At 29.9% G+C, this 57,115-nt stretch carries 55 protein-coding genes, 1 tRNA gene and 1 pseudogene; 32 read left to right on the top strand and 25 right to left on the bottom strand.

Annotated elements, in window-relative coordinates:
* Positions 1–43: 43 nt before the first annotated feature.
* Positions 44–280 carry a hypothetical protein gene (locus tag HX088_RS07420; RefSeq protein WP_286483809.1) on the bottom strand — a complete coding sequence of 79 codons (237 nt, stop codon included), beginning with the start codon at positions 278–280 and terminating at the stop codon, positions 44–46.
* Positions 281–544: 264 nt separating this feature from the next.
* Here HX088_RS07420 and HX088_RS13980 point away from each other — a divergent pair.
* From HX088_RS13980 to HX088_RS07390, 7 genes and pseudogenes are all read left to right on the top strand, one after another.
* Positions 545–913, top strand: a pseudogene (locus tag HX088_RS13980) (transposase family protein); the annotation flags it as partial.
* A 446-nt stretch (positions 914–1,359) separates the two neighbouring features.
* Entirely contained in the window at positions 1,360–2,604 is a 1,245-nt protein-coding gene (locus tag HX088_RS07415; RefSeq protein ID WP_286483807.1) for a phage integrase SAM-like domain-containing protein, read from the top strand.
* 19 nt (positions 2,605–2,623) lie between these two features.
* Positions 2,624–3,745: a hypothetical protein gene (locus tag HX088_RS07410; RefSeq protein WP_286483806.1), complete on the top strand. Its 1,122-nt coding sequence runs from the start codon at positions 2,624–2,626 to the stop codon at positions 3,743–3,745.
* Positions 3,746–3,852: 107 nt separating this feature from the next.
* Positions 3,853–4,131, top strand: coding sequence for a helix-turn-helix domain-containing protein (locus HX088_RS07405; RefSeq protein ID WP_092908189.1), 279 nt, complete (start codon positions 3,853–3,855; stop codon positions 4,129–4,131).
* A 125-nt stretch (positions 4,132–4,256) separates the two neighbouring features.
* Positions 4,257–5,411, top strand: a complete 1,155-nt coding sequence (locus tag HX088_RS07400; protein WP_286483805.1) for a VapE domain-containing protein — start codon at positions 4,257–4,259, stop codon at positions 5,409–5,411.
* 220 nt (positions 5,412–5,631) lie between these two features.
* A complete protein-coding gene (locus HX088_RS07395) occupies positions 5,632–6,486 on the top strand; it encodes a DUF8464 domain-containing protein (RefSeq protein WP_286483804.1) in 855 nt (284 codons plus the stop codon).
* A gap of 193 nt (positions 6,487–6,679) precedes the next feature.
* Positions 6,680–7,216: a hypothetical protein gene (locus HX088_RS07390; RefSeq protein WP_286483803.1), complete on the top strand. Its 537-nt coding sequence runs from the start codon at positions 6,680–6,682 to the stop codon at positions 7,214–7,216.
* 7 nt (positions 7,217–7,223) lie between these two features.
* On the opposite strand, the gene HX088_RS07385 is transcribed toward HX088_RS07390, so the two are convergent.
* A complete protein-coding gene (locus HX088_RS07385; RefSeq protein WP_286483802.1) occupies positions 7,224–7,760 on the bottom strand; it encodes a hypothetical protein in 537 nt (178 codons plus the stop codon).
* Between the two features lie 245 nt (positions 7,761–8,005).
* On the opposite strand from HX088_RS07385, the gene HX088_RS07380 reads away from it, so the two are divergent.
* The 9 genes from HX088_RS07380 (at position 8,006) to HX088_RS07340 (ending at position 18,795) form a co-directional block, all read left to right on the top strand.
* Positions 8,006–8,752, top strand: a complete 747-nt coding sequence (locus HX088_RS07380) for a metallophosphoesterase (protein WP_286483801.1) — start codon at positions 8,006–8,008, stop codon at positions 8,750–8,752.
* A gap of 85 nt (positions 8,753–8,837) precedes the next feature.
* On the top strand, positions 8,838–9,104 hold the full coding sequence (locus tag HX088_RS07375; RefSeq protein WP_286483799.1) for a helix-turn-helix transcriptional regulator: 267 nt from the start codon (positions 8,838–8,840) through the stop codon (positions 9,102–9,104).
* Between the two features lie 338 nt (positions 9,105–9,442).
* Positions 9,443–9,640: a helix-turn-helix transcriptional regulator gene (locus HX088_RS07370; RefSeq protein WP_286483797.1), complete on the top strand. Its 198-nt coding sequence runs from the start codon at positions 9,443–9,445 to the stop codon at positions 9,638–9,640.
* A gap of 2 nt (positions 9,641–9,642) precedes the next feature.
* Positions 9,643–10,548, top strand: coding sequence for a phospholipase D-like domain-containing protein (locus HX088_RS07365; RefSeq protein ID WP_286483796.1), 906 nt, complete (start codon positions 9,643–9,645; stop codon positions 10,546–10,548).
* 13 nt (positions 10,549–10,561) lie between these two features.
* Positions 10,562–12,976 (top strand): helicase-related protein, encoded by a 2,415-nt coding sequence (locus HX088_RS07360; protein ID WP_286483811.1) that lies wholly within the window; start codon positions 10,562–10,564, stop codon positions 12,974–12,976.
* A complete protein-coding gene (locus HX088_RS07355) occupies positions 12,976–14,433 on the top strand; it encodes a DNA methyltransferase family protein (RefSeq protein WP_286483795.1) in 1,458 nt (485 codons plus the stop codon). Before HX088_RS07360 ends, HX088_RS07355 begins: the two co-directional genes overlap by 1 nt.
* Positions 14,433–16,652, top strand: a complete 2,220-nt coding sequence (locus HX088_RS07350) for an Eco57I restriction-modification methylase domain-containing protein (RefSeq protein WP_502875134.1) — start codon at positions 14,433–14,435, stop codon at positions 16,650–16,652. The genes HX088_RS07355 and HX088_RS07350 overlap by 1 nt, the downstream gene beginning before the upstream one ends.
* Before the next feature lie 2 nt (positions 16,653–16,654).
* Entirely contained in the window at positions 16,655–18,373 is a 1,719-nt protein-coding gene (locus HX088_RS07345) for an AAA family ATPase (protein ID WP_286483793.1), read from the top strand.
* Between the two features lie 134 nt (positions 18,374–18,507).
* A complete protein-coding gene (locus HX088_RS07340) occupies positions 18,508–18,795 on the top strand; it encodes a hypothetical protein (protein WP_286483792.1) in 288 nt (95 codons plus the stop codon).
* Between the two features lie 82 nt (positions 18,796–18,877).
* Here HX088_RS07340 and HX088_RS07335 read toward each other — a convergent pair.
* Together HX088_RS07335 and mce are read right to left on the bottom strand one after the other, a co-directional pair.
* A tRNA-Ile gene (locus HX088_RS07335) sits at positions 18,878–18,951 on the bottom strand.
* Positions 18,952–19,041: 90 nt separating this feature from the next.
* Positions 19,042–19,440, bottom strand: coding sequence for a methylmalonyl-CoA epimerase (gene mce / locus HX088_RS07330; protein ID WP_286483791.1), 399 nt, complete (start codon positions 19,438–19,440; stop codon positions 19,042–19,044).
* A gap of 78 nt (positions 19,441–19,518) precedes the next feature.
* Between mce and HX088_RS07325 the strand changes: the two genes are divergently transcribed.
* Together HX088_RS07325 and HX088_RS07320 are read left to right on the top strand one after the other, a co-directional pair.
* Positions 19,519–20,274 (top strand): tetratricopeptide repeat protein, encoded by a 756-nt coding sequence (locus HX088_RS07325; RefSeq protein ID WP_171622922.1) that lies wholly within the window; start codon positions 19,519–19,521, stop codon positions 20,272–20,274.
* 108 nt (positions 20,275–20,382) lie between these two features.
* Positions 20,383–20,721, top strand: a complete 339-nt coding sequence (locus tag HX088_RS07320) for a hypothetical protein (RefSeq protein WP_284584029.1) — start codon at positions 20,383–20,385, stop codon at positions 20,719–20,721.
* 52 nt (positions 20,722–20,773) lie between these two features.
* Here HX088_RS07320 and HX088_RS07315 read toward each other — a convergent pair whose 3' ends face one another.
* From HX088_RS07315 to HX088_RS07295, 5 genes are all read right to left on the bottom strand, one after another.
* On the bottom strand, positions 20,774–21,154 hold the full coding sequence (locus tag HX088_RS07315; RefSeq protein ID WP_286483789.1) for a hypothetical protein: 381 nt from the start codon (positions 21,152–21,154) through the stop codon (positions 20,774–20,776).
* A gap of 30 nt (positions 21,155–21,184) precedes the next feature.
* Positions 21,185–22,057, bottom strand: coding sequence for a tetratricopeptide repeat protein (locus HX088_RS07310; RefSeq protein WP_284584031.1), 873 nt, complete (start codon positions 22,055–22,057; stop codon positions 21,185–21,187).
* A gap of 75 nt (positions 22,058–22,132) precedes the next feature.
* A complete protein-coding gene (locus HX088_RS07305) occupies positions 22,133–23,155 on the bottom strand; it encodes an AMP-binding protein (protein WP_286483788.1) in 1,023 nt (340 codons plus the stop codon).
* 1 nt (position 23,156) lies between these two features.
* The gene (locus HX088_RS07300; RefSeq protein WP_225539080.1) at positions 23,157–23,771 is read right to left on the bottom strand and encodes a DUF1684 domain-containing protein; all 615 of its coding nucleotides are present in this window, start codon (positions 23,769–23,771) and stop codon (positions 23,157–23,159) included.
* Complete coding sequence (locus HX088_RS07295; protein WP_171622916.1) at positions 23,768–24,805, bottom strand: o-succinylbenzoate synthase; 1,038 nt, start codon at positions 24,803–24,805, stop codon at positions 23,768–23,770. The genes HX088_RS07300 and HX088_RS07295 overlap by 4 nt, the downstream gene beginning before the upstream one ends.
* Positions 24,806–25,062: 257 nt before the next feature.
* Between HX088_RS07295 and HX088_RS07290 the strand changes: the two genes are divergently transcribed.
* The 6 genes from HX088_RS07290 (at position 25,063) to HX088_RS07265 (ending at position 30,522) form a co-directional block, all read left to right on the top strand.
* Complete coding sequence (locus HX088_RS07290; RefSeq protein WP_225542124.1) at positions 25,063–25,266, top strand: hypothetical protein; 204 nt, start codon at positions 25,063–25,065, stop codon at positions 25,264–25,266.
* 96 nt (positions 25,267–25,362) lie between these two features.
* Positions 25,363–25,857, top strand: a complete 495-nt coding sequence (locus HX088_RS07285) for a hemerythrin domain-containing protein (protein ID WP_286483787.1) — start codon at positions 25,363–25,365, stop codon at positions 25,855–25,857.
* A gap of 73 nt (positions 25,858–25,930) precedes the next feature.
* On the top strand, positions 25,931–26,371 hold the full coding sequence (locus HX088_RS07280; protein WP_225542125.1) for an RrF2 family transcriptional regulator: 441 nt from the start codon (positions 25,931–25,933) through the stop codon (positions 26,369–26,371).
* Between the two features lie 64 nt (positions 26,372–26,435).
* Positions 26,436–27,212: a class I SAM-dependent methyltransferase gene (locus tag HX088_RS07275; protein WP_286483786.1), complete on the top strand. Its 777-nt coding sequence runs from the start codon at positions 26,436–26,438 to the stop codon at positions 27,210–27,212.
* Positions 27,213–27,270: 58 nt separating this feature from the next.
* The gene (gene ric, locus HX088_RS07270; protein ID WP_188319713.1) at positions 27,271–27,987 is read left to right on the top strand and encodes an iron-sulfur cluster repair di-iron protein; all 717 of its coding nucleotides are present in this window, start codon (positions 27,271–27,273) and stop codon (positions 27,985–27,987) included.
* Between the two features lie 132 nt (positions 27,988–28,119).
* The gene (locus tag HX088_RS07265) at positions 28,120–30,522 is read left to right on the top strand and encodes an outer membrane beta-barrel family protein (RefSeq protein WP_286483785.1); all 2,403 of its coding nucleotides are present in this window, start codon (positions 28,120–28,122) and stop codon (positions 30,520–30,522) included.
* A gap of 89 nt (positions 30,523–30,611) precedes the next feature.
* Here HX088_RS07265 and HX088_RS07260 read toward each other — a convergent pair whose 3' ends face one another.
* From HX088_RS07260 to HX088_RS07230, 7 genes are all read right to left on the bottom strand, one after another.
* Positions 30,612–31,271 carry a YggS family pyridoxal phosphate-dependent enzyme gene (locus HX088_RS07260; protein ID WP_286483784.1) on the bottom strand — a complete coding sequence of 220 codons (660 nt, stop codon included), beginning with the start codon at positions 31,269–31,271 and terminating at the stop codon, positions 30,612–30,614.
* A 6-nt stretch (positions 31,272–31,277) separates the two neighbouring features.
* Complete coding sequence (locus tag HX088_RS07255) at positions 31,278–32,525, bottom strand: DUF1015 domain-containing protein (RefSeq protein ID WP_284584037.1); 1,248 nt, start codon at positions 32,523–32,525, stop codon at positions 31,278–31,280.
* A gap of 34 nt (positions 32,526–32,559) precedes the next feature.
* Positions 32,560–33,510 carry a D-2-hydroxyacid dehydrogenase gene (locus tag HX088_RS07250; protein WP_188319710.1) on the bottom strand — a complete coding sequence of 317 codons (951 nt, stop codon included), beginning with the start codon at positions 33,508–33,510 and terminating at the stop codon, positions 32,560–32,562.
* Between the two features lie 87 nt (positions 33,511–33,597).
* Positions 33,598–34,668: a 3-phosphoserine/phosphohydroxythreonine transaminase gene (gene serC / locus HX088_RS07245; protein ID WP_171622907.1), complete on the bottom strand. Its 1,071-nt coding sequence runs from the start codon at positions 34,666–34,668 to the stop codon at positions 33,598–33,600.
* Positions 34,669–34,829: 161 nt separating this feature from the next.
* On the bottom strand, positions 34,830–36,089 hold the full coding sequence (locus HX088_RS07240; protein ID WP_171622906.1) for an aminotransferase class I/II-fold pyridoxal phosphate-dependent enzyme: 1,260 nt from the start codon (positions 36,087–36,089) through the stop codon (positions 34,830–34,832).
* A gap of 93 nt (positions 36,090–36,182) precedes the next feature.
* Positions 36,183–37,220 carry a PLP-dependent cysteine synthase family protein gene (locus tag HX088_RS07235; protein WP_171622905.1) on the bottom strand — a complete coding sequence of 346 codons (1,038 nt, stop codon included), beginning with the start codon at positions 37,218–37,220 and terminating at the stop codon, positions 36,183–36,185.
* A 128-nt stretch (positions 37,221–37,348) separates the two neighbouring features.
* Positions 37,349–38,500, bottom strand: coding sequence for a GlmU family protein (locus HX088_RS07230; RefSeq protein WP_260544105.1), 1,152 nt, complete (start codon positions 38,498–38,500; stop codon positions 37,349–37,351).
* 160 nt (positions 38,501–38,660) lie between these two features.
* On the opposite strand from HX088_RS07230, the gene aroB reads away from it, so the two are divergent.
* From aroB to HX088_RS07210, 4 genes are read left to right on the top strand one after another with little or no spacing between them, the layout of a single operon-like run.
* Positions 38,661–39,713, top strand: coding sequence for a 3-dehydroquinate synthase (aroB, locus tag HX088_RS07225; RefSeq protein ID WP_286483783.1), 1,053 nt, complete (start codon positions 38,661–38,663; stop codon positions 39,711–39,713).
* Complete coding sequence (msrB, locus tag HX088_RS07220; RefSeq protein WP_317619463.1) at positions 39,701–40,237, top strand: peptide-methionine (R)-S-oxide reductase MsrB; 537 nt, start codon at positions 39,701–39,703, stop codon at positions 40,235–40,237. The genes aroB and msrB overlap by 13 nt, the downstream gene beginning before the upstream one ends.
* A gap of 51 nt (positions 40,238–40,288) precedes the next feature.
* The gene (locus HX088_RS07215; RefSeq protein WP_260544110.1) at positions 40,289–40,675 is read left to right on the top strand and encodes a hypothetical protein; all 387 of its coding nucleotides are present in this window, start codon (positions 40,289–40,291) and stop codon (positions 40,673–40,675) included.
* A 9-nt stretch (positions 40,676–40,684) separates the two neighbouring features.
* Positions 40,685–42,022 (top strand): MATE family efflux transporter, encoded by a 1,338-nt coding sequence (locus HX088_RS07210; protein ID WP_260544113.1) that lies wholly within the window; start codon positions 40,685–40,687, stop codon positions 42,020–42,022.
* Positions 42,023–42,041: 19 nt separating this feature from the next.
* Here HX088_RS07210 and HX088_RS07205 read toward each other — a convergent pair whose 3' ends face one another.
* The 6 genes from HX088_RS07205 to HX088_RS07180 form a co-directional block, all read right to left on the bottom strand.
* The gene (locus tag HX088_RS07205) at positions 42,042–43,313 is read right to left on the bottom strand and encodes a TolC family protein (RefSeq protein WP_286483782.1); all 1,272 of its coding nucleotides are present in this window, start codon (positions 43,311–43,313) and stop codon (positions 42,042–42,044) included.
* A gap of 11 nt (positions 43,314–43,324) precedes the next feature.
* Positions 43,325–46,423: an efflux RND transporter permease subunit gene (locus HX088_RS07200; RefSeq protein WP_171622898.1), complete on the bottom strand. Its 3,099-nt coding sequence runs from the start codon at positions 46,421–46,423 to the stop codon at positions 43,325–43,327.
* A 9-nt stretch (positions 46,424–46,432) separates the two neighbouring features.
* Complete coding sequence (locus tag HX088_RS07195) at positions 46,433–47,563, bottom strand: efflux RND transporter periplasmic adaptor subunit (protein WP_286483781.1); 1,131 nt, start codon at positions 47,561–47,563, stop codon at positions 46,433–46,435.
* Between the two features lie 25 nt (positions 47,564–47,588).
* Positions 47,589–48,287, bottom strand: coding sequence for an MgtC/SapB family protein (locus HX088_RS07190; RefSeq protein WP_225542135.1), 699 nt, complete (start codon positions 48,285–48,287; stop codon positions 47,589–47,591).
* 239 nt (positions 48,288–48,526) lie between these two features.
* Complete coding sequence (locus HX088_RS07185) at positions 48,527–49,897, bottom strand: HAMP domain-containing sensor histidine kinase (protein WP_286483780.1); 1,371 nt, start codon at positions 49,895–49,897, stop codon at positions 48,527–48,529.
* The gene (locus HX088_RS07180) at positions 49,887–50,570 is read right to left on the bottom strand and encodes a response regulator transcription factor (RefSeq protein ID WP_171622927.1); all 684 of its coding nucleotides are present in this window, start codon (positions 50,568–50,570) and stop codon (positions 49,887–49,889) included. The genes HX088_RS07185 and HX088_RS07180 overlap by 11 nt, the downstream gene beginning before the upstream one ends.
* Positions 50,571–50,711: 141 nt before the next feature.
* Here HX088_RS07180 and HX088_RS07175 point away from each other — a divergent pair, with 141 nt between their 5' ends.
* Positions 50,712–51,884, top strand: coding sequence for an IS4 family transposase (locus HX088_RS07175; protein ID WP_286483779.1), 1,173 nt, complete (start codon positions 50,712–50,714; stop codon positions 51,882–51,884).
* A 250-nt stretch (positions 51,885–52,134) separates the two neighbouring features.
* Here the strand turns inward: HX088_RS07175 and HX088_RS07170 are convergent, their stop codons facing one another.
* From HX088_RS07170 to HX088_RS07160, 3 genes are read right to left on the bottom strand one after another with little or no spacing between them, the layout of a single operon-like run.
* Positions 52,135–52,824 (bottom strand): SDR family NAD(P)-dependent oxidoreductase, encoded by a 690-nt coding sequence (locus HX088_RS07170; RefSeq protein ID WP_284584044.1) that lies wholly within the window; start codon positions 52,822–52,824, stop codon positions 52,135–52,137.
* Positions 52,793–53,782, bottom strand: a complete 990-nt coding sequence (locus tag HX088_RS07165) for an ABC transporter ATP-binding protein (RefSeq protein ID WP_286483778.1) — start codon at positions 53,780–53,782, stop codon at positions 52,793–52,795. Before HX088_RS07165 ends, HX088_RS07170 begins: the two co-directional genes overlap by 32 nt.
* The gene (locus HX088_RS07160) at positions 53,779–54,783 is read right to left on the bottom strand and encodes a FecCD family ABC transporter permease (RefSeq protein ID WP_171622892.1); all 1,005 of its coding nucleotides are present in this window, start codon (positions 54,781–54,783) and stop codon (positions 53,779–53,781) included. The genes HX088_RS07165 and HX088_RS07160 overlap by 4 nt, the downstream gene beginning before the upstream one ends.
* Positions 54,784–54,868: 85 nt before the next feature.
* On the opposite strand from HX088_RS07160, the gene HX088_RS07155 reads away from it, so the two are divergent.
* The 3 genes from HX088_RS07155 to HX088_RS07145 all read left to right on the top strand — a co-directional run bounded on the left by HX088_RS07155 (position 54,869) and on the right by HX088_RS07145 (position 57,031).
* A complete protein-coding gene (locus HX088_RS07155; protein ID WP_286483777.1) occupies positions 54,869–55,231 on the top strand; it encodes a hypothetical protein in 363 nt (120 codons plus the stop codon).
* Positions 55,232–55,478: 247 nt separating this feature from the next.
* Positions 55,479–56,450 carry a TQO small subunit DoxD gene (locus HX088_RS07150; protein WP_260544127.1) on the top strand — a complete coding sequence of 324 codons (972 nt, stop codon included), beginning with the start codon at positions 55,479–55,481 and terminating at the stop codon, positions 56,448–56,450.
* 2 nt (positions 56,451–56,452) lie between these two features.
* The gene (locus HX088_RS07145) at positions 56,453–57,031 is read left to right on the top strand and encodes a TlpA family protein disulfide reductase (protein WP_260544129.1); all 579 of its coding nucleotides are present in this window, start codon (positions 56,453–56,455) and stop codon (positions 57,029–57,031) included.
* Positions 57,032–57,115 lie beyond the last annotated feature (84 nt).

Genomic DNA, 57,115 nt, shown 5'->3' with positions numbered 1-57,115 from the left:
AATTTAGCACTTGGCTAATCATTGGGGGCTAGCCCCCAATGATTTAATTTGAGTTGCACTTATTTGTTGAACTTAGACTTTCTAAAAATTCTAGATTAAAATCATAATTATTCTTCCAATGTAATTTTAGTTTAGAAAAAGACTCATCAATAAAATATTCAATCCAATTATTATTTTCAATTTTTACAATTGTTTTATTTCCTTCATAATCAAAATAATATAATTCAGAAGCTGATTTTATTAATTTATACTCTTTGTCATTTATTGTTGATTTAGGCAAATTTTCTAAAGTAATCCAGTTTTCGTTATTTTTTTCAGAGAATTTTCTTATTATATCAGTGTATGCTTTACAATTTTTTTGAAATCTATAAAAAATAGCTTCTTCTTCAGATTGAATTTCATCTTTTGAAAAATCTTTAAAATATTCAACTAAATTAATGTCTTGATTGACTAAATTAATTCGTTGTGCATTATAAATTAAAAAGATAAAAGTTGTTCATTTGATTGAAAATCAGTAAATTGAATTAGTTGCAAAACATTTACAATGAACAACTTGAATACAAATTACAAAAGAATTTTGGAAGTTTTGCGAAAAATATCAAATGAATACTAGCCTATCAAAGGCGACCTCCAAAATTGAAGGATTTGGAATTGATAAGTCTTGCATTAACTGCTGAATTTATGGGTATTAACAGCGAAAATCATCTTTTCGACAAATTCCTCAAGCGATAAAATGCAAAATAGAACGTAGTGTTTATAATCGTCGCAAACGTAGATTGAGCAGTAAGATAAATGATCTACGAATGAAAATTGCCCGAAGTTTTAATGAGTTTGAGAAGTTTTTCATTATTGACAGTATGATCGTAGAAGTATGTAAACTCTCGAGGAGAATACTTCAAAAATCTGTAAAGATTACATAAAGAGTTACTGATATTTATTTTATTTGAAAAAATATTTCTAAATGGTAAATTAAAATAATTAGAAGAAATTGTTCTTAAATAATAGAATAATATAAAATCTAATATTAATATATTTGGATTTAATTCTCTTTGAGTTTTGGAATTTCTCACTTAGTTAGTTTTAATATAAATATACTAAAACATTCTAAATTATGTTATTAGGGCATCAATAAGGGGAGTAAATTAAATAAAAAAACCGCAAACCCTTATTAATAAAGAGATTGAGGTTTACACCAGTGGTCCCACTTGGAGTTCTGTTTGATTATATTAACTTTTAATGTATTTTTACACATTATATAACAGATAGTTAGTATTTTACATAAATTAGTTTTAATCAATTTTAACTCATTTTAATTTCAAAAACACCCCCTATCTGACCCCCTAATTAAAAGTTATTATAATGAATTATCATTTTGAGCTAAGGAAAGATAAAATTAACAAAGACGGGTTAATTCCAATCAGGTTAGTTGTTACACATGGAAAGTCTAGAATACGTAAAAATATCAATGCTAAAACCATAGACACTGACTGGAACAAAGATAATTTCTCAATAAATAATCAAAAGAAAAGCCCCTACTTTGAATATTACAAAGCATCTAATAGAGAAATTCAATCTGTAATTGAAAAAGTTGAATCTATTTTCAAGTTTTTTGAATACAACGAAATCGATTTTTCAGAACAGATATTCAATGAAAGATTTAATGAAGATAACACCAAAGTTTCTATCGACTTTTTTGAAGCATTTCAAGAGTTTATAGATGTTTCAAAATTAACCAAAGCTACTGGAACAATTAAAAAATATAAAACAGTCCGAAATTTCTTAAATGACTTTAAATCTTTTACAAAATATCCTTTACGTTTTGATACAATTAACACCAAATTTGAGGAAGTATTTATGCTTTATTGTTTTGATGAACGTGAAACATTAAATAACTATTATGGCAAATTAATTTCTATCATAAAAACTTTTATGCAATGGAGTTTTGATCGACAATATCATAATTCTATTGAATATAAACGAATTAAACGTACTGAAGATGAAATAGAAGTTATTTATCTGTCTATGGATGAATTAATGGAATTGTACAATCATAAATTTGAAAATAAATCTATGGAAAGAGCAAGAGATTTTTTCTGTTTTGGTTGTTTTACGGGTTTACGTCATTCAGATATTTACAATCTTGATAATGCAAATATTTACGACGATCATATTAATTTATCCTTAATAAAAACCAAAACTAATGATCATATTATTCCATTAAATGATTTTGCAAAAGCTATTTTAGAGAAATATAAAAACACAATTTACAATCCAATTCCTAAAATTTACTCACAGAAATTAAATAAAAAAATTCAAGATTGTTGCGAAGAATTAAAATGGTTTGATGAAGTTAAGTTAGTGCGTTTTATTGGAACTGAAAGAGTTTATAAAAAATTTCAAAAGTATCAATTAATCACTTCCCATGTAGCACGAAAAACCTTTATTACAAATGGTTTAATCTTAGGAATGAATGAACGTGTTTTAAGAAATATCACAAATAGTAAAGATGAAAAATCTTTCAGACGCTATGTAAAAATTGAGGAAGTACAAAAGCAGAAGGAAATGAATATTTGGAATACAGTTAAATACAAAAAAAGTGAATAAACTAACGATAAATACACCATTGAATCAAGTTTTAGTTCATTTAAACAAAAATGGAGATATTGAAATTGAAAATCTCTTAGACATTATCAATGAACATCTGAATTACAATGATATTATTACACTATTTGATTACATAGATATTCATTTTCCATTACTTAAAAATCAATTAGGTATAATTGAAAATCTAAACATTCACTTATTTGAAAAAAAATATTCAGCAAACATTTCTGAATACTCCAAATTACTTGAAACTGGATATTTTATATGCTATTTAATCGCCTTAAAGTATGAAATTCAATCAAATTTACTTAATCCATTGTTTAATAATCTGAAATCAAAGTTTATAAAAGATTTAGATCTTAAAATTAATCAAAACACAGCTAAACTAGATTTAGAATTTGAAAATAAAGAGCATTTTAGTTTAACAGACTGTCTATTTTCATTTTTTATTTACGAGCATATAAAAGCCTTTAGATTATTAAAAAACAATATTCTAAAATCAATAGAAGAATCAAATAATAATCATACACATATCAATTTAACATTCGAAATAAATAACTTCTTCAGAATCTTAAATCTTGATTACATTCCATTAATAAATCAAAAATCAATTGATACAAAAATTCATAAAAATGAAATTTTAGTTTTATTAAATGGAAGTTTAGATAATGAAAGATCAATCCCTTTATCAAAAATTGATAATAAAATTATTTTAGAACTTGTAAATAATTTAAAGAAAAATGTAAATAATCATCTTATTTACAAAGTATTAATAACATATCTTAAAGATCTAAATATAAAAAATATGGATTACAGGTATATGATTAGAGTAATACTGGATAATCTAACAAATATAAATCCTACGAAATATTCTAATGTTGAATATAATTACTGTCGAGATACTTTAAATGTCTGTTTATCTCAAAAAGAGAATTTATTCAAATTATATGCAGCTTTATCATTTTTAAAGGACTCCGAGTACCTTGAAGGGTTGTCTAAATTACTTCCTAAATTATTAGCTGAATATCTAAATGTTAGCTCGACAAGTGAACAATCAATAAAGAATTACGTTTTTTTGAATAAAAATTCTAATAAAATAATTGAAAACTATAAAAATCACCTTTTCAAATCTATCAATTAACATATTGATTATCTTTTAATTAACAATTAGGTGTAATATAGGTGTAACTTTTATATCTTAAATCATTCTAAGTTTGACTCAGTTAAAAACAATTAAACCTTTTTATTATGAGTAATAGATTTGTAGACAAAGGAGTTGAAAATAATTCTGCTCCTGAAAGAAAAAATGAATCAGTAAAATTTATTGAGAAAACAAGTTTTCCTATAAAGGAAGATCGATTGAAACAAGCGGAAGTTGCAGAAATGTTTGATACCACTGTTCAGACAATCATTAACTGGAGAAAAGCTGGGAAATTACCTTTTTATAAGATCGGTAGGCATATAATTTATTCAAGAAGTCAATTAATCAAAATCGCTTCACAAAATCAAGATTTAGTAAAAGCATAAAAAAGTGATTATTCCCCAATAATCACTTCAAATATCATTAACAAAGTTTTTTGCCTTGTCTTTTTTTAATCCTAGGTCAAAGATAAGCAAAAAACTTATAATTCAGATTATAAATCATTTAGTTTATGAAAAAAGACCAAAAGTCGTTACGTTCTGTATTCGACCAGCTTGAGTCATATCTTAGTACTAGATATGATATCAGATTTAATAGCATTAGTCTCCTTTATGAATCATCAGTTTATGGAGAATATAATTACAATGAATTAAATCTAGAACGTCTTTACGTTGAAATCGAAAGAAATGATATTCGAGTTTCTTTTGACAAGCTTTTAATCTATTTAAAAGCTACAAGTAATCAATACAATCCTATCAAGAACTACTTCCATAACCTTTTACCTATATGGGATGGGAAAGATTACATTGGAGATTTGGTATCAAAAATTGTAGTAAATGAACATCAAGAGTTTTTTAATCAACAATTCAGAAAGTTTCTTGTTCGAACTATCCTCTGTGCTTGTGAAAAGAAAATAGTTAACAAAAACGCAATAATATTTTACAGTCCCAAACAAAATATTGGTAAGAGTACTTTTATTCGATACTTATGCCCTCCTATTTTGGAAGATTATATAGCAGAGAACATCAGTAACGATAAAGACTCTATCATCAAAATAGCCAAATGCCTGATTATTAATTTAGATGAAATGCAAAATTTTATGTCCAAAGATATAGAATTTACCAAATCACTAATTTCAAAAGATAGCATTAATGAGCGATTACCTTATGGTAGAAAATCGGAAAGAATTGAACGTATTGCTTCTTTTTTAGGCTCTACCAATCAAATTGGGATACTAAAAGATAATAGTAATGTAAGATGGTTGGTTTTTGAGATTGATTCTATTGACTTTTCATATTCTAATATTGACATTAATATGGTTTGGTCACAAGCTTATCATTTAGCCTACAAAGACAATAATTTTGATCCCTTTCTAACAAATGATGAATTAAACTATAATGACGATAAAAACAATAAGTTCAGAGCTTATTCTCGAGAAGAAGAAGAGATTATATCTTTTGTAGATCATAGTGAGAATGAAAATGATTTTTTGACTGTTACTGAACTTTCTTTTGAACTAAGAAAAGTATTTGTAAATAAGCACCCAGTTGTACTTGGAAAACTTTTAAACAATATAGGATATAAACAACTTAGAATTGGAGAAGAAAGAACAAAAAAATACAAAATAAAATTATCAGAATATTACTATGAATTTATGAAGAATTAAAAAAACTACCCGTTCAACCCGTTCTACTTATTCAAAGCCTCTGTTTAAAGGATTTTATTATGGGTAAGTTATATCATTTTACTTATTCATACTTATTCAAAATATATTTTACGGATAAGTATGAACGGGTATGAACTAGTAGAAAAAATAGCCATAAACTTAGTAATAGAAAGGTTTGAACGGGTAGAACGGGTTAATTTAAAAATTAAACTTAGAAAAAATGAACTTAAACGACATAAATATACTTGATTTAGAACAAATTTTAACAAACAATTATTTGTTAAAATCAATAAAAAAATCAGATAAGTCAATATGGGTAATCTCACCATTTAGACCAAACGAATCAATCCCCTCTTTTCATATTTCCAAAATTTATAAATATGATATTTGGTTCGATCACGGAAACGGATTAGGCGGAAAAAACGTTGACTTTTTTATTCATTATTTGAAAACAGATGTAAAAGGAGTTTTAAAATACTTCAACGGAAATTCTTTTTCTTTTCAACAGCAAAAAGTTTCAAAAGATATTTTACCTCCAAAAAATAATTATAATGTCTTAGAATTGAAAAAAATCACTTCATTTCCTTTAATTCAATATTTAGATGAGAGAAAACTCCCTTTAGAAATTGTTAATCGATATTGTAAAGAAATTCATTATAAACTAAATCAGAAAACATATTACGCAATTGCATTTCCGAACAATGAAAATGGATATGAAATTCGAAATAAATATGTCAAAATGTGTTTAGTGAAAAAAGATATTTCATTGATAAAAAACAATCAAAATCAATTAAAAATTTTTGAAAGTTGGAGTGATTTTATTAGTTACCTTTTTCTATTTCCAACAGACGAATTTCTTTATGATTTCTTGATTTTAAATTCAATTGCTTTGCTTAGAAAAAATATAGAATTGATAAATAAATATGATTCTATTCAGACTTATTTTGACCACGATGATGCTGGAAAATCTGCAACAATTTTCTTAGAAACTGAATTAAAAACTAAAGTAAAAGATGATTCATATTTTTATAAAAACTATAAAGATTTAAATGAATTCATAATTTTTGAAAAATAGCCAAAAATTAGAATTTTTAGTAAAATTAGGAAATAGCAAGAAGTAATCGGGGAGAACCGATTTGAATTACATATTTCCTTAATTTTCATTTAATTATAAAACAAAAGTAGTATTTGCATATGCTTTAAAATACTACTTTACAATACAACACATTAAATATCAATAGTATTAACAATGTTAACAAAGTAGTAAAATGAAAAATAAGTTAGTTACTTTTAAATTAGATGAATCAATAAGAGACCATGCTATTAAGATGAAAAGATTGTATGATTATCCAACTTATGATGATCTTTTTCGAGATATTTTTAAGTTTTTTATTGACAACGAAACTTCTCCAAGAGATGCAAATATTTCTTTGCACAGACAAATTTTTGAACTCAAAAGAACAATATCAAAAATTCATTGTGAGTTTATAAATAAACGATTAAATCCTACACTTTTTGAAATAAAAACTCAATACATTAACACTAATAAAACGATGATTGAGATGATTAATCAAACTAATTCTAATACACATAAAGTTATAGAAATTGCAGAAAATTTAAGTGTTGTTCCTCAAAAAGAAACTCCTCAAAATAATATTAATTTTGAAGATATAAAATCTAAAATATTTGAATTAGATAAAATAAAAAAGAGCAAATTTAACGGAGAAAAAAATGTTGTAGAAATTGATTTAGTTGAATACAATCGATTAATGGATCAGTTAAAATTAAAACTAAATAATTTTTAAAATCGTGTTAAAGAAAATTAGAATACTCAACTGATTTATTCAAAAAGTATTCTAATTTTTTATCATATTCTTCTTTATAAATATGATCATTTTCTATGAGAACATCATAAATATCTTGAAAATAAAAGTAGAAAAACATATTAATTCTATAATCTTGTTTATTGTAATTTAAGAAATTTTCAAAGTCTTTAAATGTATAAGGAACCAACGAATCGAAATTTAGAGAATTACGAATTAATAAATATTCTGTAATCGTCATTAATTTAGGAGATTTTACAATCAAATATATAATTGCTGTTTTGATTGAAGTGTTATCAATTAATAAAAATTCATTGATTTTATCAAGTAGATATTGGTTATTAACTCCAATATCATTGGTTTTTTGATACAGTTTTACTTCGTTTACAAAATCAGGATTGAGTTTAATATAATTTAGTTTTTCTAAAGATTGATCTTTTTCTTCAAACAAAATACGATTGAAAATAAGATGAATAACTTGTAAAGGACTTTTACCTTGTTCAGATAATTTTTGTAGATATTCCATAAATAAAGATGGCGTGAAACTAAATACAATCCGTTCAAGAGGTACTCGGATACCCTAAACCCAGAAAGACTCAGCCCACGCCACTATATGGCATGAGCGTAAGCCCATCGAAGAATTTAGGTTTATGAAGATTTCGAGTTTTCTTGAACCAATTTCCGACAGCTTACGCGTACGTAATTACTATTTTAATGATGTAAAGATAGAAAATGATTACTAAATTTATCCTATTAATTACACATACAATCATGAAAATTCAAATCCTTAGCGATCTACATTTAGAATTTGGAAGCACTTCTCTTTCTTTCGAAAATGCAGATTTAATTATTTTAGCTGGTGATACTCATCTTGGTATCAAAGGAGTTGAATGGTGCAAAAAATACATTCCAAATAAAAGAATTATCTATTTACTTGGAAATCATGAATATTATAAAGGATCTTACCCTAAAACATTATTAAAAATAAAAGAAGCTGCATTAAATACAACTATTACTGTTTTAGAAAATGATTTTATTGATATCGAAGGGATTCGTTTTCATGGGTGCACACTATGGACTGATTTTTCAATATTTGGAGATCCAATGAAATATGGAATGATTTGTCAAAGTCAAATGAATGATTACAAATACATTAAACGAGATCCATCTTATTCAAAAATGCGAACAATTGATATTTATCGTATTCATAATAAATCAATTACATGGCTTGAACAAAGTTTAAAGGATTCCGTAGGTTTAAAAAATATTGTTATTACACATCATGCACCAAGTATTAAATCTGTACCTGAAGAGTATAAAAATATTTCTGTAACGGCAGCTTATGCATCTAATTTGGAAGATTTTATTTTAGAGCATCAACCTATGTATTGGATTCATGGTCATATTCATACGCCTTGTCAATATAATATTGGTGAAACCGACGTAATCTGCAATCCTCACGGATATATTGATGAGAAAGATAACGGTTTTATAAAAGAGTTGATTATTGAAGTGTAAAATTAGATTGAATCACTTCAATATTGTTTATTATAATACACATTTAATGTAATTACGTTACTTTTGTGTAATATAACTTACATTTATGTTTGACTTTATTACAATTAAAGATGTTAAAAATAATATTGGAGAATGGTGCAAAATAATGCGTAAATCTGAAAAATTAACGCAACAAGAATTAGCAAATGAACTTGGGCTTTCTCGTTACACAATTGTTAATCTTGAAAATGGAGAAAATCCAACACTTGAAACTCTATTAAAAGTCCTACACTATTTTGATAAAATGAATTCTCTCAATCAATTTATAACCACAAAGATTGTTGATTTGGATAATAGTAACTCAAAGTATTAATTATGACAAAAAATTATTTTATTTCAGATAGCTATGTCACGAACTTAAAATTCCAAAGAAAGTAATTGATAAGATTGAATCTGCATTTATAAAGCTTTAATCATAAATATCTACTAAACATAATTAAGATTATAGTCCACTACCCTAACACTTAAATCACTGATTTTCTGTTAGTGCTGTTTTGAATAAATAAAATTAGATATTCTTAACCTTTTAAGCCCTCTATCTTCGTTTAAAGGTAGTTATTCAGAATGGACAAAATAATTAATTTCATTTTTCTGCTCAATTATTCATTTAAATCAATAAATTAGCATCAAATGCGTATTAAATACTGCGATATGAAAATCAACAGATTAAAAATTGTATTAGCTGAAAAGGAGAAAACCAATAAATGGTTGGCGAATGAGTTAGGAAAAAGTGAAAGTACAATTTCCCGTTGGTGTACCAATGAAGTACAACCTTCATTAGAAACAATGGCTCAAATAGCAAGGCTTTTAAATATAGATATTAAAGAACTTTTGAATTCTACAAAGTAAATATGAACACGAAATTTTTTACAAACAAAGAAAATAACAGCTTATTCAATAAGTTCAAAGGTATTTTCGAGTACCAAAATATTCACTGTTTTGATGCTTTAGTAGGCTATTTTAGAGCTTCTGGATATTTTAAACTTAGACCATTTTTAGAAAATGTACCTGAAATCAGAATATTAGTTGGTATTGATGCAGATCATTTAATCGCAGATGCTAAGCGTAAAGGTCAATTATATTTAGAAAATCCTACAACGACTAAAGAAGAGTATTTAAAGTTTGTTGCTAATGATATAAATAAAGCATCTTACGATTACAATACAGAACAAAGTATTCTACAATTCATAGAGGATATAATTACAAGTAAAGTTAAACTTAGAGCCTATGGTTCAAAGAATTTACATGCCAAAATATATATTTTCAGACCAAGTTCATTCAACGAACACACTTTAGCAAGTGTTATTACTGGTTCCTCAAATCTAACGGACTCTGGTATGGGGACTTATGATGCATCAAATTATGAATTTAACGTACAGTTAAATGATTATTATGATGTGAAATTTGCGACAGAAGAGTTTGAAGAGTTATGGGAACAATCAACAGAATTAATACCAGCTGATATAGAAAATCTTAAGGATAAAACCTATTTAAAGGAAGAAAATTCTACGCCTTACGAGATGTTCCTAAAAATGTTGATTGAGTATTTTGGAGATTCTGTTATCAGAGATAAAGTTGGGAATATTTCTCTTCCAGAAGGATATACAAATCTACAATACCAAGCAGATGCAGTAACAGAAGGTTATCATAAATTATTAAAACACAATGGATTTATTTTAGCTGATGTAGTAGGTTTAGGAAAAACAATTATTGCAACACGCATTATAAAAAAAATACATCGAGAAAAATGGGTATAACACCAAAGTATTGGTGGTATATCCTAATGCCTTAGAAGTAAACTGGAAAACTACAGTAAAAGATTTTGCTTTAGGTAATTATGTTCATTTTATTTCTAACGGTAGTTTACATAAAATCATAGAAGGCAAAGGAATTGATTATTTAAAACCCGAAGATTATGATTTAATAATTGTAGACGAAGCTCATAAGTTCAGATCATCTAGTACAACAATGTATGGTTTATTAGAGCTAATTTGTAAAACGCCTAGAGCAACGATTGGGAACGATATAGATCGTCGTAAAAAAGTAATGCTCATTACTGCTACTCCTTTAAACAACAGACCTGAGGATATTGCAAATCAATTATATTTATTTCAAGATTCTAGAAAATCTACTTTAGAGGGTGTGCCAAACTTACAAAGTTTTTTTGCTGATAAAATCGAATTGTATAAAAAATTACATTTAATAAAAGATCATCAGGAATTAGTTGAACAAGTGAAAAAAATTTATGAACCTATTCGTGAAAAGATATTTTCTGAATTAGTAATTCGTAGAACCAGAGCTGATATTCGTAAAATTTCAAGATATTATGAGGATGTTGTTTCGCAAGGAATGACATTCCCAGATGTAATTGGTCCAAACAAAATTGAATATAAATTCTCTGATGAACAAGAAGTTATATTTTACGAAACGATTGATGCTATTATTGATAGAATTGGATATTTCCGATACAGAGCAATTGAATTCTTAAATCCAGAACACGCTGAATTGTATGATAATGCAAAGCTTATTTCACAACAGCTTTCAATGATTATGCGTACACAATTAGTAAAACGCTTAGAGAGTAGTTTCGAGGCATTTACTAAATCATTATATCGTTTTTACATTTCTAATCAACGTATGATTGATATGTTTAAAAAGGATAAAGTATTCATTGCTCCTGATATTGATGTAAATAAATTTTTAGACGAAGGTCGTGAAGACGAATTAGAACAACGCATTGAAGCTTTATCAGTGGAATCTCCTAACAATAAAGTTTTTAAAGCGAGTGATTTTTCAGAACAAATGATTAAAGGATTAGAAAAAGATCAAGAGGTATTACAAAAACTTTACAATCAATGGGCTAATATTGGAGAAGATCCAAAGACCAAAATGTTCATTGATCAAATCAATAATTCATTTTTTGATCAACGCAATTTCGATAAGAAGCTTGTCATTTTTTCTGAGAGTAAAGAAACAGTTGAGTATTTAGAAAGAGAATTAAGTAAAGTTGGTAGAACAGATGTTTTAGCAATTAGTGCAGCTAACAACAAGCAAAAATTCTCCATAATTCGTAAAAACTTTGATGCGAATTATCCTGGTAAACAGTTAAATGATTTCAACATAATCATTACAACAGAAGTTTTAGCAGAGGGGATTAACTTACATCGTTCAAATATTATCCTGAATTATGATATTCCTTGGAATGCAACAAAATTAATGCAGCGTATTGGTCGTGTAAACCGTATTGGATCTAAAGCAGATAAAATTTACGTGTACAATTTCTTTCCAACAGCTCAATCAAATAACTTAATCAAGTTAAATGAAAAAGCATTAAAAAAATTACAAGGCTTTCACTCTGCATTTAGTGAAGACAGCAAAGTATATTCAGAAGATGAACAACTAATTGAAAATACATTAGGGGATTTACAACCCGAAGAGGAAGTAGATGAGCGTTTACAGTATTTAGAATTAATCCGTGATTTATTCGAGAATGATTACAAAACGTATAAAAAAATTAAAAATTTACCTCTAAAAACAAGAGTTGGTCGTTCATTCAAAGTGAAAGACGATATTGCAAATAAAATTGTTGGAGAAAATTTACAAAATACAATATTGTGTTATCTTAGAAATCAAATCAAAGAAGGTTTTTATGTAGCAAACAATAAAAATTGTGTAGAAATAACTTTTTATCAAGCAGTAAAACTATTTGAGGCTTCAATTGATGAAAAGGGACAAGAAGTGTTTGAAAATCATTTCGATGAAGTAAACTTAGCCATTTCGCAATTCAAAAAAGTGTACAATACAATTTACTCTTTAGACGATTTCGATACATCAAACCTGTCAGTTCAGGAAAGAAATGCGGTTACATTTTTAGAGAGTTTAAAAGAATTACAAGACAGATTTCCAACAGAACTTTCAGAAGAATTCATAGAATTGATAGACGCGTCATTACGTATCATTTATATGGGGGTATTCCGTAAATTCAGAAACGAACTGGCAACATTAGCTGCTAGACAGAAAAAAAATAAAATGCCGTTAGCGAAAGTGGTAAATGAATTAAATACAATTTTAAACAAATACCCAATTGCTAATATAGCGCGTTTAGATGCTTTAAGAAAAGAAGAAGAAAATCAACCTAAAATTTTTGAAGAACCAAAAATTGTTATAACAGAAACATTTGCATAATGAAAACAGCTGAACTTAAAAGTATATTGCAAAGTCCGTATAGTAGAAAATCTTGGATTTCTACATTACAATTTTTAAGTGGAAAAAGAGATTTAGTTACAATCAATCTTACTCCAATTGAAATAGATATTAATACAAAAGAAGCAAATAAAATTGTTCATCAATTTAACCAAATTGGTTCTGTTAAAACAACAGATAATACCACGTTACCAATATTTGAAATTATCTTAAATAAAGACATTAAAATTGAACACAATCGTGTAGCTGTTAATGAATTTATTAAAAAATACATCATCAAAGATGCGATAAAAGGTGCGTTAGTAACCTTTTCTTATGCAAATGTCGAAACCGAAGACGATCTTTTAATTTTCACTGCTGATAGTTCTTCAAAAAGCGAATGGCGTTTCTCGTTTATTAGTAAAAATGCAGCCAATGATTTCTTCGCTGAAGCAATTGGTAAAGAAACTAATCCAAAGAAATTCACTTACATTTTTGGAAACAACGAAGCGCATCGTACAGCAATTGAACGTTTATACAATTTAGAGCAATCACGTTTTACTTTAGACGATTTCTTTGATGCTTTCAATGTAGAACCTGTTTCGAAAAAATTCTTCGACGAATACAAATTAATTTATAATGAATTAGCAACATACATTTATAACGAAGAAGAGTATCGAAAAATATTTAAAATTACAAACACTACAGATGATAAACCTCCAAAAGAAGTTAGAGGTTTTATTGGTCGATTAATGGGGCGTATAGTATTCTTATATTTCTTACAAAAGAAAAATTGGTTAGGGGCTACAAATACAGAATTTAAAGATGGCAGTACATCATTTTTATCTGATTTATTTAAGAATGATGCTGAAAATCAAAAGGATTTTTACACAAAATACTTATGTCCAATTTTCTTCGAAGCATTAAATACAAATCGTGGTAATAACCAAGAGTTTACATTAATAAATGGAAAAACTGTTTGTATTCCTTTTTTAAATGGTGGTTTGTTTGAAGAAGATCAAGAACCTTCAGGGCATAGAAATATTAAATTTAGAAAATCTGATTTCAACCGTATATTCGATTTTTTTAACAGCTACAATTTCACAGTATACGAAAATAGTCCAGAGGAACATACCATTGCGGTAGATCCTGAAATGTTAGGACATATTTTTGAAAATTTAATCGATTACAATAAAGATACAGGTACATTCTATACACCAAAGGAGATTGTACAATATATGACGCAAGAGAGTTTGATTGAGTATCTAAAATCAAATACGAATATCAATAGTAATGATTTAGAATTATTGATTAAAAATCAATTTGCTGATAATATTTCAGATGGTGAATTAAAAAATATTGAAGGTTTTTTAGATTCTATTAAAATTTGTGATCCAGCAATTGGTTCTGGTGCTTTTCCTGTAGGAATGTTACAGGAAATTTTCAACTTAAAGCGTTAATCAACTACAGATTAAAAGATAAAGAGTGGAATCCTGCATATATTAAACAAAATATTATTCAAAACTCCATTTATGGGGTTGATATAGACAGTGGTGCAGTCGAAATCGCACGTTTACGTTTTTGGTTATCATTAGTGATTGACGAAGGTTTACCTAAACCACTACCAAATTTAGATTTTAAAATTGTAGTAGGTAATTCATTAAGTTCAAAATTTGGACTAGATGATAATATGAGTACTATATTTAAAGACTTTAATAAAAAATTAAAGAAAAAAGAAATTAAAGATTCCGATATATTAAGCTTAATTGATAACAACAAATTAGATTTAGAATTCTATAAAAAAATTATAGATGAATTTGCTACAGAATCAAACCATGATAAAAAAATTGCATTTAAAAAATTAGTTCAAGCAATTAAAGAAAGTTTTAGATCATCATTAAATAAAAATAAAAACGAAAAATTATCAGAGGCTAGAGGTAAATTATTCAACTTAGAACAAACAGATATTTTTGGAAATATAAAAGGATCTAAAAAAGAAATTTCAGCGGCTAAAAAAACGCTTAAAGAAGTTGAAAAGTTAATGAAAGACTTCGAAAATGATGAAGTTCATAAAGATGCCATTGAATGGCGTTTTGAATTCCCTCATTTATTAGACGATGAAGCTAATTTCAAAGGTTTTGATATTGTAATAGGAAATCCACCATACATAAAAGAATACACAAATAAAACAGCATTTGATGGGTTTAGGAAATCTAAATATTATCAAGGAAAAATGGATATTTGGTATGCATTTACCTGTATTGCAATAGATTTATTAAAAACAAATGGTGTACAGTCTTTTATTGCTCAAAACAATTGGATAACGAGTGCAGGTGCTTCAATTGTTCGTAATAAAGTATTGAAAGAAACAGAATTTAAGTTATTTACGGATTTTTGGAACTATAAAGTTTTTAAAACTGCGGGTATTCAAACGATGGTCTATGTGTTGAAAAAGAAAACGCCAAGTGATCAATACCAAGTAAAATATTCTGTTTTAAAAGATAGTAATATAAAAGAAAGTGATTTAGTTAATTTTTTAGATTTTAATAAACCGTTTTCTTATGCAGAAAAATTTATTTTAGATTTTAATTATAAGGAGTTTATAGACGGTAATATTGTTTTTAATCACCCAGACATCCAAAATATCTTAAATAAAATTTTGGATAACGATTATCAAAAATTAAAAGATTCAGAAGTTGCAAATGGTATACATCCACATTATGATTTCGTAGCAAAAAAAATGCTCGATAAACTCTCTAGTGAATTTAAAATAGGCGATGGTATTTTTGGAATAAGTAAACAAGAATTGGAAAATTTAAATTTAAGCTCAGAGGAATATAAATTAATTAAAAGATATTATTCAGGTACTGAACACTTTAAGAAATATTATGGTAAAAAAGTAGATGAACAATTTATTATTTATACAGATTCAAGTTTTAAGAATCCTAATTCCATGGATATTTATCCTAATTTGAAATATCATTTAGATAAATTTCAAAATATTATCTCATCTGATAACAGACCTTATGGTTTACACAGAGCAAGAAAAGAAGATTTCTTTTTAGGTGAAAAAATTGCAGTTCAGCGAAAATGTCCTAATGAACCAATTTTTACTTATTTAGATTTTGAATCATATTTATCGGCAACATTTTATGTTATAAAATCTGACAGATTCAATATAAAATATTTAACGGTTCTGTTAAATTCAAAATTGATTAAATTTTGGCTAAGATATAAAGGGAAAATGCAAGGAGATAATTACCAATTAGATAAAGAACCTCTTGTAGAAATACCTATTATTAATTCAACTGATCAAATGTTTAGTTGTTTCTTAGATATGCTTACATTCTTATATTCTAATAATACTAGAGTTAATGAAATGGTTAAAAATGAAATCATTGCAAAATATTTTGAAGATATAATGGATGGTTGTGTTTTTGACTTATATTTTACAGATTATATGAAGTTGCATAATCTTTACATTACTGATACTATTAAAAAAGAATGTAATAACTATCTAAATATATATGATTTTAAAAATTTAGAAGTAAATATTAAGTGTGAAATTATATGGAATATTTACGAAAAACTTTCTTATCCAGACCATTTTGTAAAGAATAGCATTTTAAAATATCCTATTCAAAGTCCAGATATTCTTAAACTAATATTAGAAAACTAATTATGCCGACTAAAACAATTGAAAAAATTACTTTCAAAAATTTTAAAGCTTTTAGAGAGGAACAGACTATAGATTTTAAAAATAAAAATGTATTGATTTATGGTAATAATGGTGCTGGAAAATCTTCCATATTTTGGGCTTTATATACATTTTTACAAAGCAGTATAAAAACTCAAGATAAAATAGAGAAGTATTTCAAATTCTTTGATAATTCAGATGATAGTACTTATCAATCTTTAAGAAATATATTTGAACCTGAAGCAACCCATTCTTATATAGATTTGACAATAGCTAATGGAACTACAAAGTTAACCAAACGAATATCAGAAACAGATTTTGGTACTATAAATGACAGTGAAATAAAGATTATTAATGCAACAAGTGACTTTATAAATTATAAATTACTTAGTAATTTTTATCGTGATTCACATAAATATGACGTAAATCTATGGCACGTTTTTGAACGAGATATTTTTCCTTATTTAACTCATAGAGCATCTGGAGAAAATTTATTTGATAGAATTCAAAGGATAACAGAAGATGTACCTAGAACTAATAAGGGGTATCCAGTTCAAAATGATAGTGGTAAAAAAAATAGATATGAATCAGAAGTTCAACAACTTAATTTAGATATTGAAGAACTAATATCAGAGATTCAACAATATGCAAATTCAATTATTAAAGAGCATTTTTTTGATAATAAAGATGTAATTAGGGTTAGATTAGATTTTGATAAAAAGTTTCATTTTGATTTAATAAAAGAAAGGAACTGGGAGGAAGATAAAATCGCAGAAAGACAGAGTAAATTACGGATTAAATTAGTCGTAGAACATTTTAATAATCAAACCAATGATTGGATTTTTATTCAAAGAGTTCAATCACTATTAAATGAAGCTCAATTAACAAGAATAGCTATTGCAATTCGAATTGGTGCATTAAGAACTCGTATTCAAGACTCAGATTGTAAAATTTTAGTTCTTGATGATATGTTGATTAGCTTGGATATGGCAAATAGAATAGAATTAACTAAGTTAATTTTAAATAAAAATAATAAACCGAGCTTAAGATTTTTTGATAAATTCCAAAAAATTATATTAACACACAATAAAGCATTTTATAATACAATTCGTAACCATACTAATGATAATTATTGGGAATATTTTAATTTAAGTAAAAAGGAAAATAGTACTCAATCTCCTAAATTAAGAGTTGATAGGTCACATATAGAAAAAGCTCAGAAGTTTTTATCAGATGGAGAATTTGATTCGTGTGGTAATGAACTTAGAAAAGAACTAGAATCAATCTTAAAAAACTACACTGATCCAGATTTTACTAAAGATTTTAGTCCTTTAAATGATAGATTAAAAAGTGCATATATTAAATATACACAAAATGAAAGATTGGCATTTGAGAATTTATTTGTTAAAAAAGAAATAGAACTATCTATTCTAGAAAAGATTTTAGAAGATTACAATGCTGATACAACATTAAGCGAAGATAATAAACGTTTATTATCAACAATAGAAAGAGAATTAAAAACATATTTAATAAATCAATATAAAGTACAGAAAAATAAAGATTTGATATTTGATGATTTGAAGTCAATTTTAGATAGAATATTGAATCCAGCCTCTCATTCCTCAACTAATCCATTATATGAGCAAGAACTCGAAGATGCAATAGAAAAGATTCATGAAATTAAGAATTTATTAGGTACATAATATATTTTAAATTGTATTAATAAGGTTATCAAAAACAAAATACTAAATCAAGTAGGACAATCAGTCATACAAATACGTCTATTTGCAAAGCATAATAAAACTAATAATTCAATTCATTAATGAATTAGAAACATATGAAAAAAGAATTAAAAGAAAAATACGAGTTTAAAAAACAATTAGAAGAAATGTCAGTTGACTTAAAACAAAGGATAAAATATATGTTATTGGCTATAACTTTATTTTTTTGTATTTATTTATATCTTTTTATATCTAGTTCAGAAAATGTAAATCAAAGCTTAATTTGTTTAGTTTTTGGAATTATTACTTATATATTACGTAATAAATTAAAAGTGAGACTAAAAGTTGTAAATGAATTGATAAATGAGACAGAAGTCGAAATTAAATATTTAGAAACTTGTTAACTTCTTGAAACAATATTACCCCCTAATTAACCCCCAATAAAAAAATAATCCCGATAAACAGTATGTTTATCGGGATTTTCAGTGGTCCCACTTGGGCTCGAACCAAGGACTTGCTGATTATGAGTCAGCTACTCTAACCAGCTGAGTTATAGGACCTGAATTTAAGCCATTATAACAACTACTTTCGCAAATAGTCTACTGCTTAATTCGAGTGCAATATTAAAGCATATTTTTTAAATAACAAAATTATTTTACATCTTCGCAAAGCTCTACCAGTACACCATTGGTTGTTTTAGGGTGCAAAAATACAATTCGTTTATTATCTGCACCTAACTTCGGTTGATCATTAATAAAAGTAAATCCCTGATTTTTAAGACGCTCGATTTCAACTTCGATATTATCTACTCCAAAAGCAATGTGATGAATACCTTCTCTATTTTTTTCTAAATATTTTTCAATTGCACTGTCTTTTTTTTCAGAACCTACCAATTCAATCTTCGATTCTTCTACTTCGAAGAAAGATGTACGTACGCCTTCCGACTCCACTGCTTCTTCTTTATAAGGTGCTTTTCCTAATAATTTCTCGAATAAATCATTCGATAATCCCAAATCTTTTACGGCAATCCCTATATGTTCTATTTTCATGTGTGTTGTTTTGTGTAAAGATAAACTTTTCTGAAAATTTTTATTTAAAATTTAAAGAGATTGTTGTAATATTGAACTATGAGTTTTTATGAAGATGGGAGTCAATATCTCCGCAAAGGTCAGTATAGAAAGGCGATTGATTATTTTACATTATCGATTAAACGCCAAATAGAAGTGGCAAATTCATATTTCGGACGTGGATTGAGCCAGTATTATATGAAACAAAATACAGATGCAATCAAAGATTTTGATAAAGCAATTGAATTAGATGATAAAAATCCTAACTTCTATTTTTATAGAGGTATGGCAAATTTTAATCAATATAATCCTACAAAAGCAGCTGAAAACTTTGATAAAGTCATCGAAATTGATCCAAATAGTTTTGTCGCTTATCATCAAAAGGGTTATGTATTGATGAATTTAAACAAATATGACGATGCAATTGCTTGTTTTAATAAAGCCTTAGAAATTAATCCAGAATACGAATCTTGTTACCATAATCGTGCATTTTGTTTTGATCAATTAAAACAATTTGATCAAGCCATTGAAGATTATTCAAAAGTGATTGAAATGAAACCACATTTCTTATCGTTTTACAACAGAGGAAACACTTATTTTGTATTAAATGATTTAGACAATGCATTGAACGATTTTAATCAATCAATCGAATTAAATCCAAATCATTTCTTATCGTTTTACAACAAAGGTGCAATTTTAGAGAAATTAGAAAAGCAAGATGAAGCTGTTGAACAATACAAAAAAGCCTTACAGTTGAACCCAGAATTTTATTTAGCTGCAGAACGATTAGCACAATTAGAAAATCAAAATAACTAAGCAACCGTTTCAAAAAGAAACGGTTTTTTTGATCGAATTCATTTCTTGACCTAAATCAATGTGTAACTTTTTATTATATCCTTTCTTTGCAAGGTAAACAAATCGGGTATGCAAGTGCAAATAGCTGTTTTTGGAAAAAATAAGGAGATTGTTGATACATTAGAACGTGTAATTAACAACAATGACAAATGGAAAGCATTTTGCACCTGCACGCAAGAGGAATTGAAATGGTTTGTCGCTGTAAACAAGGTCCAAATTGTTTTATATAGTAGTGCAATTGGTGCTTCGGAGTTAGAAGGTGTAGAAGAATGGATAAACACCTATTTTCCTACCATAAAACAAATACATCATTACGGTGGTGGAAGTGGTTTGTTAAAATGCGAAATTGATGGAGTTTTGGCTGGAATAAATCCAATCTCTAAACTTGAAGTGAATTTAATTGGTTAGTTTTTGTTATACAAAAAAGGCTTTTCAAAATTGTTGAAAAGCCTTTTTTATGTTATATCTCTTTTACAATCCAATAATCTCGAGAAAGCCCTACATCATTACGATTGATTGCTACTTCATCGCAGAAATCTAAAAATAATTCGTCTAAGGTTTTGTCAATTTTTGGAGTTGAACCAATTATTTTGGTTAATACTGGATTTGTTTCATGTTCCAACAATTTTCCAGAAAAATTTAAAATCGAATTGTCTTTAAAACCAATAAAAGTACTTGGTGCAAAAAACATTACCTCTTCCGCATCGATTACTAAAAATGTTTTTGATTTTTTGATCAATTGAATTGCTTTGGCTTTTTCCTGTTCAGTTCCCATTTCCAAACTTTCTAAAAACAATTCAACATTGTCAAAAATTTCTTCTTTATTTTGAACAAACTCCATCATATATATTTTGGCAAAAATAGAGATTTTTTAATCTTCTTTCAGTAAAATTTCAACTTCTAAATATTCATGATAATTTTTGACAAAATCTTGATCAAAATTGATATCATCCAAACGCATTTGTACACCTTTTTTATCGACATCAATATAATCTAAAACCGTTTGTACAGTATACATTTCGAAATATTGAAACGTTGGATAAAGCGTAATTTGTTTCAAGGTCAATGCCATTATAAAACAATTGATTCCATTAAAGTTAACACCAATATCAGCGAAGTTTTTGTAAAAAGAAATCAAATTTGTTTTGAGTTGAAGATTATAATTAAAACTTCTTAATTTGAAATTTTTTAACACCAAACGATTCGTCGTTTTTAGAACAATTTCTTCTGTAATTTGAAGATTTTCACTCAATAATTCTAAAACTTTTTTGTCTTCAACTAATTGATAAAGAATATTTAAATATCGTTTAGCTGATTCAAAATCAAACAATTCTAAACTTACCAAAATCGATAAAAATAGAAAACGTTTGTTCGAGGGATATACAATTTCGATCTCTTTTAAATACTTTTGCGCTTCTTCAAATTTTAATTTATGAATGTAATATTCAGCAATATAAAAATTAGCAGCATACAAGTAATAATCTTCTTTCTTTGCTTCTAAAAGGTATAAAATTGATTCTTCGTTGAAGTTCAAGTTTCGTTGAACAACGCCCTTTAAAAAAAGTGCTTTTTTGTCTTTTGGAAATTCGTGCAACAGCTGATTCAATAAATCTTGTGCCTTAATCAATTGCTGTATAGGATTGTGAATAAACGAAAAACTTTTCCAAATTGGATATTGATTTTCATCCATCTCGTCATCAAGAATCAAGAAAAAAATATCGTTAAAAAGTTTATTGTAGTCCACGGTATAAGTTTTTTAGTAGTGCTAAAATTAAGCTATTTTTAGATAAAATGCATGAAAAAATAAAATCAGCTATTTCTAAAACTGTTGTCGTTTTATCTTCCCGCTTTCCGTTCTCGGAAAAGTTTCTATAAATATAATTTCTTTTGGAACTTGGTATTTCGTCAAATCGACCAAAGAAAAATCTAAACTTCTCTCCTCGCCTTCCACTATTAAAATTAATTTTTGTCCTAATAATTCATCCGTTTTTGATGTCACATAAAAGGCTGAATGAATAAAAGGTTTCAGTTTATCTTCTATTTGTTCAGGAAATAATTTTATTCCGCCCGAATTAATCACATTATCTGCACGCCCAATCCAATTAAATTGACGTTTATTGATGATTTCAACAATATCATTTGTCACCACTCGCAAACCATCATACGGTGTATCAATCACCAAACAACCTCGATTATCTTGTGAAATTTTCACCTCATCAAAGGCTTCAAATAAATTAGAAACATTTTGATATTTTTTGTTCTGAACTTGTTTAAAAGCAATATGTGTAATCGTTTCTGTCATTGCATAGGTTTCGTAGACTTCGTTATCAAAAGCCGCCAAATCTAATTTAACTTTCTCTGAAAGAGCTGCTCCCCCAATGATTAATTTCTTACATTTTGAAACAAACGACAACGATTTTTCGACTTGCATAGGCGTTAATGCTACAAAATCAATCGAATCCAACTCTTTTTGAATTCCTTTTGAAATATCTTCCATCAAAATATTCGAAGTAGGTTGCATACAAATCAACTTTAACCCAATTTCTACTGCACGAACCAACATTAATTTACCCGCAATATAAGTTACAGGCATCACCAACAAGGCTGAATCCCCTTTTTTCAAATTCAAGTATTTCCCTGTCATATTCGCACTTTTACGCATGTTTTCTTTGGTTAAAACAATTTCTTTTGGCGTTCCTGTTGAGCCAGAAGTATGCGCAACCATGACTGTAGAATCCGAAAACCATTCAACCAAAAATGCTTTGACTGTTTCCTCAAATTCATTGGTTGGTTGAATAGAATTGACATTAAAATTAGGGGTAGAAAAATCTAAATACAACATCTTATTTATGATAACTTACACCTGCATTAATCTCCACATCTAACACATTATTTGCCGGTGGAATTGGACAATTGTAATGCTTACTATAAGCGCAATATGGATTATACGCTTGATTGAAATCAATTGTTACTTCGTTTGAATTACCGCCAAAATCTTTTGTATTTAAATCTAAATATCTTCCTCCTCCGTAAGAAGTAACGCCATTTGTTTCGTCCATAAAAGGCAAAAACAAACTTTCTTCGTATTTCTCCATAATCGGATAAGATTGATAAATCGTTAACGTTTGCTCCATATCGTCAATCGTAAACGTAATTGTTCCGTATTCTTTGTAATTTTTGATTTTCTTCGCCGAAGTTGGAAATGGAATAACTTTTCCATCCTTAATTGGAGTAAAATTCGCTTTTACACGGTACTTTTCATTAATCGGAAAAAACGTAATTCCTTTAAAATTTGTTTTCTCCTCATCTACCAAAGGAGTTGTTTTAGGATTTGTATAAAATGACGCTAATTCAGTTTGATATTTTTGAATTGCGTTTGTATCAGTCATTTTATTTGCTGTTTGACAACTCATCAACACAACAACTGAGATTATTGCTACTAATAATTTATTGATCATAATTTGTTTCTAAATAAATATTCTCCTTTTAATTCTAATCGACTTGGAAAGTTATTGGTAAACAAACCGCCTGTTCCCAATCCTTGAGGCATCTCTGGATATAAAATTGCTGTCCATTGTGCAATAGCATTTAGTCCGATATTACTTTCCAAAGCAGAAGTAATCCAAAATGGAATTTCGTAGGTATCGGCCGCATTTATCCATTCCAAAGCCCCTCTTATTCCTCCTACTAAACTTGGTTTTAGAATAATATATTGGGGTTTAATTTTTTCTAACAATTTAAATTTATCCTCTTGTTGAACAATTCCTATTAACTCTTCGTCCAATGCAATTGGCGTTGGTGTGGTAGCACATAATTCGGTCATTTGTTCAATATTCCCTGCTTTTATGGGTTGCTCGATCGAATGAATTTTTAAGTCAGCTAATTGTTGTAACACAACCTTAGCTTCGTCAAACGTAAATCCTCCATTTGCATCAACACGTAATTCTAATTGTTCTGCAGAAAATTCTGAACGCAATTGTTGTAAAATTTCATGCTCATTTTTCCAATCAACACCAATTTTCAGTTTAATACATTTATAACCAATCGCTAATTTTTCTTTGATTTGTTCACGCATAAAATCAATTGACCCCATCCAAATCAAACCATTTGTCTGAATACCTTGATCTCCTGAAGAAAATGCTGACTCGTACAAATTTGGATTCAATTTATCTGTATAAGCATCATTGTATCGATTAGTAGAAAGACTTTGAAAAGCCTGTTCTATTCCAAATTGTATTGAAGGCCAATCTCGTAATTGATTCCATAATTCCTCAATTCCTAAATCGATATGATCGCAAACCCATTGCAATTTTTCTTCATAACCTGGTCGATCATCAAAACTCAATCCTTTAAACAATCCACATTCACCAACATATTCTTTCCCATCTTCTTCTATCGTAAAAAGATACGTTAATTTCTCTGTCAAAATCCCTCGTGAAGTCCCGCTCGGATTTTTGAATTTCAATATATAAGGTTCAAAACTTGCTTTCATACCTCAAATTTAAACAATGCTTTTTAGAAAAATATTGATTTAAATTAATTTTTCAATAAATCCAAACTCAATCGTTCACAATTTATCAATTAAACTATTTTTTTTTGAATCTCATTTTTATTTTTTTACTTTATTTTTCAAAGTGATTTCAATAAATAGTTAGTTATGAATACAAAAATGCATCATAAACAATCTTTAATTTGTTGGAATAATTAGTCTAATAATAACAATTCCACTAATTGCTATGCAATTTACAAATGAAGTCAACTGGAGTTTATTTTGATTTTATTATTGCATTTATTTTACTGTCGGTTATTGGATTAACGATAAACTACATTCTACAACTAACTAACCGTTTACAAAATAAAATCTTTTTCTGCATAATGGTTTTACTCATTGGTTTATTAATATGGACTGAATTAGCTGTCGGAGTTTTCCGTAGTCCAATAGCAGGAAATTAGAATGATTTTTTTATTGAATACTTTTCCATTTATGTCAACCTAAAAAAGATCTGAAATACGTCTAAATTTTAAAATAGAATACTAAAAAGTATTTTATTGAAAAATTGTCATAACTTTAATTCACAAAAACAGTTAATTATAAAAAGAAGTGAACACATTGTCGTTTTATCAAAGGATCATCATTTTGGATTGCTTTGTAGTTGGAAAATTGAACAAGGTTTCTTTAAAAATATTGCATTAGAACGAATTGCATCTTATGTTGAATATTTTTGGAAGAATCATCTTTCTGAGCACTTTAAACATGAAGAAACGATTATTTTTCCCTATTCAAACGATACATACAACCAACAAATTAAAACCGAACATCAAGAATTAAAGGTTTTAGCACAAAAGATTGCTCAACATCCAGAGAAATCAATAGTAGAAAAATTTGCTCATTTATTAAAAAATCATATTCGGTTCGAGGAACGTGAATGGTTTCCTTACTTACAAGAAAATCTTGATGAAAGTGATTTGAAACAAATAGGTGAAAAATTAGAAAACTCGCATACAAAACCATTTGATAATTTTGAAGACGAATTTTGGAAATAATTAGAATTAATAAAACACTTTTTACTCTTTTATTAAAGAAATGATGTATATTTGTAGTGTAAAAGAATTGTAAATGTTATCAAAAACTTGTGAATACGCCATTAGAGCAGTAATTTATATCGCACAGCAAACCAAAGACGGAAATCGAGTTGGAATAAAAGATGTAGCGAAAGGAATTGATTCTCCTGAATATTTTATTGCAAAAATTTTGCAAGAAATGGTTCGAAAAAATCTTTTACAGTCTACAAAAGGACCAAATGGTGGTTTTCATCTCGATGAAAAAGATATGAAAAATTCGTTGGCTGTAATTGTTAGACATTTTGATGGAGATAAAATTTTTAGTGGTTGTGCACTTGGACTAAAACGATGTTCAGAAAAAAATCCTTGTCCTTTGCATCAGCAATTCAAAGAAATACGAAATACTTTAAAGCATTTATTAGAAACAACTACTATCAACCAATTGGTTGAGAAATTAGATTCGCAAGAAGTATTTCTAAAATTAAATTTAGAATAAAATTTACCTTAATAAAAGATAAAAAGGTCTTTTTATTTGAATTGAAAATAAAAAACTTACTCAAATGAAAAATGATACAATTGATAAAATGTCTGGACATTGGCTCCTTGCTAAAATAGGAAAAAAAGTACTAAGACCTGGAGGAAAAAAGTTGACAAATGAAATGGTTGAATTGTTAGATATCAATACAAATGATGCGATTGTAGAATTTGCTCCTGGGCTTGGTTATACCACTTCTATTGTACTTGACAAACAGCCAACATCATACATTGGAATTGATTTAGACGAAAAAATTATCGAGAATTTAAATCAAAAATTTGATAATCAAAAAGCTGTTTTTCAATTAGGAAATGCTGCTGACACAAGACTTGATGACTGTTCTCAAACTAAAGTTTTTGGAGAAGCTATGCTAACGATGCATGCCAATCATCGTAAAAGTGAAATCATAAAAGAAGCTCATCGTGTTCTAAAAAAAGATGGATACTATGCAATTCATGAATTAGCATTAAAACCGAATAATATTTCAGATGAAATCAAAAAGAACATTCAAAAAGAGCTTGCAATTACGATGAATGTAAATGCAAGACCATTAACAGTTGAAGAATGGAAAATTCTTGTAAAAGAAGAAGGTTTCGAAATTATTGAAATTAAAACAGCTGAAATGCGCCTGCTTGAACCTTCAAGATTAATTGATGATGAAGGATTTTCAGGATTTTTAACTATCATAAAAAATATTGCAACTCAAACAGAAGTGAGAGAAAGAGTAATAAAAATGAAGAAAGTTTTCAAAAAATACGAAGAACACTTGTGTGCTTTTGTCATGATTGCAAAGAAAAAATAATAATGCTAAAAGGCTCAAAAAAAATTTAATTTAATAAAAGATAAAAAAGTATTCTATTATGGACATAAAAACAGATTTAATCGGAGAAATGGTCTCAGAAGATTTTAGAACTGCGGCGATTTTCAAAAAACATGGCATTGATTTTTGTTGCCGTGGTGGAAGAACCATCGAAGAAGCCTGTGAAAATAAAACTACAGATGTAAACAAAGTGTATAATGATTTGGAAAATTTACCTTCTCAAACCGAAGCTTCAATTGATTTTAAATCGTGGCCATTGGATTTGCTAAGTGAATATGTTGAAAAAATACATCATGCTTATGTGGAAGAAAAAATACCTGTTTTACTCGCTTTCTTAGACAAATTATGCAAAGTTCATGGTGAAAGACATCCAGAACTTTATGAAATAAACGCTTTATTTAATCAAACAGCTCAAGATTTGAGTGCTCATTTAAAAAAAGAAGAATTAATTCTTTTTCCATTTATCAAAAAAATGACTCATGCAAAGAAAAGAGGAATAGAATTAGAAGTTCCTCATTTTGGTACAGTTGAAAATCCAGTTCACATGATGGAACATGAACATACCGCAGAAGGTGATCGTTTTGCAAAGATTGCAGAACTTACCAATCATTACACTCCACCAGCAGATGCGTGTAACACTTATCGCGTGACCTATGCAATGTTAGAAGAATTCGAGAATGATTTGCATACTCATATTCACATCGAAAACAACATTCTATTTCCAAAATCTATTCAATTAGAAAAAGAACTTAAATAAGTTTATTCACTCCCAATAATCCCCTTATTGGGAGTTTTTGATTCTTTAATTCATTATTATTTAAGATATTTTCACTTATAGTTTTGTAACTTTTTGATGATTGATGCGTCTTATTTGTAAACAACCCTATAAATGAAAAAATATTTTCTTCCAATTATTTGTATTGCATCTGTTCATACTTTTGCTCAACAAGAAATAAAAGGAACTTTTCAATATACCAATCAAGCTCCAATAGCGTTAGCAGATGTAATCATTTTTCAAGGCGAAAAAATTATAGATGAAATTTCTACTGACGAAAATGGGCACTTTACGGTTATTTTAGAAGAAGGAACTTATACGTATAGAATTGAAGAAGCTGGAATTTTACTTCATTCATCCTCTCTCACGATTACGAATCATACGGATTTAGGAATTATTTTAGTTCCTAAAACAGAGAATGTATCGTTAGCAGAGGCTGTCGTAACTGGCCAAAAAAAATTAATTGAAAAGAAAGTTGATCGAATCATTTTTAATCCAGAATTAGCCGAAGGCGCAAAAGGAGGAAATGCCTTAGATGCGTTAAAACTTGCACCACGTATAAAAGTTGAAGAAGCTACAGATGCGATTTCTATCATTGGAAAAGGTTCTGTAAGTGTGATGATTAATGATCGTTTGATGCAAATGAGTAGTGAACAATTAGCCAATTATCTAAAAACTATCCGAACAGAAGATATCGATAAAATAGAAGTTATCACCAATCCACCTTCAAAATACGATGCAACTGGAAATAGTGGAATCATTAATATCGTATTGAAAAATGCAAAACAAGAAAGTTTCAATGGCTCTATTTCAAGTTCTTATAGTCAGCAAAAATATCCAGGTTTTAACTTAAATGGGAATATCAATTACCGAAAAGGAAAATGGACCTTAACCTCGAGTATTTATAGTGGTGTTGGAAATTGGTACAATGAAAGTGAAAATTCGACTATTTATCCTGATCAGAAATGGTTGACAAACGGAAAAAATAAAAATAAGAACCAGTATTATGGTGGAAGAATTGGTATTGACTACCAACTAAACGATTTATTCATTACAGGATTTAACTTTGACTATTCTGATGGAGATGGGATGAACAAAGGGAATTCCATCACTTCTATTTTTGATTTAACAAATAATACCTTAAACCGATATATGACAACCAACAGAGATGGTACGACTTGGGATTGGGGGTATCTTGGATTGAATTATCATATCATCAAAAAATTTAAACAAGAAGGAAAAAAGTTAACATTTGACTTCGATTATTCGAACAATATAAACGATAACAACAGCAAAAATATAAGCAACGAATTTGATTCAGATTGGAATCCAATTGATAATAAATACGACAACAACTATAGTTTATCAGAAAGTTCATCGGATCGATTTAATGTAAGTCTTGATATGGAGCATCCTGTTAATTCGTGGAAAATGAATTATGGAACACGTTTGCGTTGGGCTAAAGATAAAGCAGACAATCACCGTTACTCAAAATCAAATCCAACTGAAGATTTCCAAGAAGATGTTAATTTCTCGAATAACTATCAATATAACGAAAATGTGTATGCACTTTATTATTCAGTCGAACGAGAATTAAATGAAAAATGGACAGCTAAAGTTGGTTTACGTTACGAACATGCACAATCAAAAAGTATAATGGATGATCCGCAATATAATTACAAAAAAGAGTATGACGGTTTATACCCTACTGCCTATTTGATGTATCAATCTTCGGAAAATCATTCGTTTACCCTAAACTATTCGCGCCGTGTAGATCGACCATTTATTTGGTATTTAAATCCGAGAACAACCAAACAAAACGAATACAGTTACTATGAAGGAAATCCAAATCTAACACCTTCTAATTCTAATAATTTCGAATTAGAACATGCCTATAAAGATTTATTTGTATCGAGTATCTATTACAGAAATGCAACTGATCTTTTTGAACAAGTCGTTATCTATGATCCTGAAACGAAAATTTCGCTTTCTAAACCATTTAACATCGGAAAAACATATAGTATTGGATTTAGTGAAAACATCAATGTAAAACCATACAAATGGTGGAAAATAAATGCTTCGGCAGATATTTTTTATCGCAAAACCACAAGTAAAATTCCTGAAATGAACTATACATTAGATGGTATGAATGGTGAATTTAGAATTACAAATAATTTAGATCTCAATAAAAAGAAAACCCTTTTTGCAAATTACTCGTATTCGTATTACACAAAAAGTACAGATGGCTTGGATAAATTTGGAGATTTCATGCGACATAATATAGGGTTAAGAGCAATGGTTTTTCAAAAGAAATTGCAAATCTCTGCCAATATTTCTAACCTTTTCGAAAACAAAAATGGTTCATACACAAGCATTTCTAATAATGTTATAAATACTGGTGTAAGCCAATCTTACAGATCGTACCGAATTGGAATAAGTTATAACTTTGGAAAACAATTCAAAATAGAACGATCAAAATCTAACCAAGAGCAAAGCGGAGGCGGAGGAAATGGTTAACATATAAAAACTTTTTCATCAAAACTAAAAATACAAAAACCCTAAAACTTATCATTTTAGGGTTTTGTTATTTTAAAAAAAATTAGTCATTATATGGAATAATTTCGATGTCCAAAAATCGAACTTCCAATGCGAACCATTGTACTACCTTCCTCTATTGCAATTTGGTAATCACCTGACATTCCCATGGATAAAATGGTTATATTTTCAAAATTATTTTTCAAGAAATCAAAGTTAGATTTTAAGGTATTGAATTCATTTCTGATCTGATTTTCATCTTCAGTAAATGTTGCCATTCCCATCAAACCTACTACTCTAACATGAGGCAAATGCTGAATTTCTTCTTGCATAATTTGTCGAGTTTCCTCCACATCTAATCCAAATTTAGTCTCTTCATCTGCAATAAATTGTTGCAATAAAACATCGATAATACGATTGTTTTTCTCTGCTTGTTTATTAATTTCTTTCAACAATTTTAGACTATCAACTCCGTGAATCAAATGCACAAAAGGCGCCATATACTTCACTTTATTGGTTTGTACATGTCCAATCATATGCCAACGAATATCCTTAGGAAGAACTTCGTACTTGTCGCACATTTCTTGAATTTTATTTTCACCAAAATCTCTAATTCCAGCTTCATAAGCTTCTTGCAAATCTTCAACAGGTTTTGTTTTAGAAACTGCAACAAGTGTTACATGATTAGGAATTGTCGTTTCAATTGTTTTTAAATTATCTTGAATACTCATTTTATATTATTCTTTCAAATCAAATACTGCAAAACCACTCAACGGTTTTGGTTCGATGTACGTACTTTTTGGAGGCATTTTAAGCCCTAAATCCGAAATCAATTGTAGATCTTTTACATCGACAGGGTAAAAAGCAAATGCAGCGATATAATCGTGATGATCTACTTTATTTTTTAAAGCTTCTATTCCATCTTTGTCACGCGTTCCACATTCGTAATGAACACGTTTATCTTTCTTTGTATCTTCAATTTTTAAAATTGGTTTCAATACAGTTTCTTCAAAAATATACGTATCCAATTCACTCAAACCTTCTGTCATCAATATACTATTTTTGACATAAAGACTATAATATTGACCATCTAAATACATTACCAAATGATGTTTTTTGGTCGGAACAATTAATTCATCATTCTTTGGAATAATCTCATAATATTCTTCTAAACGTTGAATAAATTCTTCGGAAGATAATCCATTCAAATCTTTAATTAAACGATTATAATCATTAATAATCAATTCTTCATTCGAAACCAAAAGCGCTAATGTATAATTAAAAGCTTCGTCGCCATAAACCTCTTCTTTAGAAGTTTCTGTTGCATATCTTGTATAACGCTCGGAACTTTCCATACGATGATGACCATCAGCGATGTATAATTCATCTAACTTTTCGATCGAATCTTTCATTTGTTTTAAATTCAATCGATTATCAACTCTCCACAACAAATGTTGCGAACCATTTGGTTCATCAATTTTCAGAATTGGTTTGCGTTTCATTTCTGTATCGATCAACAAATCTACTCGTTGAGCAGGTTTGTAGGTCAACAAAACAGGTTCTGCATGAAAATGAGATTCTTTCAGATATTCTGCAAATAATTCCACGCGACGTTCTAACGTTTCTTCGTGTCTTTTGATTTTATTGTTTCTGTAATCATCTATATTTACAAGTCCTAAAAGACCTTTTGTCTCGCGACCATTTGCCTGAATCACTTGATAAATGTAATAAGATGATTTATCTTGAATCAGTATTTTTTTCTCGATAAATTCTTCTAAGTTCTGACGAACTTTTCTGAATTTTTCTTTCGGATCTTGAATAGAATCGTCCCAAGTTGGTAGAATAATATGCAAAAAAGAGTTTTCTCTTGTATTGATATAAAAATCCACTTCTTCTTTCGAATATTGATTCACCGCAAGGGTAACAAATTCTTGAGAAGTTTCCTCGGTTGGACGAATTCCTTTGAATGGTTTAAATTGTGGCATTTATGTTAACTTTAAATAGAATAAAAAAACAAAATTATTTTCCGTAAATCTCTACGATTTGCGCTGCTAATTCAGTTCCAATTCGATCTTGAGCTTCATTTGTAGACCCTGCAATATGTGGCGATAACGATAATGCTTCGTTCATCAATAATCCCATTTCAGGTGTTGGTTCTTTCTCGAAAACATCTAATGCAGCACCAGCTACTTTACCATTTTCAATGGCATCAACCAACGCACGCTCATCAACAACTCCACCACGTGCAGTATTAATCACAATTACACCATCCTTCATTTTAGCAAATTCTTTTTCTCCTAAAATGTATCCATCTTGAGCAGGTACATGCAACGAGATAAAATCTGCTTTTGTAATGACTTCATCAAAATCGACAGAAGTAATGGAGAAATTCACTTTTTGACCATCAAAAAACTCTAATTCGATATCGCGAGTTGCAGGGAATTTATCATACACTAATATATTCATTCCTAAACCGATTGCTTCACGAATTACTTCTACTCCAATACGTCCAAAACCAATTACACCCATTGTTTTCCCTCTCAATTCGATTGCTTTTGCGTACGCTTTTTTCAATCCATTGAAATTAGAATCACCCTCTAAAGGCATGTTACGGTTTGCATTGTGTAAATTACGAACAATAGAAAATAAATGCGCAATTACAAACTCTGCTACAGATTGCGAAGAAGATGCGGGTGTATTAATTACTTGAATTCCTTTGTTGCGTGCATATTCAACATCGATATTATCCATACCAACACCTCCACGACCAATAATTTTAAGGTTTGTTGCATCGATTAATGGTTGACGAACTTTTGTTGCAGAGCGTACCAAAAGTACTTCGATGTTATTTTGATTGATATAATTTTCTAATTGTTCTTGTGCTACATGAGCTGTTATGACTTCGAAACCTTTTGCTTCTAAAGCTTCTTGTCCTGCTTTAGAAATTCCGTCGTTTGCTAATATTTTCATTTTATTATTATAGAATTAAGATGTGAGATTTTAGATGTTAGATAAAATATTTCTCAATACTAATATCGAGCATCTAATGTCTAATGATTAACCAAATTTTTGTTCAAATTGTTTCATCACTTCTACCAAAACTTGAACTGATTCTAATGGTAAAGCGTTATACATTGATGCACGGTATCCACCTACATCACGGTGACCAGCAAGTGAAACAATTCCAGCTTCTTTTAATAAAGCATCAAAATCAGCTTTTAAATCTTCATTATTCAAAACAAAAGTTGCATTCATTTGCGAACGATCTTCTGTAGCAGCAGTTCCTGTAAACAATCCATTACGATCAATTTCTGTGTACATGGCGTCTGCTTTTTTAGTATTTACTTTTGCAATAGCCTCTACTCCACCTTGTTCTTTTAACCATTGTAAGTTTAACATAACTCCATAAATCGCAATTACAGGCCAAGTATTGAACGATGATTCTTTTTTGATATGCGTTTCGTAATTTAAATAATCAGGAATATTACGTCCTGTTTTACCTAATAAATCTTTCTGAACAATTGCAACTGCAGAACCTGCAGGTCCCATATTTTTTTGAGCTCCAGCGTAAATCACACCAAATTTTGAAACATCTACATGTTTTGACAAAATATCAGATGACATATCACAAACCATAGGAACCGGAGAATTTGGAAACTCCTTTATTTGTGTTCCAAAAATCGTGTTGTTTGATGTACAGTGAAAATAATCCACATCTGTTGGAATAGAATATGCTTTTGGAATATAGTTGTAATTTTTATCTTTAGAAGATGCAATAACTTCTATTTCACCGAAACGTTTTGCTTCTTTAATAGCGTTCTCAGCCCATTTCCCAGTTTGCGTATAAGCAGCTTTCCCTCCTTCTTTCAATAGATTATAAGCAACTGTAGGAAATTGCAAAGAAGCTCCTCCTTGCATAAATAAAACATCATGCGATTCTGGAACATTCATTAATTCTTTTACCAAAGCTCTTGCTGTATCGATTACTTCAACTGCATCTTTACGACGATGAGAAATTTCTAAGATAGATGTTCCTGAATGATTGAAATCTAAACAAGCTTGCGCCATTTTGTCGAAAACAACTTGTGGTAAAATGCATGGTCCTGCACTAAAATTGTGAATTTTCATAATTAAAATTGTTGTGTGTTTGTGTGTATTAAATTGTAACAAATATAGTAAATCAAAAATTCTTATAAGCGATTCTAAAACTAACTTTTGAACAGACTTACAAACAAAAAACCCCAAACTGTAAAAGTTTAGGGTTATATAATTTCTGAATGAATTCTTTTTTAGTATTGAACGAAATCAACATTCAATTCTTCAGCCTTTCTTTTGTAGTAACCATCTGCTAATTTATCTTTAATTTCTGCGAAAGAATTTAAAGTATATTCGATGTGCTCATCTTCGTGAGCAGCAGTTGGGATAATACGGAAGATAATCATTCCTTTTGGAATAACTGGATACACAACTACAGAAACAAAAATTCCGTACTCTTCGCGCATTTCTTTTGCTAAAACAGTTGCTTCGATAGGAGAACCATTCAATACGATTGGTGTAACACAAGTGTTAGACCCTCCGATATCAAATCCTCTTTCTTGTAAACCTTTTTGAATTTTTTCAACATTATGCCATAACTTATCTTTAAGCTCTGGATGATTACGTAATAACTCAAGACGTTTTAAACCTCCGATTACCATTGGCATTGTCAATGATTTTGCAAAAATTTGAGAACGTAAGTTGTATTTTAAAATACGAATAATATCTTTATTACCAGCAATAAAAGCTCCGAAACCAGCCATCGATTTTGCGAAAGTAGAGAAATAGATGTCAATTGCATCTTGACAACCTTGCTCTTCTCCAGCTCCAGCTCCAGTTTTACCTAAAGTTCCAAAACCGTGTGCATCGTCTACTAATAAACGGAATTTATATTCATCTTTGAAAGCAGCAATTTCTTTCAAGATTCCTTGTTTACCTGTCATTCCGAAAACACCTTCTGTAATCACTAAAACACCTCCGCCTTGTTTGTCAGCTAATTTACGTGCACGAATAATTGTTTTTTCGAAACTTTCGATGTTATTGTGTTGGAAAATAAAACGTTTTCCGAAATGTAAACGAACACCATCAACAATACAAGCATGACATTCAGCATCATAAACGATTACATCATTTTTAGAAACTAAAGCATCAATTGTAGATACCATTCCTTGGTATCCAAAGTTCATTAAATAAGCAGATTCTTTTTGAACGAAATCAGCTAATTCTTGCTCTAATTGTGCGTGATAATCTGTTTGTCCAGACATTGCACGAGCTCCCATAGGGTAAGCCATACCATATTCTGCAGCAGCGTCAGCATCAGCTTTACGAACTTCAGGGTGATTAGCTAAGCCTAAGTAGTTATTGATTGACCAAGTAATTACTTTTTTTCCTTGGAATTCCATTACTGGTCCGATTTCTCCTTTTAATTGAGGAAAAACATAATAACCTTCACCGTAATCAGCGAATTGACCTAATGGTCCAGGATTTTGTTTTAAACGTTCAAAAATGTCCATTTTATTATAGTTTAATTTTTTGATTAATTGAAAAAAAAGTAGAAAGTGAACAAACACAACCTACTTTACTTTTAATTTTTACAAATATACGTATTATTTAATTCGTTCTACAGTTGCACGAGCTTCTAAACCATTAAGCCTGCTGTTTGTAAAACCTTCTTCAGCCATCCATTCGTCGCTAAAGACTTTTGTCATGTAACGAGATCCGTGGTCTGGGTAAAGAATTACAACTAAAGAATTCTCATCGAATTCTCCTGCTTCAGCCAGTTGTTTAAACGCTTGTGTTGCAGCACCTGAAGTATAACCTGCCATAATTCCTTCTTTCAAAGCAATTTCTCTTGTACGATAAGCAGCTTCTTCGTCAGTAACTTTTATAAATTTATCAACCATTTCAAAATCTAAAGCTCCTGGTACTAAATTTTTTCCCATTCCTTCGATTCTGTACGGATAGATATCATTTTGATCTATTTTACCCGTTTCGTGATATCCTTTTAAGATTGATCCATAAGCATCAACTCCTATGACTTTTACATCAGGATTTTGCTCTTTTATGTAACGTGCACTACCTGTCAAAGTTCCTCCTGTTCCTGTACATCCAATAAGGTGAGTAATTTTACCTTCCGTTTGATTCCAGATTTCAGGACCTGTTGTTAAATAGTGAGCTTCTGTATTCCCTTGATTAAAATATTGATTTATATAAAGAGAATTTGGTGTTTCCGCAGCAATTCGTTTTGCCACTTCATAATATGATCTTGGATCATCAGCAGGTACATTCGCTGGGCATAAAAATACTTTTGCACCCATTGCTTTCAAAAATGAAATTTTTTCTGCTTTTGTTTTATCCGATACCGCTAAGATACATTTGTATCCTTTTACGATAGCAACCATCGCTACTGCAAATCCAGTGTTACCTGAAGTTGTTTCTACAATAGTAGCACCAGGTTTTAATAGACCTTTTTTTTCAGCCTCTTCTATGATATGTAAAGCTATTCTGTCTTTTGTTGAATGTCCAGGATTGAAACATTCTAACTTTGCATAAACTTCGCCTGGAATGTCTTGGTTAATTCTGTTTAACTGAACTAATGGAGTGTCTCCAATTAACTCTAAAACGTTTTTATATTTACCAGTCATTTCACAAATATTCTTTTCTAACAAAAAGCAAAATTACGGATTTTTTAATTAATTGTTAAAAATTTAACTTGTAAAATTAATTTCTAACAATTTTTAACTAAAAATCTAATTATTTACTTTTTATTAAATTAGTTATTATTTAAATTAAAAATATGTTTTAAAATCTTCTCATCAGTAGAAGTAAATTCCACTTTTCTTCTTTCCATCATCTTCTCTGCAGCCTCGCAAGCACGTTCAAAACTAAATATTGGTGCATCTGATTGTCCTCCCCAACTATAATGTTTGATCATATTTGGTGGAAACCCAGATTGAAAAACGTTGGCACAAACACCAACAACTGTACCAGTATTAAATTGTGTATTAATTGCAGATTTTGCATAATCTCCCATAATCAATCCGCAAAATTGTAAACCAGTTTTTACAAATCGAGCCTCTTTGTAACTCCATAATTTCACCTCTGCATAATTATTTTTAAGATTTGAATTGTTTGTATCCGCTCCCAAATTACACCATTCACCAATTACAGCATTTCCTAAAAAACCATCGTGTCCTTTGTTAGAATAAGCCATTAAGATTGCATTATTCAGTTCTCCTCCCACTTTACAAAATGGACCAATTGTACAACCTGAATAAATCTTTGCACCCATGTTTATCTTTGCATGTTCACACAAAGCTAATCCACCTCTAATCATAGAACCTTCCATAATTTCTGCATCCTTTCCAATATAAATTGGACCTTCAGACGCATTCAAAATCGAAAATTCTACTTTTGCACCTTCTTCAAGAAAAATTCTTTCAGCGTGTAAAACTTGGTTTGTTTGTGAAATTGGTTGTGACTTTCTACCTTCTGTTAATAAATCATAATCAAATTCTATTGCTTGGAAATTATAAGTAAATAAATCCCACGAATTTTTGATATGAATAATTTGATCTAACTCAATAATTTTGGTCGTAATCGTTGGTACTGCTTCTGTTGTTCTCACCGCTACAAGTTGATTTTCAAAAACAATAGATGTATTTAATTCTATATTTTTTATGGCTTGTATTAACTCTTTTGTCGGAAAAAATGAAGGATTAATGAATATATTTTCTGATTGTAAATGTGTCGAAAATTTTTCTTCTAAATAGTGTTGAGTTTTATATGAAATGGACGAATTTAGAATTTTCTCCCAACGTTCGGCAAAGCTTAAAACTCCCATTCGTAATGACGCTACTGGCTTAGTAAACGTCAGAGGCAAAAGATTTTCCCATTCTTCACCATCAAAAAGAATTATATTCATTAATTAAGAATTTGTGCAAATTTAAAATAATTATTCTATAAGCTCATACGTTCAATAGAGTTTTATCAATATAACAGCCTAAAATAAATCATTTAAAATATTTGGTTGATGTAAAAAGGTCGCCGTAATTTTAGGCACATTTAAAAAATATTTTTCCGTTTTGAAATCAGCTCCGATTCATTTTGGTTCAATCGCATATATATTAGACGATTACCTTGCAAAAAACACTTTTTCTTCTATCTTCTTTTTGGTAGATGAAAACACACATGTGCATTGTTTACCAATCTTATTAGCTGATTTGGATAACATTTCTGCTTACGAAATCCTTGAAATTGATTCGGGAGAAGAAAATAAAAACATCGAAACCGTAAATAATCTTTGGTTAGCATTAAGCGAATTGGGTGCAGATCGTCACTCATTGGTTATAAATGTTGGCGGTGGTGTTTTAACCGATATGGGAGGTTTTATGGCTTCCACCTTCAAACGTGGTATCAAGTTTATCAACATTCCAACAACATTATTATCTCAAGTAGATGCTTCTGCAGGTGGTAAAAATGGAATTGATATAGAAGGAATGAAAAATATGGTCGGCACATTTAATCAACCCGAAATGGTATTAGTTGATCCCAATTTTTTATTGACTTTGGAACAACGTCAGGTAAAATCTGGCTTGGCCGAAATGTTAAAACATGGATTAATTAAAAACCGTGATCATTGGGATAATTTAGTTCAATTACCTTCTCATAACGCCGAATCTTTAGCGCCATTTATTATGGATTCTATCCAAATAAAAGAAAATGTTGTGGACAATGATCCTTTTGAAAAAGGTGAACGTAAGATTTTAAATTTTGGCCATACCATTGGTCATGCAATCGAAAGTGAATCGTTAGAAACAGATTTTCCACTTTTGCATGGAGAAGCAATCGTAATCGGAATGATTATTGAGACGTTTCTTAGTTACGATCAAGAATTAATTTCTAAAGCTGATTTAGAAGAAGTGTGCGAAAGCTTTGCGTCGATGTATGCATTAAATACAATTGACATGAAGATTTTCCCTAACTTGATGAAATGGATGAAACACGACAAAAAAAACCAAAACAATTCAATCAACTTTAGTTTGATTAATAAAATTGGACATTGTCGTTATGATGTAGTTTGTACTGAAGATGAAATCAGGCAAGCATTTGAAAAATATAACCAATGGATTGCTTAAAAAAATATACCTCTTTTATTGTTGTAGCGTTACTTGTAAACTTTAGCGTTTCATGTACTTCGCAACACAAAAAAGATGAACAAAAAGTAGAACAACCACAAAATACGATTGCGATGAATGAGAAACCTCAATTTAAAGTAAATAAAACGGAAGAAGAATGGAAAAAAGAACTTACTTCGGAAGAATACTACGTTTTAAGAGAAGCAGGAACAGAACGTCCATTTACTGGAAAATTTAATATGCATTTCGAAAATGGTATTTACACTTGTGCCGCTTGTAACGAAGAATTATTTTCTTCCGAATCTAAATTTGACGGACATTGTGGTTGGCCAAGTTTTGATAAAGAGATTGCAGCTGGAAAAATTGTAGAACGTGTAGATTCTTCGCATGGAATGATAAGAACCGAAATTCTTTGTGGAAATTGCGGAAGTCATTTAGGCCATGTTTTTGATGACGGTCCTACACAAACGGGTTTACGATATTGCATAAATTCACTATCTTTAGATTTTAAACCTCAAAAATAATTTTTTTTTAAAAGCTGTTCCAAAACAGCTTTTTTTAATCCAATATCTTATATGAAAGCACTTCGTTTTATTATCATTTTTATCTTATTGTTATTAATTTATAATGGTATTTACAATTATGATTTAATGATTAATGTGAGAATGACTGATCGTCGTATAAACCCATTACGTTATATCTTTTTCGGATTTTATTTTGTACTAATTCTTTTCAATTTAATTGAATTTATTCGAGGAAAATTTAATTACGGATCATTCAAAAAGGTAATTTATTATTTAATTTTTGCTGGATATTTAGGTTGTATTTTCATGTTCAAATACAATGAATACAACATTCCAGGATTACCGCTTTTGGGATATTTCTCTTTAGTCGGAATTACGTTATTCATGTTAAGTCAACTCATCAAAAACAAACCACCTTACAAACGTGTAAAACAATAATACGTTAGTATGAATTTGGTTTCGGATAGAATTACGTTCAAACAAATCAATCAACTTGCAATTCCAGCCATTTTTTCTGGAATTGCCGAATCGTTGATTACATTAACCGACATCGCAATGGTTGGTAACGTATCTGAACATTCTGTAGAAGCCCTTGCTGCAACTGGTTTAGTTGGATCTTTTTTATCTGGTATAATTTGGATCGTTGCCCAAACGAAAACATCTATTTCATCTTTGGTCTCTCAAAGTCTTGGTGCAAATAAATTAGAAACTATCAAAAACTTGGTTCCTCAAGCCTTGTATTTTAATATCTTTTTAAGTTTATTGATTTTTATTCCAACCTACTTTTTTGCTCAACATCTTTTCGAACTTTACAATGCCACAGATTTAGTTCTTCAATTTTCGGTTGAATACTATAAAATCAGAGCTTTTGGATTTCCTCTTACACTTATTTCATTAACACTTTTTGGCGCTTTTAGAGGAATACAGAATACTTTATGGGCAATGAAATGTAGTTTAACAGCAGCGATAATCCATGTTTTTTTAGATTATATTTTGATTTTTGGTATTGAAGGACTTATTCCTGCATTACATATCAAAGGCGCTGCTTACGCGAGTCTTATTGCACAATTTATTATGGTTATCATGGCGTTTTATTACTATTTTACAAAAACCTCATTCAACCTAAATCCTGGAACATCGCTACATCCTTTATTTAGAAAATATATCAACCTTAGTTTTAATTTTATCTTACGCACAGCCTCACTTAATGTCGCCTTTTTCCTTGCCAACTCTTATGCTACGGATTATGGAAAAGATTATATCGCTGCGCAAAGTATTCTGATGAATATTTGGTTATTTTTCTCCTTTTTTATTGATGGATATGCAGGAGCTGGAAATGCTATGGCAGGACGATTGCAAGGCGAACGAAATTATCCTAAACTTTGGATTCTAAGCAAGGATATCTCCAAATACTCTGTTCTAATTGCTTGTATTTTGATTGCAATTTGTTTTGTTTTTTATAATCAAATAGGTGCAATTTTTAATCAAGATCCAAATGTACTCAACATTTTCAATGCTGTTTTTTGGATAGTTTTAATGATGCAACCTATTAATACGCTTGCTTATATTTTTGACGGTTTTTTCAAAGGAATGGGAGATGCTAAACTACTTCGAAACAACTTGATTTTTGCTACTTTTTTAGGCTTTTTACCTACTCTTTATCTCACTGATTATTTCGGATTGAACATTTATGGTATTTGGATTTCTTTTGGCGTTTGGATGTTTTTACGCAGCTTTCCATTGATGTATATTTTTAGAAAACGAGTGTTGAAACATGAGATTTAACGGTTTTAAATAATTCCCTTTAAAAATCAATATCCCACATCCCCACTGTTCTTTCAAGTTCTATTAATCCTGATGCACAATTAAATAACATCTCTAAATATTGAACTTGTATTTCGTTGTATGTGCGTTGCGCATCTAATACTTCCAATAAAGAAGTATTCCCTCTACTGTAACTGTATTTTTTTGCTTCTACTATTAAGTTAGCATTGTTTACAATTTCATCATCAAATTGTTTCATTTGTTTTTTATATGCCTCGTACCATGTATATGCTTCTTTTACTTGAGTTTTAATTTCTAGCTCAATTTGTTTATAATTTAATTCTGCTTGATTCAGCTGAATTTTAGCTATTTTCAATTCATTATTGTATCTGTTTGAAAATTTTAAAGGAATATTCACTCCCCCTTTTATTTGTGTAAACTGAGGGGTTTCAGCAGCTAAATTCCGAACTTCTCCTGAATGTTCAACACCTAGCATCAACCCCAAATCTATTGCACGATTAGCTTTGGCTAACGCTATCATCTTTTGACTAACCTCTTTACTTTGTAATGCTGCGGACAGATCAGTACGATTATTTATTGCTATTTCAACCAAATGATCCAAATCAAAATCTCGGTAAAATGTTCTCAATTCACCAACAGTCGTAATTTGATTTACTGAATCAACTCCCATAAAAATAGCCAATCGAATATATGATGCTGCTAAATCTGTTTCTGCTTGAGTGACTTCATTTTTTAATGTTTGAACTTCTAATCGACTTTGTCGAGCGTCAGTTTCTGAAATATCCCCCAACTTGAACCTCATCTCATCCGAATTTGCAAGCTGATTCACCATTTCATAAGAATTCTTTTTAACATTCAATAACTCTCTCTGATAGATTGTTTGTAAAAAACCCAATGTTGCATCAGCTTTTAAATTTTTAAAGTAATCCAAAAGAATCAGTTTCGTCAATTCATATTCGCTTTTAGCCAAATTAATTCGAGCTTTTCTTTTTCCTCCTAATTCTACTAACCATCCAACTTCTGCTGAGTATCCTATTCCCATCTTTCTGTTGGTTTCTCCATTATCAAAATATGCAAACTGAAGTTCTGGATCCTCAAATGCTTTTGCACTAATAATTTCCGATTCAGCTATAGCTAGATTAAAGCGTTCTGAAGCCAGTAAGATGTTATTTGTTTCGACTGTTTGGATAAACTTCTTATACGCTAGTTCGTACCCAGTAGTTTGTTGAGCCATTAATAAACTATTTGGAAGTATTAAAACACAAACCAATATAAACCAATATTTCTTCATTTTTCTCCTTCTTATTTATTTATAGACTTATCCAAAGAATTTCTTCCCCATTTTTTTTCGATCATATAGTATAATGCTGGAAGTGCAAAAAGTGTAATAACCGTTGAAAATAATAAACCATATACTATTACCGTTGCTAATGGACGTTGTACATCCGATCCGATTCCTGTTGATAACGAGGCAGGAAATAAACCTAAAATAGCCACAGTAGCTGTCATTAAAACAGGTCGAAAACGATTTTTTGTTCCTTCAATAACTGCTTCTAAAAGGTCTATTCCCTGATTTTTTAATAGATTGAATTGAGAGAGCATTATCACACCATTTTGAATAGCTACTCCAAATAGCGCAATGAAGCCAACTGCAGAAGAAACATTCAATGTCATCCCTCTTACATTTAATGCTAACATACCTCCAAATACAGCTAAGGGAATGATTCCAATCAATAACAAAGCTTGTCTCAAGTTTCCAAATGCAACATATAAAAGAGTGAACATGACTAAAATTGCAATTGGAATAACGATTGAAAGTCTTTTGTATGCACGGTTTTGGTTTTCGAATTGACCACTCCATTTGAGATGATATAAGCGATGATCATAAGTTATATTTTGTTCTATTTTATCATGAGCTTCCTTTAGAAAGGAACCTAAATCGCGGTCCCTTAAATTTAATTTTATTGTTAAATGTCGCTTATTCATTTCGCGCGTAATCGTACTCTCTCCTGTATTAAGCTTGATATCTGCCACTTGTGCTAAAGGTATTTTTATACCATCTATATTAGTCAAACTCAATTGTCCTATTTTTTCTGGTGTATTTCGACTATCTTCTTTGTACCGACAAATAAAATCGTACACTTTATCATCTAAAAAGATTTGAGAAATCGCTTTACCTCCGATTGCAACTTCAATTAATTCAGCAACATCAGACACATTTAGTCCATATTGAGCAATTTTATCTCGATTAGCATGAATCTGCAATTGAGGTAATGGAGGTTCTTGATCAATTGAAACATCAACCGCCCCTCTTACCTTTTTCAATTCTTTCATCATACTTTCAGCTATTTTACGTGTTTCGGTAAATTCTTTACCATAAATTTTAACTGCCAATTCGCTATGTGTACCTGATATTTTATCCATTACACCATCTATCATTGGTTGAGAAAAACCTACCGTATATCCAGGCATAGCGGCATATTCTTTTTCCAATTCACGAATCAAATCATTTTTAGTTTTCCCTTTAGGCCATTCTTTATAAGGTTTTAATCCAATCGAAACTTCGAAATGAGAAGCAGTCCAAGGGTCTGTTCCATCATCATTTCGGCCTGCTTGTACCATTACATATGTAACCTCATCATATTGCATTGTATGAGATCTCAATGCATCACTCATTTCCTTTGATTTCTCTACTGATAAACCAGGAGGTAATTCAACTTGTAACCAAATCGACCCTTCATCCAATGTTGGTAAAAAATCTTTTCCAACAGAAATGGATAAACCTACTGCACAACCAAGAATTATAATAAGTGGTAAAATAACTTTTTTTGGTTTTACTATAATTTTCTCGATAATAGATGAATAAGATTGTGTTAATTTTTCTAACCATTTATTGTGGTAAATTTTTTGAGGTTTTTTATACATTACATATGCTAACCCTGGAATTAACAAAAGAGCTACTGACAATGCACCAAGTAAGGCATAACCTACAGTAAAAGCCATTGGTGTGAAAAGCTTTCGTTCGACTCTCTCAAAAGCAAATAGAGGTAAATAAGCCGTTATGATTATTAGAGTCGCAAAGAATATAGGCTTTGCGACTTGTTTTGCGACTTTAGAAATACTATGTTCTTTTAAATATTCTGTAGGATTTTTCTCTCTTTTTTTCAAAACGGTTTCCATCATTACAATTGCTCCGTCTACTATAATTCCAAAATCAATCGCTCCTAAAGACAATAGATTTGCAGGAATAGAGGTAAAATGCATGAAAACAAATGCGATAAGCAATGAAAGTGGAATCGTGATTGCAACTAAAAGTGCGCCTCTCCAACTTCCTAAAAAAACGATTAATACAATAACTACAAGACAGATACCTTCTATTAAAGTATGAGAAACAGTATTAAGTGTTGTCTCGACCAAATCTGTTCGGTCTAAAAAGGCATGAATTTTTACATCATTTGGTAAAATATCATGATTAAGTTCATTGACAGCTTCATGAATACCTGCTAAAACTGTAGATGGATCTTCACCTTTTAATAACAATACAATTCCCTCGATTCCATCTGAATAATTTCTCGTTTTGTCACTATACCCTAAAACACCTTTTCGCTCAACACTTCCGTATTTTAATTGTCCAATATCAGATAATAAAATAGGTACTCCATTTTCTGTCTTAATAACAATCTTTCCAAAATCATCCAAATCTTTCACCAGACCTATTCCTCTAATTACGTAGCCAATATCTCCTTGAGGTAATGTACTTCCACCAGCGTTCACATTATTTTGATCTATGGTTTCGACAACATCATTGAGTGAAATATTATATTGAGTTAATTTAGTTGGGTCTATTTCTATTTGATACTGCGTTGTAATCCCTCCAAAATTTGTTACTTCCGCTACACCTGACACCTGATTAATTCTAGGAACAATGACAAAACGTTGTAAATCTGTTAACTCCCTTAAGTCTTTTGTATCACTTTCTATAATGTAACGATAGACCTCTCCAATTGGTGACGTTAAAGGATCTAATCCAGGTTCCGCTCCATAAGGTAAGTCAATATCATTCAATCGTTCTTGTATTCTCATGCGTGCCCAGTAATCATCAACTCCATCTTTAAATACAATTGTAATAATGGATAAACCAAATGTACTTTTACTACGCATTACATGCATACCAGGTAAACCATTGAGTTCCCTTTCTATCGGGATAGTAATCTGTTGTTCTATCTCTTCAGCTGCTAATCCAGGAACTTGCGTAACAATTTGAGAAGTTACATCTGCAATATCTGGATAAGCTTCTATTGCTAATTGCTTCCAAGAATAATAACCAAATACAGCTATCAATGAAAACAAAGTCACCATTAGCCATTTCTTGGCAATTGCCATTTCGATTAATTTGTTCATTTCAATCGTTTATTTTACCCCCATTAAAAACACTCCTCCATCAACCACCACTTTATCTCCTGCTTTTAATCCATCTGTAACACGAACTAAATGATTATCTTCAGAATGACCTATCGCCACAACTTTTGTTTTATGGTATTTCTTTTCATCAATTTTTACAAAAACATATTGATCTGCTTTGTCCTGAAAAACAGCTTTTGAAGGAAGAATAATTTCTTCTTTACCAAAACCTTTAAGTACGACATTAACATACATACCTGGCTTTAGAAGGAATTGATTATTTTCAGTTTCAATTAAAACTTCTACACTTCTGCTTTCTTCGTTCAAAGTTTGTCCTATATGAATTATTTTTCCATCAAATACAATTGTGGGAAAGGCCTCAACTGTAAATGAAATTCTTTTTAATTCTTTTAGAAAACCTAAATTATGCTCTTTTATTTGCGCAGAAACCCATACCTTTGACAGGTCTGCTACTGTTACCAAAGCTTCATGATCTTCTTTTAAATATTGTCCTGTAACTAGTTCATTTTTTATAATCTGACCAGAAATTGGCGATCGAACCATTAAAGATTGTCCCATTCCTATTTGAGAAGAAGTATTAAAAACCTTTACAGATGCTGCAGCTTGATCTACAGCTATTTTTTTTATTTTAAAATCTGTTTGCGCTTCTTCTAATTCTCTTTTTACACCAACAGCATGATCAAATAAATCTTTTTGTCGTTTTAAATTTATTTCGGCTTGTTTTAATTCTTGTTGCGCTGCTAAATATTCTTGTTGTGCAACAAAAAAATCTGCAGATTTAATTTCAAATATTGGTGCTCCTTTTTTCACTTGCTGTCCCAATGAAACGAAAGATTTAACTACTCGTCCAGCAAATGGAGAAGCAACTTGAGCAAAATGTTCTGGAATTGTTTTTACAATTCCAGGTGAATTCAAATCAGACTCTACCAACTGAAGTTGTGCATTTTCTATTTTTAATTGAGTTATAATAGTGGAATTATCACTGAATATTATTTCATTTTTATCCCAGTAATAATCTGCTGTTTCTGATTGTTCTATTTTACTGTTACAACTGTTTGTTAAAACAAAACCATTCCCAATAATAAGCAGCAAAAAAAGAGTTACTTTTGATTTTTTCATAAGATATATTCTATCTATTTTATTTCTAAACTTCATTTCTGATAATTTCCCAACGAATTTTTTGGACATCTTTTTCAATGGTTAATCGACTTGCTATTTTTTCTAAAAGACTATCTTGCTGATATAAAGCTGATATCTCTGCTGAAATCATTACAGAATCATTTATTAAATCATCATCACTCGAAAGAGATTTCATCATAAGGTTTTCATTATTCTCAATTGAACGCATTAGTAATACTCTTAAATGATTTTCTACATCATTTCTACATTTTATTACCAATAAATATTCGGTATCCTTGTGGTTTTTATTTTTGAAAGAGTAACGGTAAATCTGATTACTAATCGGTCTTAATAATAGATGTGCTAACATTATAATACAAGTAAGTATAACCGCTTGTATAGAAAGTCCTGAACCAGCAAATAACCCGATTGCTGCTGAACACCAAATCGTTGCAGCAGTATTCAACCCTCTTACACTCACTCCGTCTTTCATAATGACTCCAGCGCCTAAAAAACCTATTCCACTGATAACATATGAAGCTATTCGTCCTACGGCATCTCCTCCAATGGCATAAGACATTAAGATAAATGCTGCTGAACCTACACATACCAAGGTATTTGTTCTTAATCCAGCACTTTTTTGACGATATTCACGCTCTAAACCTATTGCAGCTCCTAATAGAAAAGCTAATCCTAACTGCATTGTAAAATTTATTAAATTCATTTTATATTTTTTTAAGGAAAACCAAAGTTTCAATTCTCTTAAAAGCAGTAATAAATGAATCTTTGGTTTATTGTTTGACGAATTGGGAATCTGTTTCCATTGTTATTTTTTTTCTGTTGCAAATCTACATGACATGGAAAACAGTTGCTGTTAGAAACCTTTTAGAAGAATATTAGAATTTTATTAGAACAAAAAAGCCTGCAATAACGCAGGCTTTTTCCTATTTTTATGATTTATTATTAGTTGTTTTTTTTCAAAACTACTCGAAAAAAAGTTTTATTTTCTTCTTTGGTATATACAGCTAATTGACCAAAATGCAAATCAATAATTTTTTTCACCAAATACAAACCTATTCCTTGACCTTGAATATTTTTATGTTGAGCACTTCTATAAAATGGTTGAAAAATCATGGTTAATTCATCTTGTCTTATCCGTTCACCTTCATTAATAAAGTCAATGTTCACTTCGGTTTCATCAAAATCAATTTGAATCTCACAAGTGGAATTAATTGAATATTTACATGCATTTTCTATTAAATTAGTAAAAGCAACTTTTAATAAATATTCATTTCCATTCACTTCGACCTCGTTTTCTTCGTTTGGAATTTGAATAAAATTTAATTCTACTTTATATTCCTTATTATTTTTTTGAACCTGAACCACCGAATCTAAAAGTATTTCATCAATTCTAATTCTTTTAAAATTAATTTCTGAAGGATCGTAACTAGCTTTCGCCATATCAAGTAAACTGTTGGATAAACGAACAATTCTTTTTGTGTCATTTAATGCAAATTGGATTAACTCTTGATATTCTTCATTAGAATGCTTCTTCCCTAAAGCCATTTCTAATTCTGTTATTATCGCTGCTAATGGCGTACGAAGTTCATGTGCTATATTAGAAACAAAACTTTTCTGAGAATCAAAAGAATTTTCTAATCGTTGTAACATTTGATTGATTGTAATTGTTAATTCTGCTAACTCATCTCCTTTTGATTTTAATTCAATTCTAAGATCTAAATTTGAAGCAGAAATTTGTTTTGCTTTACTCGTTATCGCCTTGATTGGATTTATCGCTTTATTGGTAAAAAAGAAAGCAGACAATAAAATTAGCAGCAAAGACAATGTATAGATAAGGATAATATTTTTTAATAAATTGTTAATTTTACTGTAACCATATTCATCCAAAGCTGCAGCTGTAACAAAATAATCAATTCCATCTACAGTATATTTCATCCCGACGACTTGCCACCTATCTTGGTAGAAATTAATGTAACCTTTTTGCTGTACTTGATCGAATAACGCTTCTGTTTCTTTAACAAAATCGATTTCTACTGCATCGTGGTAAATTAATGTTTTGTTGTGATCATAAACTGCAACTTCAACTTCATTGAGAGTTTGTCTGTTATTTTGATAGATATGATGCAAAACATCGGATGAAACTTTAGCTTTAAGAAAAAGATTTGATTTAGTTATAGCTTCTTTTTTAAGCAATTCAAAAAATTCTTTTTCTCTGTCTTTTTTTGCTGAATAATAAATTATAAAAGCAAAGAAAAAAAGAATAGTTGCTGTAAGCAAAGTAAATAAAAGTGTCAGTCTAATTCTAATTTTCATCTTTCTTAAATATAAATCCTTGACCTGTTTTGGTATGAATTAGTTTTGCCCCAAAATGCCTGTCAACTTTATTTCTTAAATAATTTATATAAACATCAATAAAATTAGTCCCTGTATCAAAATGTGTATCCCATACTTTTTCCGCAATCTCAGTTCTAGATAGCACACGTTCTTTATTTTCGAGCATATAATGTAAAAGACGAAATTCTTTTGGTGTTAGATTAATTTCTTTCCCTTCTCTTTTCACTATTTTTGTATGGAGATTCATCTCTAATGTATCATATTCCAAAATGAAAGATAACGTCTGCATATTGTACTTTCTTTTAGACAAGACGCCAATTCTTGCGATAAGTTCCCTCATTTCAAAAGGTTTTACCATATAATCATCTGCACCTGCATCAAACCCTTCAACTTTATCATCGGTTGTTCCTAGAGCTGTTAACATGATAATAGGAAGAAAAGGTTTTAACTTTTTTAATTCTTGACAAAAATCTAATCCACTTAATTTAGGTAAAATAATATCTGACACAACCAAATCATACTCTTCACGAAGAGCCAATTTTAGTGCCATTTCTCCATCATAAACTACCGTTGTTTCAAACCCGTTCTCTTCTAAACCTCTTCGAATTAACGCTGACATTCTTTGATCGTCTTCTACTATTAAAATATGCATATTACAAAAATAAGGATTTAATTTTAAGGATTTTATCCTATGAGACCATTAGCGTCCTAAACGTTAAAAGAAAGCGTAAAAAAAGCGCGTAAATTTCGGATCTCAAATTATCTTTGAGTTGGACACCAAAAAAACACGCGCTTGATGGTAAATATAACATTGTTTTCTCAGATAATAACAAAACTTAACCGCTCAAATTTCAAAAAATTAGTAAACGAAAAGCAAACAGATAAACACAACAAAGGTTTTGACAGTTGGAGTCATTTGATTTCCATGCTATTTTGTCATTTTGCACGTAGCAAGTCTGTTCGTGATATAAGCAATGGCCTTCGATCTGCTACGGGAAATCTAAACCATCTTGGTATAGTTAAAGCACCCTCTAAATCATCAATAAGTTATCAGAATAAAAACCGAAGCCATGAGCTATTCAAAGAATACTATTTTGCTTTGCTTCAAAGTTTAGGACAGCACCCTAAGTTTAAACAGGTAAAGTTCCGCATAAAATCAAAAATCCTATTATTAGACTCCACCACAATATCCCTATGCTTAAGTATTTTTGATTGGGCAAAATACAAGACCACCAAAGGAGCTGTTAAAATGCATACACTTCTTGATTTTGATGGGAATCTACCAGCTTACATCAATATCACCGATGGTAAAACAGCTGATAATAAAGGGGCTTACGACATCCCTTTGCTGAAGGGTAGTGTTATTGTTGCAGATCGATTTTACAATGATTTTAGCCTGTTAAACGTTTGGGACAGCAAGCAAGTATACTTTGTAATTAGGCACAAGGATAACTTGAAATTTGAGACAATTAAGGAGTTAGAATTACCTAAGAACAGGCATCAAAATGTTCTGAAAGATGAAATCATTACTTTGGCTAATGAAAAATCAAAACAGCTATACCCTAATAAACTAAGGCGTGTAGCGGTATGGGATCAAGAAAATGAGCAGGTCATAGAGCTTATTACCAACCAGTTTACCTGGACGGCTCATACGATTAGTGAGCTTTATAAAAGTAGATGGATGATGGAGATATTCTTTAGAGACTTAAAACAACTTTTACATATAAAATCCTTTGTTGGAACCTCGGAAAACGCTGTAATGATACAAATATGGACGGCGCTTATCACTATTTTAATACTTAAAGCACTACGTGCGCAATCAAAATTCAATTGGCATTTATCCAATTTAGTCGCTTTTATAAGACTAAATCTTTTTGTGAAGATTGAATTACAAAAATGGCTTGATAATCCACTAAAGGAAGTAGAAAAACCTCCTCCAAAATTGGAACAAGGGGTTCTATTTTAAATTTTGTCCAACTATAGCTTGTATCCTACTAAAGTGGGTGGATATTTTATGCCCTAAATTTATTTAGGACGCTATTGCTATGAGACATGAAAATAGCTCCAAAAATAATTTAAGTATAATTGGATATATTTTTTCAAAATTTGGATTATACGCAGCTTTCCGTTGATGTATATTTTGAGAAAACGAGTATTGAAACATTAAAAAAGTCGCTCAAGAGCGACTTTAGAAAGGTATTATATAAATTAAATTCTTATGGTGTAGAAATCGAAGCTTGTTGAATTTTTCCGTTAAAATATTTCCAACCATTCAATCCAAAATCAACAAGATATTCGGCCATTTCATTTGGTTGTAAAGGCGCAATATATCCAGGGAAAGCTTCTTCTAACATTTCAGTTTGTACGGCTCCTAATGCGACTGCATTAATTCTTGGACCATGATCTTTTAATTCTTCTGCCAACAATTCTGTTAAATTAACTGTTGCCGATTTAGAAGATGAATAAACTGATAATCCTGGAAATTTCACAGAACCTTGTACGGCTCCCATTGTTGAAATATTTACAACATGTGATGATGTATCAAATTTTGGCATCAAAATTTGTATCAAACGATATGGTGCCATAAAATTCACTTGCCATGAAGTTAATAAATCTTCTTCTTTTATTTCTTCAAAAGGTTTATTAATACAAATTCCTGCATTGTTGTATAAAACATCTACTTTCTCCCAAGAATTAACCGCTTCTTTCACTTGTGAAATCTCATCAAAATTAGTCAAATCAATTCCTATAAACCGATATTGATTTTCTTTTGCGTAAACCTCTAATTCTTTTAATTTATCTACATTTCGAGAAATTGTCAACACACGGTTTCCTAATTCTAAATGTTGTTTTGCCAATTCAAAACCAATTCCTCTACTTGCTCCCGTTACGATTATATTTTTCATACTGTTGTACAAATTTTACGATTTGTTCTATCGATTCAAATTTTTGTCCTTCAAAGATGATGTTATTTTCTGTTATTTCAATATGATTTTCGGCAGTATTTTCGACAGAAATTCCATTTCGAAACAACGCATTTTTTACCCAAAAAGCTAATTCAGAACTTCCTTTTATTCCTATTACTTTTGTGCAATTAGTGGGAGTCGAAAAACGGTTATTCGCTTTATCGTACATCAAATTATGGTTGGATAATTTCTGAATAATATGATGTTCAAATGCTATTTGTTCTGGAATTCCTTCAGAAAGGTTACCCTTTTCTATCCACCAAATTTTATCCGCATTTTCTAAGGCAAAATCTACTTCATGGGTAATCATCAAAAACGATTTATCCATTTTAGTTTTCAATTCATTTAATAAATTAAATATTTTATATCGATTGGCTAAATCTAAATTAGATGTTGGTTCATCTAAAATTACCAATTTAGCATCTTGACATAAAGCACGCGCAATCATTACCAATTGCAATTGGCCTTCGCTAATTTCATTCGCAAATAGATGAGCCAAATCGGTAATTCCGACCAGTTCTAACACCTCATCAATTAAGTATTGTTCCTCTTTCGAAACTTTCTTCAAAACTTTATGATAAGGCAAACGTCCCATCGCTACCAATTCAGAAACTCTAATTTTTGGAACAATTGCCATTCGTGGTAAAACCACAGCGATATGTTGTGCAATCTCTTGAGAAGATAATTTTTGCAATAAATTATTATCCAAATAAATTTTACCTTCAAGACTTTTCTCAAAACCTAAAATGGTATTAATCAATGTTGATTTCCCTGCTCCATTCTTCCCTAAAATCGTAATCAATTCATTTGTGAAGATCGTAGTATTAATCGTTGAAACAATTTTTTTTGCATTATAACCAACTGAAAGATTTTCCAATTTTAATACCTCACTTTTCATCGCACTCCATTTTTATTATTCAACAAAATACTTATCACAATTGGTGCTCCGAACAATGCGGTAATAATATTAATAGGTAAAGTTCCAAATGGAAAAATTTCAGTCAAGATTGAAAAAAGTAACATAAAAAATATACCTGACACGAAAATCCATCGGTATAAAATTTTCATATCGCCTGTTCGTAATAATGTTCTACAAATATGAGGAACGGCTAATCCTATAAAGCTAATAGGCCCTGCAAATGCGGTCGCTGAAGCTGTTAACAATGCGGTTGAAATAAGAATTGTTAATCTTAATTTTTTAATATTTATTCCCAACGACTGTGCATATTTTTCGCCCAATAACAAAGCTGTAATTCCTCGTAAAGTAAACAAGGAAACGATAATTCCACTTAGAACAAATAATCCGAAAACACCTAATTGTTCCCAAGATAAACCACTTAATGAACCGAATCCCCAAACTAAATAGGTTTTTATCTTATCCGAAGGTGCAAAATATTGCATCATTCCGATTAATGCGCCTGCTAAACCAGCAATCATAAAACCAATAATCACTAAGGATGCAGATGATTTAACGCGAAAAGAAAGTGAAATAACCATTAACAAAGCAACTATTGCACCTAAGAATGAAGCTATAATTGTAATCCAAGGATTGTTTAAAAATTCATCTAATCCAATCATCGAAAAAAGAAAAATTACAATCGCAACACCTAAACTGGCCATTGACGTAATTCCCAATACGGAAGGTTCTGCTAAAGGATTTTTGAATAATTCTTGCATCAAAAAACCTGAAATAGGCAAAGCAATACCAACCAACAAAGCTGTTAGTGATTTTGGCAATCGAAAATTGAGTACAAGGTTATGGTACATTTCGTCTGAATGCCCAAAAATGACACTGAATATTTCGGTGAAAGAAATCGGAACTTTTCCAACACTTAAACTGATCACAAAAAGTAAGAGTGTTAAAATAATCAATACAAAAAATAACGGTTTTTCTTTCATCAAGACAAAGATAGAAATTCTAATAATTTCTTAAAGTTTAATTATAAATTCGTTTTAAATCAAATTTTATGATTAGTTTCGTTTCATGAATTTTAGAAGTCTTGTTTTAATTATTTCTTCGATTTTCATGCTACTTACACCTTGTAGCATGAAAGCTTCTATTCATACTATTTTAGAAGTTGAAAATGTTCAGCAAACAAAATCAACTCCAAGTAAAACAATTCAGAGTAATACAACATCTTGTGTTAACATTAAATTTGAAGTAATTAAGAAATCAAGCAAACAACTTGATTTATCTCATTTTGATTTACCGCAAATATCTTTACAATTCATTCAATACGCACGATCTTCATTGATCGTAGAAGATATTGATTCGAATAAAATACAATCTCCAAAAATACCTTTCTATTTATTGTATAAGCAATTGAAATATTCGTTGTTGTCGTAATTTTCACAATTAATTCAACAATAATTATTCAACAATCTATACTTATTTGTACATTATTGAATTAGAATTCGTCAATTCGAGTGATTTTTCGAACTATAAAAAGAAGAAAAATTGTATCGATAATTAAGATGAATTTTATCTTCTAAAACCTTATTCTCGATACAAAATTCTAAATGAATTTCACTCGAATTGACTGTTTTAGACTACAAAACAAAAATGTAGATTTAAGTAACTTATATAACATATCATGCAAAACAAATCTGTTTTATCAATGGGTAATGCTGTATTGGCATTGCGTTTAGTCATTGGTTGGACGTACTTTTCTGCCTTTTGGAGGCGGTTAATTTTAGAAAACAAACTTGATCCAGAAGCAACTGGATACATTGGCGAAAAATTTAATCATTTTTTACCGAACGCTCTTTTCATCAAACCTCTTATTCAATATTTGGTCGAAAATCCCGAAGCTTTATTGTGGAACATGTGGATTTTCACCATTATAGAAGGCGTGGTAGGCTTGTGTTTGATGCTTGGTTACAAAACGCGTTTCATGAGTATCGGTGTTTTCTTCTTAGCAATGGGAATTTTGTTAGGTTCGGGATGGATTGGAACAACTTGTTTGGACGAATGGCAAATTGGCGTATTAGGTTTGGCAGGAGGATTCACGCTAATGCAAGCGGGCTCTGGTAAAATATCCTTGGATTATTTATTCAATAAAAATCAATTTGTTGAACAAGAAAATAAATGGAATTCTATTTCTTATAAAAAATATACACCTCATTTTATCGGATTTAGTTTTTTCATATTATTCGTTACGTTGTTTACAAATCAAGTATTTCATGGTGGTGTTTATGGAACTTTACACAATAAATCGGTCAAGCCAAAAGTAGAAATAACCAATTTAAAACAACTTCAAAATAAGGTTTCATTTGACGTTATGCGAATAGAAGGTGCTGATGTATATGGTTCTTTTTTAATCCAAATTGATTTTTACAATGACCAAAATAAAATCATTGAATCATTAGATATGAAAGAGTTATCAAATTTAGACCAACAACAAATTTCGAATTATTATGTAGCAAAAGTTACACCACATAAACACAGTTTAGTGTTACCTTTGGGAGCGAAAGCAAACTTAAATTTTGAAATAGAGAATAGAATTCACAAAGTAGTACTAACCGATATAAGCGGATTACAATGGGAACAAACAATAAATTTATAGCAATGTTAAAAAGAAATTACTCAACTATTATCGTAGGAGCGTTGGCTTTGGTCTTACTTTTTGTACCAGAAGCTAAAGCAATGATGCAGCAAGGTTTAATGAAATTAGGATTATTCGATCCAAAATTAGAAAAAGTTGAAAAGTCTTCTCAACCAGAAACCGAAGCAAATTATATTTTCGAAATGGTAGATGTGGATGGAAAAACTGTCAACATGGAAGATCTGAAAGGAAAAGTAGTGTTTATGAATTTTTGGGCTACTTGGTGCCCTCCTTGTATTGCAGAAATGCCTTCTATTCAAACTTTATATGACAAAGTAAAAGAGGATAAAGATATCGTGATTTTAACAGTGGAAGTAGAAGGAAAACGTGATAAAGTAGCGAAATTCATGGAACGTAAAAAACTTTCGTTACCAGTTGTTTATCCCAACTCATCTATTCCGACTGAATTTTTTAATGGTTCGTTACCAACAACTATTATCTTAGACAAAAAAGGAAACATTGCACACACCACAATGGGAATGGCAGATTATTCTGGTCAAGATATTGTTGATTTCTTGAACGAATTGAAAACGATGGAATAATTATTCTATGTAACGTCCTGAAAAAATGATACAGGATTAGACCAATAAAATTTTATTTTAAACAGTACATATATTCGTATTTGT

Source organism: Empedobacter sp. 225-1 (assembly GCF_030328185.1).
In the GTDB taxonomy this organism is placed as follows: domain Bacteria; phylum Bacteroidota; class Bacteroidia; order Flavobacteriales; family Weeksellaceae; genus Empedobacter; species Empedobacter stercoris.
The sequence above is the reverse complement of the archived record's forward strand: the minus strand, read 5'-3'. Positions and strand labels throughout refer to the sequence as shown.

What these genes read in the sequence shown, in the direction of transcription:
- HX088_RS07415 (WP_286483807.1), top strand. Translation starts at nt 1,360, where the DNA reads ATGAATTATCATTTTGAGCTAAGGAAAGATAAAATTAACAAAGACGGG.
- HX088_RS07405 (WP_092908189.1), top strand. Translation starts at nt 3,853, where the DNA reads ATGAGTAATAGATTTGTAGACAAAGGAGTTGAAAATAATTCTGCTCCT.
- HX088_RS07400 (WP_286483805.1), top strand. Translation starts at nt 4,257, where the DNA reads ATGAAAAAAGACCAAAAGTCGTTACGTTCTGTATTCGACCAGCTTGAG.
- HX088_RS07395 (WP_286483804.1), top strand. Translation starts at nt 5,632, where the DNA reads ATGAACTTAAACGACATAAATATACTTGATTTAGAACAAATTTTAACA.
- HX088_RS07390 (WP_286483803.1), top strand. Translation starts at nt 6,680, where the DNA reads ATGAAAAATAAGTTAGTTACTTTTAAATTAGATGAATCAATAAGAGAC.
- HX088_RS07385 (WP_286483802.1), bottom strand. Translation starts at nt 7,760, where the DNA reads ATGGAATATCTACAAAAATTATCTGAACAAGGTAAAAGTCCTTTACAA.
- HX088_RS07380 (WP_286483801.1), top strand. Translation starts at nt 8,006, where the DNA reads ATGAAAATTCAAATCCTTAGCGATCTACATTTAGAATTTGGAAGCACT.
- HX088_RS07375 (WP_286483799.1), top strand. Translation starts at nt 8,838, where the DNA reads ATGTTTGACTTTATTACAATTAAAGATGTTAAAAATAATATTGGAGAA.
- HX088_RS07370 (WP_286483797.1), top strand. Translation starts at nt 9,443, where the DNA reads ATGAAAATCAACAGATTAAAAATTGTATTAGCTGAAAAGGAGAAAACC.
- HX088_RS07365 (WP_286483796.1), top strand. Translation starts at nt 9,643, where the DNA reads ATGAACACGAAATTTTTTACAAACAAAGAAAATAACAGCTTATTCAAT.
- HX088_RS07355 (WP_286483795.1), top strand. Translation starts at nt 12,976, where the DNA reads ATGAAAACAGCTGAACTTAAAAGTATATTGCAAAGTCCGTATAGTAGA.
- HX088_RS07345 (WP_286483793.1), top strand. Translation starts at nt 16,655, where the DNA reads ATGCCGACTAAAACAATTGAAAAAATTACTTTCAAAAATTTTAAAGCT.
- HX088_RS07340 (WP_286483792.1), top strand. Translation starts at nt 18,508, where the DNA reads ATGAAAAAAGAATTAAAAGAAAAATACGAGTTTAAAAAACAATTAGAA.
- mce (WP_286483791.1), bottom strand. Translation starts at nt 19,440, where the DNA reads ATGAAAATAGAACATATAGGGATTGCCGTAAAAGATTTGGGATTATCG.
- HX088_RS07325 (WP_171622922.1), top strand. Translation starts at nt 19,519, where the DNA reads ATGAGTTTTTATGAAGATGGGAGTCAATATCTCCGCAAAGGTCAGTAT.
- HX088_RS07320 (WP_284584029.1), top strand. Translation starts at nt 20,383, where the DNA reads ATGCAAGTGCAAATAGCTGTTTTTGGAAAAAATAAGGAGATTGTTGAT.
- HX088_RS07315 (WP_286483789.1), bottom strand. Translation starts at nt 21,154, where the DNA reads ATGGAGTTTGTTCAAAATAAAGAAGAAATTTTTGACAATGTTGAATTG.
- HX088_RS07305 (WP_286483788.1), bottom strand. Translation starts at nt 23,155, where the DNA reads ATGTTGTATTTAGATTTTTCTACCCCTAATTTTAATGTCAATTCTATT.
- HX088_RS07300 (WP_225539080.1), bottom strand. Translation starts at nt 23,771, where the DNA reads ATGATCAATAAATTATTAGTAGCAATAATCTCAGTTGTTGTGTTGATG.
- HX088_RS07295 (WP_171622916.1), bottom strand. Translation starts at nt 24,805, where the DNA reads ATGAAAGCAAGTTTTGAACCTTATATATTGAAATTCAAAAATCCGAGC.
- HX088_RS07290 (WP_225542124.1), top strand. Translation starts at nt 25,063, where the DNA reads ATGAAGTCAACTGGAGTTTATTTTGATTTTATTATTGCATTTATTTTA.
- HX088_RS07280 (WP_225542125.1), top strand. Translation starts at nt 25,931, where the DNA reads ATGTTATCAAAAACTTGTGAATACGCCATTAGAGCAGTAATTTATATC.
- HX088_RS07275 (WP_286483786.1), top strand. Translation starts at nt 26,436, where the DNA reads ATGAAAAATGATACAATTGATAAAATGTCTGGACATTGGCTCCTTGCT.
- ric (WP_188319713.1), top strand. Translation starts at nt 27,271, where the DNA reads ATGGACATAAAAACAGATTTAATCGGAGAAATGGTCTCAGAAGATTTT.
- HX088_RS07265 (WP_286483785.1), top strand. Translation starts at nt 28,120, where the DNA reads ATGAAAAAATATTTTCTTCCAATTATTTGTATTGCATCTGTTCATACT.
- HX088_RS07260 (WP_286483784.1), bottom strand. Translation starts at nt 31,271, where the DNA reads ATGAGTATTCAAGATAATTTAAAAACAATTGAAACGACAATTCCTAAT.
- HX088_RS07255 (WP_284584037.1), bottom strand. Translation starts at nt 32,525, where the DNA reads ATGCCACAATTTAAACCATTCAAAGGAATTCGTCCAACCGAGGAAACT.
- HX088_RS07250 (WP_188319710.1), bottom strand. Translation starts at nt 33,510, where the DNA reads ATGAAAATATTAGCAAACGACGGAATTTCTAAAGCAGGACAAGAAGCT.
- serC (WP_171622907.1), bottom strand. Translation starts at nt 34,668, where the DNA reads ATGAAAATTCACAATTTTAGTGCAGGACCATGCATTTTACCACAAGTT.
- HX088_RS07240 (WP_171622906.1), bottom strand. Translation starts at nt 36,089, where the DNA reads ATGGACATTTTTGAACGTTTAAAACAAAATCCTGGACCATTAGGTCAA.
- HX088_RS07235 (WP_171622905.1), bottom strand. Translation starts at nt 37,220, where the DNA reads ATGACTGGTAAATATAAAAACGTTTTAGAGTTAATTGGAGACACTCCA.
- HX088_RS07230 (WP_260544105.1), bottom strand. Translation starts at nt 38,500, where the DNA reads ATGAATATAATTCTTTTTGATGGTGAAGAATGGGAAAATCTTTTGCCT.
- msrB (WP_317619463.1), top strand. Translation starts at nt 39,701, where the DNA reads ATGGATTGCTTAAAAAAATATACCTCTTTTATTGTTGTAGCGTTACTT.
- HX088_RS07215 (WP_260544110.1), top strand. Translation starts at nt 40,289, where the DNA reads ATGAAAGCACTTCGTTTTATTATCATTTTTATCTTATTGTTATTAATT.
- HX088_RS07210 (WP_260544113.1), top strand. Translation starts at nt 40,685, where the DNA reads ATGAATTTGGTTTCGGATAGAATTACGTTCAAACAAATCAATCAACTT.
- HX088_RS07205 (WP_286483782.1), bottom strand. Translation starts at nt 43,313, where the DNA reads ATGAAGAAATATTGGTTTATATTGGTTTGTGTTTTAATACTTCCAAAT.
- HX088_RS07200 (WP_171622898.1), bottom strand. Translation starts at nt 46,423, where the DNA reads ATGAACAAATTAATCGAAATGGCAATTGCCAAGAAATGGCTAATGGTG.
- HX088_RS07195 (WP_286483781.1), bottom strand. Translation starts at nt 47,563, where the DNA reads ATGAAAAAATCAAAAGTAACTCTTTTTTTGCTGCTTATTATTGGGAAT.
- HX088_RS07190 (WP_225542135.1), bottom strand. Translation starts at nt 48,287, where the DNA reads ATGAATTTAATAAATTTTACAATGCAGTTAGGATTAGCTTTTCTATTA.
- HX088_RS07185 (WP_286483780.1), bottom strand. Translation starts at nt 49,897, where the DNA reads ATGAAAATTAGAATTAGACTGACACTTTTATTTACTTTGCTTACAGCA.
- HX088_RS07180 (WP_171622927.1), bottom strand. Translation starts at nt 50,570, where the DNA reads ATGCATATTTTAATAGTAGAAGACGATCAAAGAATGTCAGCGTTAATT.
- HX088_RS07170 (WP_284584044.1), bottom strand. Translation starts at nt 52,824, where the DNA reads ATGAAAAATATAATCGTAACGGGAGCAAGTAGAGGAATTGGTTTTGAA.
- HX088_RS07165 (WP_286483778.1), bottom strand. Translation starts at nt 53,782, where the DNA reads ATGAAAAGTGAGGTATTAAAATTGGAAAATCTTTCAGTTGGTTATAAT.
- HX088_RS07160 (WP_171622892.1), bottom strand. Translation starts at nt 54,783, where the DNA reads ATGAAAGAAAAACCGTTATTTTTTGTATTGATTATTTTAACACTCTTA.
- HX088_RS07155 (WP_286483777.1), top strand. Translation starts at nt 54,869, where the DNA reads ATGAATTTTAGAAGTCTTGTTTTAATTATTTCTTCGATTTTCATGCTA.
- HX088_RS07150 (WP_260544127.1), top strand. Translation starts at nt 55,479, where the DNA reads ATGCAAAACAAATCTGTTTTATCAATGGGTAATGCTGTATTGGCATTG.
- HX088_RS07145 (WP_260544129.1), top strand. Translation starts at nt 56,453, where the DNA reads ATGTTAAAAAGAAATTACTCAACTATTATCGTAGGAGCGTTGGCTTTG.